We start from the raw sequence: 43,170 nt of genomic DNA on the forward strand, positions 1-43,170 counted from the left end.
CGCTACCCCGATCCGGCCGTGCGCGTGCTCGATCCGTCGTTCAACCAGTACCGGCTGATGCTGGCCTCGGTCGAGCGCCTCTACACGGGATGCCGCTGGTCGGAGGGGCCGGTCTGGTTCGGCGACGGGCGCTATCTCCTGTGGAGTGACATCCCGAACAACCGCGTGCTGCGCTGGGACGAGGAGACGGGCAGTGTCTCGATCTTCCGCAAGCCTTCGAACAACGCCAACGGCCACACGCGCGACCGCCGCGGCCGGCTGATCGCCTGCGAGCACGACGCCCGCCGCGTGGTGCGCTTCGAGTATGACGGCGCCATCACCGTGCTGGCCGACTCCTACAACGGCAAGCCGCTCAACTCGCCCAACGACGTGGTGGTGAAGTCCGACGGCTCGATCTGGTTCACCGATCCGACCTTCGGCATCCTGGGCTACTACGAAGGCCACAAGGAAGAGAGCCAGAACAAGCCCGCCGTCTATCGACTCGACGCGGCGACCGGCAAGCTCACGGTGATGGCGGACGACATTCCCGGCCCCAACGGCCTCGCCTTCTCGCCCGACGAGAAGAAGCTCTATGTAGTGGCCTCGCGCGCGGAGCCGCACCGCACGATCCTGTCCTATGACGTGTCGGCCGACGGCACGTCACTCGGCAAGGGCTCGGTGCTGATCGATGCCGGGCCGGGCGGCTCGCCCGACGGCTTCCGCGTCGATGTCGACGGCAACCTGTGGTGTGGCTGGGGCATGGGCTCGGACGATCTCGACGGCGTGCGCGTCTTCAATCCGGCCGGCACACCGATCGGGCATATCGACCTGCCCGAGCGCTGCGCCAACGTCTGCTTCGGCGGGCGGTACCGCAACCGCCTGTTCATGGCGGCCAGCCATTCTCTCTACGCCCTCTACGTCAACACGCAGGGCGCGCTGGGCGGCTGATCATGTCTGGAGTCGAGTCGAGCTATGCCTGGTGGCGCCTCGCCGCCAGCGTGACCCTGAGCACGGTCGGCGGCATCGGCATGTGGTGCCTCGTCGTGGCGCTGCCGTCGATCCAGCAGGATCTCGGCATCACGCGCGCCGACATTTCGTTCGCCTATACGATGAACACGCTGGGCTTTTTTGCCGGCGGCGTCACCTGGGGCAAGCTGGTCGACAAACGCGGCATCGTGCTCACAGCGATCCTGAGCGCCACGGGCCTCGCCATCGGCTTTGCGACCGCGCCTTTCACCCCGTCGCTGCCGCTGTTTGCCGCCGTTCAGGTACTGATCGGCTTCAGCGCTGCGGCGACCTTCGCGCCCTTGGTCGCCGACATCTCGCACTGGTTCGACAAGCGCCGCGGCATCGCCGTCGCCATCGCGGCCTCCGGCAACTATCTCGCCGGCGCGATCTGGCCATCGATCATCCAGATCATGATCGCCGACCATGGCTGGCGGGCGACCTACTGGGCGGCCGGCGCGCTGTGCTTCGTGGCCATGATCCCGCTGGCACTGACCCTGCGCCGCAAGCCGCCGCAGGAGCAGGCGGCGGGTCCCGGGGGAACGGGCCTCGCTGCGGTGCATTCGCCGCGTTCGCTGGGCCTGTCGCCCAACGGCCTCCAGGCCGTTCTCATTGTCGCCGGCATCGGCTGCTGCGTCGCCATGTCGATGCCTCAGGTCCATATCGTCGCCTACTGCGCCGACCTGGGCTATGGCGTGGCGCGCGGCGCGGAGATGCTGTCGCTGATGCTGGGCTTCGGCATCGTGAGCCGGATCGCCTCGGGCTGGATCGCCGACCGGGTCGGCGGCGTGAAGACACTGCTGCTGGGCTCGACGCTCCAGTGCGTGGCACTGGTCTTCTATCTACTCGACGATTCGGTGAACTCGCTGTACCTCGCCTCGGCGCTGTTCGGCCTGTTCCAGGGCGGCATCGTGCCGTCCTACGCCATCATCGTGCGTGAATATTTCCCGCCGAAGGAAGCCGGCTTCCGGGTCGGCCTCGCCATCTCCTCCACCCTGATCGGCATGGCGCTGGGCGGCTGGATGGGCGGGGTGCTGTTCGACATGACCGGCTCCTATCGCGCGGCCTTCATCAACGGCATCGCCTGGAACCTGCTGAACGGAGCGGTGGCCTGGTGGCTGCTGTTCCGCCAGACCCGCCGCAACGTCTACGCCTGAAGGACACGATCATGCGCATCGTCGCCATCCGCGACATCGTCTCGCCCATCCGCTCCAACATCGCCAACGCCTATATCGACTTCAGCCAGATGACCGCCTCGGTCGTGGCCGTGGTCACCGACGTGATGGTCGACGGCAAACCGGTGGTTGGGTTCGGTTTCAATTCCAACGGCCGCTATGCGCAGCATGGACTGCTCGGCGAGCGCTTCATTCCGCGCCTCAGCCAGGCCAAGCCCGACTCCCTCCTCGATGCCGAGGGGCTGATCGATCCCGCGCAATGCTGGACGGCGATGATGGCCAACGAGAAGCCCGGCGGCCACGGCGAGCGCTCCGTCGCCGTCGGCGTTCTCGACATGGCGATCTGGGATGCCGTCGCCAAGGCCAAGCGCGTGCCGCTCTGGAAGCTGCTGGCCGACCGCTACAATGGCGGCCAGGCAGACGAGAAGGCGTGGGTCTATGCCGCTGGCGGCTACTACTATCCGGGCAAGGGGCTGGATGGGCTCAAGGACGAGATGAAGCACTATCTCGGGCTCGGCTACTCCTGCGTGAAGATGAAGGTCGGCGGCGTGCCGCTGGCCGAGGACCTGAAGCGCATCGAAGCGGTGCTGGAGATCGTCGGCGCCGGCGAGCGCCTGGCCGTGGACGTCAACGGCAAGTTCGACCTCACGACGGCGATCGCGTTCGGCCGCGCCATCAAGGATTTCGGCCTGCGCTGGTACGAGGAGCCGCTCGACCCGCTCGACTATCTGGCGCACGCCGCCCTCGCCACCGAGTACGCTCCGCCGCTCGCCACGGGCGAGAACCTGTTCTCGATGCAGGACGCGCGGAACCTGATCCGCCACGGTGGGCTGCGGCCTGACCGCGACATCCTTCAGTACGACCCCGCGCTTTCCTATGGTCTGGTCGAATACCTGCGCACGATCGAGATGCTGAAGGCGCACGGCTGGTCACCCCGGCGTTGCGTGCCGCACGGCGGCCACCAGTTCGCGCTGAACATCGCCGTCGGCCTGCAATGCGGCGGCAACGAATCCTATCCGCAGGTATTCGCGCCGTTCGGCGGCTTCGCCGACGACTGCGCCGTGGTCGACGGCCGCGTGTCGATGCCCGACGCGCCGGGCATCGGCTTCGAGCGCAAGGCCGACCTGTGGGCGGTGATGAAGGAGATCGCCTGAGGGCGACCCGTTCGTCCCGTCAGCCGCGCCAGTTTTCCCAGCTGGCGTTGCCGTGCGGCTGATACCTGTCGTCCTGCGGGATGCCCGACTTTCCGCACCCCGCAAGAGCGCCAGCCACGGCGAAGACCAAGAGCAATGCGATCGTCCTGAAGAGCGTTGTCATGCCGTCGACATGACATCCGCTTACGACGGTTTCAACAAACCAGACTTCACAAGTGCGCTAACGCCGACCTCCTGGTCCTTCATGTAGGCTGCGAACTCCTCCATCGTCGAGGGACGCGGCACGGCGCCGAGCTCGGCGAGCTTCGCGGCAATCCCGGGATCCTTCAGCGCCTTGACTACCGCGCCGTTCAGCGTCTCGAGGATGGGCTTGGGCGTCTCGACGCGTGCCAGCACGCCGGCCGTCGTTCCGCCGTCGAACGGCTTGCTGCCGATGTCAGTGAGGGACGGCATGTCCGGCAACTGCGCGACGCGATCGGGACTCATCGCCAACAGGCCCTTCAGCTTGCCCGACTTGATGTGCGGCAGCGATGTCGTGAGCTGGTCCATGTAGAGGTCGATCTGCCCCGCCATCAGGTCGGTAAGACCGGGGCCCGAACCCTTGTACGGGATGATGTTGAATTTCACGCCCTCGTTCACTTCGAGGCGCAGGATGGCGATGTGGTTGGTCGTGCCGTTGCCGGCATGGCCGATGCTGACCGTGCCGGGCTTGGCCTTCGCCTCGGCGAGGGCGGCGCGAATGTCGGCGAAGCGCCCGCCGGCCTTGCCAACCAGAATCATCGGCACGGTCGACAGCAGGCTGATCGGCGCGAACATCGGCACCAGCGACGGCTTGCCCGCGAGATAGGGCGAGACGTACAGCACGCTGAAGCTGCCCATGACGACCGTGTAGCCGTCGGCCGGCGCATTCGCCGCGGCCTCGGCGCCCACGAGACCGCCGGCGCCCGGCCGGTTGTCGACGATGACCTGCTGGCCGAGATTGCGGCTCATGCCCTCGCCGACCAGCCGGGACGTCAGGTCGTAGTTGCCGCCGGCCGCGAAGGGCGCGATCCAGCGAATGGGCCTGCTGGGAAAATTCTGCGCTCGCGCGGGCGCCCCCGCAGTGGCCGCCGCTGTCAGCGCGAGGCCAGCCCCGAGCATGTTCCGTCGTGATATGTTCATTCAAAGTCCTCCCAATCCCCTCAGACAGATTGCAATTTCTCCCGACGAGCGCCACATCGGAGTGGCCCCATTGATCGCGGAGAGAAATTACGGATGCCGGAGCAGCACACCCCGCTCATCGCCACTATTGCCGCGGGTCTGATGCTCGCTTTCGTTTTCGGATTGATCGCCCAGAGACTGCGGATTCAGCCGCTCGTCGGCTACCTGCTCGCCGGCGTCATGGTCGGCCCCTACACGCCGGGCTTCACGGCCGATCCCGCCCTCGCCACGGAACTCGCGGAGATCGGCGTCATCCTGCTGATGTTCGGTGTCGGCCTGCACTTCTCGTTGAAGGACCTGCTCTCGGTGGCGAAGATCGCCATCCCCGGCGCGGTCGGCCAGATCGCCGTCGCGACTCTCATGGGTGCCGGCCTCTCCTGGGCGCTCGGCTGGCCGCCGCTCGCCGGCTTCGTCTTTGGACTTGCCCTCTCGGTGGCCAGTACCGTCGTCCTGATCCGCGCGCTGCAGGACCGTCACATCCTCGAGACACATCGTGGCCGCATCGCCGTCGGCTGGCTGGTGGTCGAAGACCTCGCGATGGTCCTGGCCCTCGTCCTCCTGCCGGCGCTGGCCCTGGCGACGGCGGACAACGGCGTACCCGCCACCCGCATCCTGTTCTCGCTGCTCGTCGTATTGGCCAAGGTCTCGATCTTCGTGGCGATCATGCTGATCATCGGGCGCCGGCTCATTCCGTGGCTGATGCACCACACCGCGCATACCGGATCGCGTGAATTGTTCCGGCTCGCCGTCTACGCCGTCGCGCTCGGCGTCGCCTACGGCGCACACTACTTTTTTGACGTCTCCTTCGCGCTCGGCGCCTTCTTCGCCGGCATGGTCCTGGGCGAGAGCGATCTCAGCCAGCGTGCGGCCGAGGAGGCCATCCCGCTGCGCGACGCCTTCGCGGTGCTGTTCTTCGTCTCGGTCGGCATGCTGCTCAACCCGGCGGTGTTCGTCGACGCGCCGCTGGCCGTGGTCGCCACCATCGCGATCATCATCGTCGGCAAATCGGCCGCCGCCTACCTGATCGTCCGCGCCTTCGGCCACAGCCGGTCGACCGCCTTCACCGTCTCGGCGAGCCTCGCGCAGATCGGCGAATTTTCCTTCATCCTGATCGGGATCGGCATCGGCCTGAACATGGTGCCGAAAGAGGCGCGCGACCTCATCCTGGCCGGGGCCATCGTGTCGATCATGCTGAACCCGTTCGTCTTCACGCTGCTCGAGCGCCCGGGCTCCGGCAAGGAGGCCGCGCCGGCCAACACGCCCGACGAGCCGGTCACCGATCTGGCGCCGACGACCCTGACGGGCCATGACATCGTGATCGGCTACGGCCGCGTGGGCGCCCTCGTCGGCGCCGGCCTGAAAGCGGACGGCGGCAAGATGATCGTCGTCGAGGCCAGCGACGCCGGCATCGCCCGGGCGCGCAGTGACGGTGCCGAGGTGTTTAACGGCAACGCCGCCGAACCGGCGATCATCGCCGCGATCAATCTCGCCGGCGCGCGGCGGCTCTACATCACAATCCCTGAAGTCTTCGAAGCCGGTCAGATCGTCCAGCAGGCCCGCGCCGCCAACCCCGCGATCGACATCCTGGCCCGCGCCCATTCGGCCGGCGCGGTCGAGCATCTGGACAAGCTCGGCGCCAATCTGGTCGTCTCGGGCGAGACGGAAATCGCGCACCGCATGCTGGAGCGCGGGCGGCGCGACACCTCGGCGGCGTCGGCCTGAGCCACGCAGTCTGCCGGCCTGAGGGACCACCATGAGGCAGGCGGCGGCCCTCCACGGCCAGGAGCGGGGTGTGATAAGAGACGGCTTCCCCTATGGCGCTCGGGCGGCACCCGCCACCCGAGCCGTTCGAGAGCGCGATGTCCCTGTTTCTGTCTCGGTGCCTTGCCTGCCTGCTATGCCTCGCCGTCGCAGCGCCCGCCTTTGCCCAGGGCCAGATGCCGACGGTGCTCGACTGCACCGGCGCCTTCGCCCGCAACGCCGACGAAGGCACCTTGGCGCGGGTGTTCGGTGCCGCGAATGTCGAACGGGCCGACATCTCTGTCGGTGAAGGCAACACCGAGCCCGGGACCGCCATCTTCGCGAAGGATCCCGAGAAGCGGATCGACATCCTCTGGCACGACAATTATGCGCGGCCCAACGTCGTCATTATCCGCAACGGCTCGACCTGGCCGGTTGCCGTCACAGGTCTCGACAAGCCGGTCGTGGCCGGTGCGACGCTGGCCGAGATCGAGACGATGAACGGCAAACCCTTCACCCTGACGGGATTCGGCTGGGACCAGGGGGGTTATTCCAACGGCTGGGACGGCGGCCGCCTCGACAAGCCGGTTGGCGGCTGCAACCTTTCGCTGCGCTTCGATCCACCCAAGGACGCACCGGGCGATGCGCTCGACAAGGTGAACGGCGACGTCGAATTCCTGTCGACCGACAGTGCCATGCGGCAGGTGAAGCCGGTCGTCATCGAGATCGAACTCGGCTGGCCGCAGTAGCGGCTAGACGTAGACTGCTTTCATCTGCGCTTCGGGATAGCGCGTGCCGGCGGGGCCGCCGGGCGGCAGCGCCGAAGACAAGTGAGCCACCTCGTCCGCCGACAGGTTCACCGCGACCGCGCCGACATTCTCGTCGACGCGCGCAGCCTGCTTGGTGCCGGGGATCGGCACGATGTCCGGTCCCTGCGCCAGCAGCCAGGCCAGCGCCACCTGGCCCGGCGTGCAATTCTTCACCCGGGCCACCGCTTCGATCTCCGACACAAGCTCGAGATTGCGCGCGAGATTGTCCGCCGCGAAGCGCGGATGGCGGCCACGATTGTCGCCGTCGGGAATGTCGGAGGGCTGGCGCACCGCGCCGGTCAGCAGGCTGCGGCCGAGCGGCGAATAGGCCACGAAGGAGATGCCGAGCGCGCGCGTCGTCTCCAGCGTCTCCTCGGCGTCACGGCGATAGAGCAGCGAGTATTCGCTCTGGACGGCGGCGATCGGGTGCACCTTGTGCGCCCGCCGGATCGTCTCGGGGCTGGCTTCGCTAAGGCCCAGCGCGCGCACCTTGCCGGCCTTCACCAGTTCGGCCATGGCGCCGACCGTATCCTCGATCGGCACCGAGGGATCGACGCGGTGCTGGTAGTAGAGGTCGATCACCTCGACGCGCAGCCGCTGCAGGCTCGCCTCGCACGCCGCCCTCACATGGGCAGGGCTGCCGTCCACGCCGTTCAGCCCGCCCGGCCGCTGGATCTGGCCGAACTTGGTGGCCAGTACGACCTTGTCGCGTATGCCGCCGGCCAGCGCCTGGCCGAGCAGCGTCTCGTTGTGTCCCCAGCCGTACATGTCGGAACTGTCGAAGAAGGTAACCCCACGCTCGATCGCGTGATGGATCAGGCGGACCGCAGCGGCATCGTCGCTCTTGCCATAGGCCCCGGACAACGACATGCAGCCGAGGCCGATCGGGAAGACGTCGATGCCGCTCCTGCCGAGCGAGCGGACGGAGACGTTGGTCTTGGTCATGCAGTCCTTCCTCCGGAGATGTCACCCGCCAGGACGCGCTGCGTGCCGGCCTCCATCTTCTGCTTGGGGCCGCGGCCGGCGAGCCGACTGGCTTTACGCCTCAGTCTAGCGTCCCCGAAGTGAATCTGCGAAGCTCGATGACCATCGCCGCGATGGTCGTGTGGGAGAGAAAGAGCGTGTCAGCGCTGCGTTGGTGGGAGCCGTTGCGGCAGATTACGGTCGCTGCCGTGACCGGCCGGAGGCCGGACTCGCCGAAGCTCCTCCTGCAGCTGGCCATCGCATTCTGCGTCGTCGTCGGCGCCTACGACGTTCTGACGATCATCCTGTTCCTCGCAGGCGGGCCCTATATCGGACCGCAACGCTGGGTCCTGTTCCCCGACTTCATCGTCTATCACGCGGCCGGCCGTGCCGTCCTCGAGGGCAAGCTCGGGGCTATCTACAATCTCGCGTCCTTCTCCGATTACCTGAACCTGAACTACGCCGAATACTTCAACCGGAAGCTCATCGACTTCCGCCCCTTCATGTATCCGCCGCCGTGGATCCTCATGACCCTGCCACTCGCATTGCCCGGTGTGGCGATGGGTTACGGCCTCTTCATGGCCAGCACCGGGGTCATGGCAACGCTCCTGATCGGCCGCGCCAACTTCTGGATCTGCATCGCGGCGCTGACGTCGCCGGCCGCTCTGTGGACGATGATCGCCGGCCAGAACGCTTTCCTGAACGTCGGGCTGTTCTACGGCGGGATGCGCCTCCTCGACCGGTCCCCGATGATCGCGGGCATCCTGCTGGGCCTGCTTTCCTACAAGCCGCAGCTCTTCGTCCTCATTCCCGTCGCGCTGCTGGCCGCGCGCCGGTGGCGGGCTCTGTGGTGGGCGATCGGCACAGCGGCCGGCATGGCCCTGGCCAGCCTGCTCGTGTTCGGTCCGGCCTTCTGGATCCAGTTCCTCGAGATGGCGCGGGAGTCGTCGACATCGCAGTTCACTGAGCAGATGTACCGCCATGTCGCGACCTTCATGACGACGATCCAGGCCGCAGGACGCCTCCTCGGCGTCCCGCCCGCACTCGCGACCGGCGCCCAACTGGCCGGTGCGCTCGCCGCGCTGGTCACGGTCTGGCGCGCCTTCAGCCGCCATCCACTCGGCGATGAAACCACCGCGGTCCTGGCGGCCGGCACGCTCCTCGTATCGCCTTACCTCATCAACTACGACCTGCTGCTGGTGATGCCGGCAGCGCTCATGGTCTTTCGCCGTCGCGTCGGGTCGGATCTCCATCCGGGCGAACTGCTCTTCTATGCCGGACTGTGGGTGATCCCCAACCTCGGCATCCGGCTCAACGCGAAGGGCATTCCCGTGACGCCGCTCTTCGTCGCGGGCCTGCTCTTCCTCGCCTGGCAGGCGCTGAAGCAGCGCGCCGCCGGCGAGCCGGGCTCGATCAATGGCCGCGTCACTGGCCCTTGAAAACCGGCGGGCGCTTCTCGGCGAAGGCCCGGCGCGCTTCCCTGGCGTCTTCGGAGCCGTTCAGGATACCCCCGGCATTCGAGGTGAGGACCATGGTGGTCTCGAGCGTGCTGTCGAGGGCCGCGCGCATGATGCGCTTGCCGACCCATTGCACGAGTGGTGGTACCTTGATGATGCGGTCACACAGGGCCCGCGTCGTCTCCTCGAGCTTGTCCGATGCGACGAGGTGGTTGAGCATGCCCCAGTCGTAGGCGCGCTGGGCGTCGAGTTCGCCGGTGTAGGCGAATTCCAGCGCGCGGCCGAGGCCGACCATCTTCGGCAAATAGTAAGAGCCTCCGTTCTCGATGATCTGTCCGGCATTGTGGTAGCCGATGAAGCGCGTCTTCTCGCAGCCGATGCGGATGTCGCAGTGAAGCGCCATGTCCATCCCCGAACCGACCGCGGGTCCGTTGATCATGGCGATGGTCGGCTTGCGGATCAGCGAGATGTCGCGGTGGAGCTTGGTGAAGCCGTGATAGAAGTGCTGGCGCGCGGCATCGGGCCCCGCATGCGAGCCGCGGTTACCGGGGAACTCCTCGCCCGTCACCTCCGGCGGCAACTTCGAACGCAGGTCGGCACCGGCGCAGAAGACGCGGCCGACGCCGGTGAGCACGATCACGCGGATCTTCGGATCATCGTCGCCGGCACGCATGTATTCGCCGACCTTGGCGACCGTGCCGTTCTCCTCCGCCGTCCCGACGAGCGCGTTGAGCCGGTCCGGGCGGTTGAACCTGATCCAGAGGATCCCGTTCTCCTCGGGTTCGTAGGAAAGGTAATCGACGAGCTTCGGCGCCATGCGTGTTTCCTCCACTGCTGATTCGGCGGAGGCGGAGTATCGGCCGGTGCAAGGCCCCCGTCATGGGGGGCGTTTCGCAGGGCCCCTAGGCAGCTTCCTCCAGCGACGAGCAGATGCCGCTCACGCGGGTCTGGCGCATGTAGCGGCGGTGGCGGTCGGCGTCGTAGCCGCTGCCGGCATGCAGCAGGCAGCGATTGTCCCAGAGGACGACTTCGCCCGGCTGCCAGGCGTGATGGTAGACATGCTCGGGCTGGATCGCCTCGTCGGTCAGCGCGTCGATCAGCGCGCGACCCGCGGCGCGGTCCATGCCCTCGATCTCGCGGACGTGGCTGCCGAGGAACAGGTTCTTCGCCCCTGTCGCCGGATTGGTCCGCACCAGCCGTTGGCGCACCGGCGGCAGCGACGCAGCGAGTTCGGGTGAAACGGCATCGGGGGCGACCTTCGAACGCGAATAGACGTAGTCGTGTATCGCGATCAGCGGCTCGAGTTCGGCCTTTCGCTCCGGCGAGAGGCGTTCGTAGGCGGCGCGCAGGGATACGAACATCGTGATACCACCCTCGGACGGCGTCTCGTAGGCACACATGATCGAGAGGAAGGCCGGCACCGGTTTGAACGAGGCATCGGAGTGCCACATGTTGTTTCCGGTCAGGAAGATGGTCTTCTTGTGCGAGTTGCCCAGTACCGTGCCGTCCTGCTGGACGTTCCCGATGGTGCCGAAATACTCGGTCTTGCCGACGCTGGTATGGCTGGGCTCCGGACTGCCGAGCTGGCGCGTGAGGGCGAGCTGACGATCGTCATCCATCGCCTGGTCGGGGAAGCAGACGAACGAGTAGCGATCGACCGCCGCGTTGATCTCCGCGACGAGGTCGGGCGCGAGCGGCTGGCTCACATCGACGCCGCGGATGCGGACGCCGAACTCGGGATGGAGTTCTTCGTAACGAAGCTGGGGCATGGTGGGCGACCCTCCGGGATACCGTCGCTCGCAGTCTTTCCGATTTGCGGCGAGCGGACCAGCCCGGACCGCACCCTCAATCCCGCAGGTCGAGCTTTCCTCTCGAGCGGCGACTCGCTCGTCCTGCGCCCGGCGAAGCCGGTGTACAGTAAGCCGTCACCCCGGAAGCGAGACGCGTGAAGATCCTCTTTGCCATCAACCAGCTCTCCGAATTCGTCGGCGGTTCCCTCGTGCCGGTCGAGGTCGCGGAATATCTCCACGGGATGGGCCATGCCTGCACCATTGCGGCAAATCATGTCGACGAGCCGCTTGCGACCCTGGTGACCCGGCAGGGCATTGTCGTAACCGACGAAATCCCGGCGTTGAATGCGTTCGATTTCGATCTCGTCTGGCTCCAGAATCACACGGCGCCGCTGTTGCGCTACGAACTCGTCGATGGATCGCGCGAGCGCACGCTCTTCGTGTTCGCGCATCTGTCGGGGCTGACGTTTCACGAGAATCCCGGCCTGGTTTTCGAGCCGTTGCTCGCCGATGTGACCATCGCCAACTCCGAAAACCTCAAACGGCACCTGACGCAACTCGACGTTCCACCCGACGGCATCGTCTTGTATCCCAACCCGGCACCCGCAGGATTCTGGCGCATCGACCCGGCCGCGGAACCGGCGCAAACGCCGACGACGGTGCAACTGATCTCGAATCACGCACCGCCGGAAATCATCGACGCTCTCGCTCTGTGCATCCAGCGCGGCATCGATACAGCTCACATCGGACAGGCGGGCACGTACGTCAGGGTCACGCCCGAGATGCTCGGCGCCGGCAGTGCCGTCGTCTCCGTCGGCAAGAGCGTCCAGTATGCCGTCGCCAGAGGCATTCCCCCTTATATCTATGATCGGTGGGGAGGGCCGGGCTATCTGACCGTCGAGAACTTCGAGCGGGCCGCCAGCGCCAATTTCTCCGGACGCTGCTGCTTTCGAAAGATCGACGCCCAACAGATTGCGGAGGAAATCGTCGAGGGATTCCCGGCAGCTTGCCGCTTCCTCGCCGGCTTGTCTCCCGGCCTCCTTCGGCGCTACCGGATGGAGCCGTATATCGACCAGCTTCTCTCGAGGATCGACTCTGCGCCGCCGAACGCCGCGCGGCTGGAGACACTGATCCAGAAAGCCTCCTGGTTGAGCCGCGAAAGGTTCATGGCCCTTGGCATCCGTGACCACTTCAGGGGGCACAAGGCGGGGAACGCAAAGATCAGGCAGATGCGCCGTGAGACCAGGAAGCTGAAGCGAAGGCTGCAACCCGGCTGAGTGCGTCCGAGCAGGCTACTCGGACAGGTCGAGCTTTCCCTCCATCCGGAGGATCCGGACGGCCTGCAGGGAAAGCACGCTCAGCGCGTCACGAATCTCCCCCGCCTCGACCATCCGGAACGCCTCGACGAGCGGAACGCGCCTTACCGCCAGCTCCTCCGTGGCTTCCGGTTCCGACTCACCCGGCGTGAGCCCCCAGGCCAGATAGGCGACCGCCCGCTCGTCCGAGACTGAGTTCGAAAGATCGGCCTCCAGTATCTTGCGCCAGTGGCGCGCTGTGAGCCCTGTCTCCTCGCGCAGCTCGCGGGCCGCCGAGTCGAGGGGATCGACGCCGTGCGCCCCGCCGCCCTCGGGGATTTCCCAACTGTAGGCATCCAACGGGAACCGGTACTGGCCGACCAGATAGGTGTGCCCCTCCGCATCGACCGGCACGACCCCGATGGCCAGGTTCTTGTAGTGCACCAGCCCATAGATGCCCGGCGTCTGTGCAGGCGTCAGAACCTCGTGATGGGTGAGCCGGATCCACGGGTTCTCGTACACGTCCTGCCGGGAGAGGATGGTCCAGGGGCCTTTCTTCGTTGCGGTCATTGCGGGGGGCTCGGCTCTCTGGTTGGCATCGTGTCCTCTGCTGCAGCAGGTCGGTCTGTTTGCGCCAGCGTTTTCGTCCTAGGTTACCGGCGGAATTCCTGATTGAGCCATGGCCGACAAATTTCTCCATGTCCATGATGGCGATCTCGGTTATGTCCCGCGCCCCGGAGTCCGCGGGAGCGTGCAGGCTGGCGGGCCGGTCACGATAGAAGCGAATGGATTCCGGTTTTCGGGCGACAAACCGGTTTCGGCTGATACGCCCATATTGGCGGTCGGCGATTCCTTCACATACGGCGAGGACGTCGGCGACCTCGACGCCTGGCCTTCGCAGCTTCAATGGATGATCGGCCGCACCATCCTGAACGGCGGCGTCAGCGGATACGGTTTGGACCAGATCGTCCTGCGCACCGAGCGGTTGGTGGCCCTGCATAAGCCGGCGCTGGTGATCGTCAGCATGATTGCAAACGACGTTCAACGTACCGAGTGGCGACGCCTGTGGTGGCACGACAAACCCTGGTTCGCCTTCGAGGAAGGGCGGCTCCTGCTGAGGGGTGTCCCGATACCGGAACGCACGATACTGCCCCTGTCGATCCGGCGTCGGATGGAGCGGCTGCTCTTCGGATTGCCTCCCGCCCTTCAACAACTCACCGGGTATTCGATCCGGGTCCATCCCGCCGGCACCGGCGCCACGATTTCCCGGGCGCTCATCGAGCGTCTTGCCAACCTTCAGCTCGCGAGCCGGGTGAAGCTCGTGCTTGTCGCGCAATATGATGCCCATGCCTGGTTGGGCCGTGGCCAGGCGCAGGAACAAAGGAACGTGCTGGGTCCCCTTCTGCAATGCGCGGCGATGCGTGGGATCGAGACACTGGACACGTTCCATCGACTCGCGGCGGAGCCAAGGCCGGGCGACTTCTACGCGACCCATCACATGAACGCGCGTGGCAATCAGATGATCGCCAGCCTGTTGGCCGCGAGAATGCGCACCTGGTCCGCTGAACTTCTTAGCGGTTAAGCTCCAACGCGTCGCTCCTGCTTCTCGATGAGTTCGTCGGCGTGCCGGTGGACCAGGCGCCAGCGTCCGCCTTCCAGGCGGAACGTCTGGGTCACGCGCAGGTCGAGGACCGGCAGGGGTTGGCCGTCCGGCGCCTTCCGCACCCATCGTTCCAGGCTGACCAGGCAGGCCACGTCCTGCCCCACGATTTCGGCTACGACCCGTTGTTTGTAGGCGCCCCCGTGGAAATGCGAGGCCGCCCAGGCGAGCCGCGGCCCGACCTCGGCCCAGCCGCGCTCGACGCCGCCGAAGCCGCCCATCACCGTCACGTCGCCGGCATGGGAAAACAGCGCCTGCAGCGGGCCGGCGTCGCCGTCCATGAAGGCCTCCTGGGCCGACTGCAGCTCGGTCATCGCGCTTTTCGAGCTCTCGTCCGGCATCTTGAGCCTCCGTCCTGCGGCAGCTGCGTCCATTATTCTCGGGTCGATTTTTCAGAAAAGCGACGATTTCTGCCTTAGTTCTGCATCATAATTCCCGCAAACTCGGGGACTGGGGCAATAACAGTGAGGCTGGCGATGAAGAGACGTGTTCTGACGCAGGCACTGTTGATGGGGCTGGTGGCGCGGGGCGCCCCTGCCTTTGCCGCCAATCCCCTGCCGGCGCTGCAGGAGACCCGCGGTCTGCTGGACAAGGTGAAGTCGGGCGCGCTGCCCCCGGTCGACAAGCGTCTTCCCAAGCAGCCGCGTGTGATCGAGAGCTTCTCGGGCGCCGACGGCATCGGCCGGCAGGGCGGCCAGCTCAACATGCTGGTCGCGGCCACGCGCGATACCCGCCTGATGACCGTCTACAGCTACACCCGGCTGATCGTCTACGACGACAAGTTCAAGCTGCACCCCGACATCCTCGAGAGCTACGAAGTCAAGGAAGGCCGCGAGTTCACCTTCAAGCTGCGGGCCGGACACAAATGGTCCGACGGCCACCCATTCACGACCGAGGACTTCCGCTTCTTCTGGGAGGACATTGCCAACAACAAGGACCTGTCGCCAAACGGTCCCTCCGTCGAACTGCTGGTCGAGGGCAAGCCACCCAGGGTCGAGATCCTCGACGAGGTCACGATCCGCTACAGCTGGGACAAACCCAACCCCGACTTCATCGAAAGCCAGGCGCGTGCCGCGCCGCTGTTCCTGTTCCGCCCGGCCCACTACCTGAAGACGCTGCACGGCAAGTACGCCGACGAGGAGGAAATCCTCAAACGCCACAAGGGAAGCCGCTGGGCCAACGTCTTCAAGCGCCAGGACGCGATGTACGGCAACAGCAACGTCGACCTGCCGACGCTCAACCCGTGGGTCCTCACCACGGTGCCGCCGGCCCAGCGCTTCGTCTTCGTGCGCAACCCCTACTTCCACCGAATCGACAGCAAGGGCCAGCAGCTGCCCTACATCAACGACGTGATCATGACGGTGGTGGCCGCCAACCTGATCCCCGCCAAGGCGGGCCTGGGCGAATCAGACCTGCAGCCGCGCTATCTCGGCCTGCGCGACTTCACCTTCCTGCGCGACGCTGCCAAGACCTCCGGCATCAAGGCGCTCCTGTGGGAGAAGGGGTCGGGCTCGGAGGTCGCCTTCTATCCGAACATGAATGCCAACGACGAGACCTGGCGCAAGCTCAACCGCGACGTCCGCTTCCGGCGCGCCCTCTCCCTGGCGATCGACCGGCACGAGTTGAGCGAAGTGGTCTACAGCGGCCTGGCCAAGCCTTCGGCCAACACGATCATGCCGCGCTCGCCCCTGTTCAAGCCGGAGTACGCCACCAAGTGGGCGACCTACGACGTCAAGGCGGCCAACAAACTGCTCGACGAGATCGGGCTCACCAAGAAGGGCAGCGACGGCATCCGCCTGCTGCCCAATGGCCAGCCCGCGATGTTCGTGATCGAACATTCCAGCGAGAAGGCCGACGAGGTCGACAACATGACCCTCGTGATCGACCAGTGGAAGAAGATCGGCATCAAGGCGCTGCTCAAGCCGCAGACCACGGACAACTTCCGTCTGCGCACCACCTCCGGCGAGGCGATCATGACCGCCTATGCCGGCGTGACAACGGCCGCGCCGACCGTCGACACCAGCCCGCGCGAGTTCACGCCGGTGATGCAGGGCGGACTGCAATGGCCGAAATGGGGCCTCTACGTCGAATCCAAGGGCAAGCAGGGCGAGCCCTGCGACATGGAGGTCGGCAAGAAGCTGCTCGAACTGTTGGCGCGCTGGGAGAAAGCGGTGGACGCCGCGGAGAAGCGCAAAGCCTGGGAGGACATCCTCTCGGTCAATGCCGACGAGGTGTTCTCGATCGGCACGGTGAACGAGGTGCGCCAGCCGGTCACGGTCGGCAAGAAGGTCCGCAACGTGCCGGACAAGGGTTACTGGGCCTGGGATCCGGGCGGATATATCGGCCTCTACGAGCCCGACACCTTCTGGATCGCCAGCTAGCGATCCAGAGGCCGGTCGGCGAGAACGATCGCGGGGCCCGTCACTGGGTCCCGGTCACTGGGGCTTGAGCGGGCCCTCGAAGAGGCAGTAGCCGTCGAGCATGATGGTCGACGCGCCGGGCTTGACCGAGCCCACCACGTCCATCTTGTTGCCGCCACCCACGATGGTGGTCGTCTTGAACTTCATGTCGGGACCCAGCTTCGCCTTGAAGCCGCGCTCGGGGCGGCCTTCCTGCTGGAACCATCCATCGACGTCGGTGCCGACGACCGTGACCTTGATCGTCATCTTGTAGGTCGGGCATTTGCCGCTGCCGGGCACGTTCAGCCCGTAGCCCGTCCACGTCCACACGGCCGGCTCGGCCGAAGCGGGAAACACAGGAAGAAGAGCGACCAGGGCGGCCACGGCGACTTTTTTCAGCATCGATTTTCCCTCACCGGAAGGTGGCAACGAACACGCAATCTCTATGTGAATTCTAGCCATATTCGATGCCGAAATCGCGCCGTTTTGAAGGCACCCGTTCGCCCTCATCGGACGCGCTTTTTACCGGCCTTGCCGGGCTTGCGCCCGCTGCCGCCCCTGACCGGGCCGGTCTTGGAGGCGAGCGCGGTCTGCAGCGCCTTCTCCGCCTCCCGGATCTTGGCTTCGCGCCTCGGGTCCTCCGCCGGGAGGTTGCGGGCGAAATTGAGCCGGGCCTCCGCCCGCTGCAGGAACATCGCCTTCTTGGCTTCGGAAATCGGCTGGCCCATGAACTCTCCTGCCGGACTCCGGCGTCATTTGCGGCCCGGCAACTTATCTCCTTTTCGGACCGCCGGGGGCACCTCCGTTTCGGAACTGCCCTCGTCGACGGGCCGGTCGACCGTGGGTTCCAGTCCATAACGGCCGCCGTTGACCTCGTCCTCGCGCTCGTAGCCCGGCCCCTCCTCGGCATCGGCGCCGTAGACGCCTTTCTCGCGCTGCTCCTCGCGACGGGCTTCCTTTGCCTGTTCGGTGCCGCTGTAACTGGCTGAAGCCTCGTTCGGGTCGGGCTTTCTGGGCGTACGGGCCATGTGATTCTCCGTCGGCATTATGGGTTCGGCCCTTGTGAACGCGCTCGCCCCACCGACGGATGCAGGGGGCGAACAAGGCCCGGCAGCCCTTGACTTGCCTCAAGTATCGCCCTGCTGTGTGCCTGTACGATGCGCGAATGGCGCGGCCCCGCTGCCCTTCGAAGGATGCCGTCGATGACCAACGTAACGAAGCTGCGCGCCAAGCCGCCCGTGCCCGAACTCGAACGTCCCGTCCACTCGGTACCGGCCGACGACCTCGTCGCTGCCGGCAAGCGCCTGCGCGACATGGTTCCGCGCGCGCGCCAGGGCGAATGGAAGCGCCCGATGGACCGACGCGATCCGCTGGAGATTCTCCAGGCCTCCGACGAGGGCCGCCAGACCGACCTGCTGCCGATCCGCTATGGCCGCATGCTGCAATCGCCGTTCACTTTCTATCGCGGGTCGGCCGCCGTGATGGCCGCCGACCTCGCGGGGATGCCCGCAACGGGCGTTCACGTACAGGCCTGCGGCGACTGCCACCTGCTGAACTTCGGCGGCTTCGCCACGCCCGAGCGCAGCATCAACTTCGACATCAACGACTTCGACGAGACCCTGCCAGCGCCCTGGGAATGGGACCTCAAGCGCCTGGTCGCCTCGTTCGTGCTGGCCGCACGGTCGAACGGCCTGTCGGAAGCGGCAGGGCGCGACGCGGCCCTTGCCACGGCTCGCAGCTACCGCGAGCGCCTGCGCGACGTCGCCGAAATGAGCCCGCTGGAGGCCTGGTACACGAAAATCGGACTGGAGGAGATGTTCAGCCTGACCGACGATCCGCAGATCCGCAAGCGCGTGCAGCGCCGGGTCGACGCGGCAAAGGACGAGCGATCCGCGGATATCGATTTTCCCAAGCTCGCGGAAATGGTCGGCGGTCAGGTCCAGATCAAGGACCAGCCTCCCCTGATCTTCCACCCCGAGTTCTCGCGCGCGGAAGGAATCCGGGAGGCGGTGGACAAGGCCTTCGCCAGCTACCGCGACACGCTGTCCGACGACCGCAAGGCGCTGCTCGACCGCTATCGTCTGGTCGACGTCGCCATGAAGGTGGTCGGCATCGGCAGCGTCGGCCGGTACTGCTCGATCGGCCTCCTGATGTCGTCCTCGAACCAGCCGCTGTTCCTGCAGTTCAAGGAGGCCGTGCCCTCGGTGCTCGAGCCCCATATCGGCAAGAGCGCCTACGGCCACGCCGGCCAGCGCGTCGTGCAGGGCCAGCGCCTGATGCAGTCGTCGTCGGACATCTTCCTGGGCTGGGCGACCGGCCTGCGCGGCAACGACCTCTACGTCCGCCAACTGCGGGATGCCAAGATCAAGCCGCTGGTCGAGACCTTCGACCGCAAGATGCTGGTGCTGTTCGGCAAGGCCTGCGGCTGGGCGCTGGCGCGGGCTCATGGAAGGGCCAGCCATCCGTGGCTGATCGCGGGCTATCTCGGCCGGAGCGAGGCGTTCGACGAGGCCATGGCGGCGTTCGCGGTGAGCTATGCGGATCAGACCGAACTCGACCACGCGTTGCTGAAATCGGCCGTCGCCGCCGGCCGGATCAAGGTCCATCTCGAAGAGGACCGATAGACGCGCGGGCGCCGGCGATGCCGTTCGACATCGACGAATATTCCCTGCTCGCGATCTTCGGGGCGAGCCTGGTGCTGATTCTCGGCGCCGGCGAAGCGGGCCACTGGCTCGGCGTGCGCGCGGCCCGCAGGGGAGCAGCCGCGGTGTCGACCCTGGAGGGCGCCATCCTCGGCCTGCTGGCGCTCATGATCGGCTTCACCTTCTCGATGGCGCTGTCGCGCTACGAAGCGCGGCGCGACGGGGCCGTGACCGAGGCAGCGGCGATCGGCACGACGGCGCTGCGCGCGCGCCTGCTGCCCGCGCCACACGACCGGGACTCCGTGAAGCTGCTGCGCGAGTACGTCCAGATCCGCCTCGATCTCACCCGCGAGTCGGTCAGCCGGGAGACGTTCGACCGGGCGATCGCGCGCTCCAACGTGCTGCAGGAGGCGCTCTGGCGACAGGCGCAGGCGGTGGCGGCGAAGGACAACGCGATGGTGCCGACGGGCCTCTTCATCCAGTCGCTGAACGAGATGATCGACGACCAGGAGAAGCGTCTGGCGGCGATGTCCAACCGCCTGCCCCTCATCGTCATCGCCGCGCTTTACGCCATTTCGATCATTGGGGTCGGCTTCGCCGGCTACGGCAGCGGCGTCGAATCGAAACGCACGCGGGTGCCCGTTCTGATCACCGGCATCCTGGTGGCGGGAATGGTGCTACTGATCCAGGACATCGATCGGCCGGGCGCCGGTTTCATCCGCACGAGCCAGCAGCCGCTGGCCAACGCGGCTGCCGCGATCGACGCCTTTCCCGGCGCCGTGCCATGACCGAGCCCATGTCCCTGACGCGCGGCCGGTTGCGCACGCCACGGGCCGCCGCCGTCGCCGGCGTCCTGTTCTCCGGACTGCTCACCCTCGCCTTCCTGCTGTTGCTGCCGGTGGTCCCGCGCGATCCGGCGGAGCACGGTACTTGGCTCACCACCGGGCTCGACCGGGTCGTGCTGGCGATCAACCTGATCCCGTTCGCCGGTGTCGCCTTCCTTTGGTTCATCGGCGTGGTGCGCGACCGCCTGGCCGGGGCGGAGGATCGCCTGTTCGCGACCGTCTTCCTGGGAAGCGGGCTTCTCTTCCTCGCCATGATGTTCGTGGCCACCGCGGTGTTCGGGGCCATCGTCCTCGTCCACGCCGCCCATCCGGAGGCGCTGCGCGACTCGCCCACGTTCGCCGTGGCGCGGGCCTTCGCCTACACGCTGGTCAACGTCTACGCGATCCGGATGGCGGGCGTCTTCATGCTGATCACCTCGACCATCGCACTGCGCACCGCCTTCATCGCGCGCTGGATGGCCGCCCCCGGCTTCGCGATGGGACTGTTCCTGCTGTTCGCCAGCCAATGGGTCGACTGGAGTTTCATCGTCTTCCCGGTGTGGGCCCTGTTGATCAGCGTGTATCTGCTGGTCACCAGCCTCCGTCAGGAAGCCGGCGGACGGCGGAAGACAACCAGCGTCCCGTAGCCCGCGACCGCGCAGCAGACCGCCAGGACGGCATAGACAAGGGCGAAGAGATCGTTCCTCACGAACCCCAGCCAGAATGCAAGGCCTGAGAAGACGACGGCGAGGACCACGGCGCTCCACCACACGGCGCGCACGCCGAGCCGCAGCTTCTGCACGCGCTCCCGCGACTTCGGCTTCGCGGCTTCCGGCTGGGGAGGCAGGCGGGGTTCGTCCATGGGCCTCAACGGGCGACGCCGGCCAAGGCTGCATCCCACGCCACGGCGTCCGTGCGCCCCCTTCCCGGCCGCCGGTCGGAACGGCTACGTTCAGAGCAGGTCACGCCACGCCCCGAAAACACGTAGCACCCCGCCCATGGTCCAAGCGCGCCTTACGATCGTGACCGCATCCCTCGCCGCCGTTCTCGCCAGTGCCGCTCCCTCCCTGGCACAACGGCCGGAGCCGGTGCGGATCGGTGGATTTGGTATCGATGCGACCGAAGTGACGATCGGCCAGTTCAGGGCCTTCGCCGGCACCACGTCCCTGCAGACGGCGGCCGAGCGCGAGGGCGGTGGTTTCGAATACACCGGCGGCTGGACACGGCGGCAAGGCTGGACCTACGAGCGTCCGCAAGGCCAGCCCGGCCAGGACTCAGAGCCCGCCGTACACGTGACCTGGGCGGAGGCCGATGCCTATTGCCGGCATGCCGGCGGCCGGTTGCCGACCGTCGCCGAGTGGCGAAGCGCCGCCTACACCGAGCAGCGCGACCGGCCGACCGACGGCTATGTCCGGGGACAGACCTACCCGTATCCGGTAGGCGACGATCCCGGCGGCATGAACAACAACCGCCGGGCGCATGTCGCGGTCGCGACCACCCGGCGCGGCGTCAACGGGCTCTACGACATGGGCGCGAACGTCTGGGAGTGGGTCGCGGACCGACGCGGAGACGAGGCTCTCACCGCCGGCGGTTCCTGGTGGTACGGCCCGGCCCAGGCCCGCGCCGACGGCGCCCAGTGGAAGGCCGCCGGCTTCTACGCCCTCTATATAGGGTTTCGCTGCGCCTACGACGCTAGGGGTTGATGCCGCCCACCTGCGACATTGGTTTCGACTGTTTCGTTTATTTTGATTATTTCGTTTACGGGCGCCTCGCGACGCCGGTGCCCGCCTCTCGTCGTGCCGTCCAGACACCAGCAGGGCGAGAACGGCCTGGTCGATGCGATCGAGATCCGGTTCGTAGTCGTGTCCGGGCCGGCGGCTTCAGCCCGGCGACCGATTTGTAGGAAGGATAGCAAAATCGACGTTAATCGTCACCGGCAAGGTCCCAGCTGTGGACCATGAATGGCTGAACACCGGAAGGGATTGGACCGCAGCACGGTCCAAATCGGAGGACGCCATGCGAATGGCCGTGACCGATGCCAATGGGCAGCCGACGGAGCGGGCAAGGCCCTGACTGGCGATTGCCTTTGGCGTAAGCGGGTTTCACTGTGCCCGCCGGTGGCCGGACACACCACGCCTTGGGGCACGATCGGCGGCAGAAAAGGATAGACGATGGTCATTCACCTGCATGTTGGAGCGAATCGCGCCGGCTCCTCCGCCATCCAGCATTTCTGCCGCGTCAACACGGACCTGCTGTCCACTGCCGGCTTTGTATATCCTCAGCTCCCGGCGCTTTCACAAAAGAGATTCGCAGCGGCTGCCTGCAATGGTGCAGATCTATCGTATTACTATGCGAATGAGCTGCCTCAGGATGCAGATCCTCTATCCAGCGCCCGCAGGCTGACAAAGTCCATCGAGAGTATCGAGGCCGACCACATCATCATTTCAAGCGAATTTCTATTCGACTTGAGACGCGAGCGGCTTGCTCTTCTTCGAGATGCCTTAAAGGCTTCCGGCCATCGACTTCGAGTCTATGCCTATATTCGCGAGCCGTACGAATGGCTGGTTTCGACGTATGCCCAACGCGTCAAATCGCGCGCCCTTACAGTCGACATCAATGAATACCTGTCCTCTCTGTTGCCCGAAGTGCGCTTCGGAAGCGCGATTGACGATCTTCATTCCGCATTCGGAGATGAGATCAAGTTCCTGTTGTATCGAAGGGACCGGCTGGTCGGTGGCGATGTCCGCCTGGATTTCTTCAAACAGCTTGGCCTCGAGCTCCCCATTTCCGAGATGCCCCCCGAAGCCAATCGCTCGGCGAACGCCACCGAGATCGAAACGATGCGCCATCTCAATGGCCTGATCGCGATGGGAGCATGGTCGCGTCGAAGCAGCCGTGAGTTTCTGCGACTGGCCGAAAGGAGCGAACTGAAAGGGCCGCACATCCGGGATTTCGTGTCCGCATCGGTGGAGAAAGCAATTCGCGACAGGTTTGATCCGGAGGTGGCGGAACTCAAGGCCAGGCACTTTCCGCAGGAAGCGGGCCCGCTTTTCGAGCCGCCGAAGCCCAGCGCGAAGCAATCGCTGGTGGACTTCGCACCGTCCAAAGTCGCAAGCGCGATCACGAGCTGCCTAACGCGGGAGCTGGGAGGAAAGTAGCTGTGGATCCAACACGGAAATACGACCTGATTCGTGACGCCGTTGAAGACAACCTCAGGCTCACCACGGGTGCCGAGGAGGATCGCTCGCGTGCGAAGTCGAATCGATCATTCAACCGCGCGGGTAATGGAGCCGGTCCAGAACGCGCCTCGTTTCGGTCAGTTCGGATATCTCGTTCCAAAGCGACGGCGTGAAAATGGACCGTGCTTCCCCGGGATCCCCTTTCCTCGTCTTGAGTGCATCGAGATTTCCGTCCCAGTTCTTTACGCCGAACCTGATTTGAGAACCTTCCTCGCCCGACTTCATCGATTGCTTGATTTCGCTTTCCTGCATGCGATCGAAGCTCGAAAGCTCCAACGCCTGTGAAGCGAATTTTGACGTGTCTTCCCGGGGGAACACGAACCTGGTGAACCGGCCAAACTCGCGAGCCGGATGAGTGACGAGGTCCTCGTAGCGCAACAGCAGCTTGTCGCCTTTCTTGGCGTCGTAGAGGTCGAGTATCAGGTTGACGAACGCCGACTGCCGCTCGATGCCGAACATTGGTGATTTCACGAAGTCCGTCAGTCCGCCGACCTGCAGGCGATCGCGAAGCCTCTTGTGGAAGTAGTAGGATACGCAGACCGATCGGGGATCCCGAACGAGCACGACGAGGCGCTTCTTCGACAACAACCTCGGATGAATCAGCCGGGGTGCCTCTGCGGTATCCTGAAAAATCTCCAGATATTCGTGGTCGAACACGATGCCACGACCATCGAGGCTGCCGGGGCCAAACTCCGAATCTGCCGGCTTGCCGGCGCTCCTCAGATAATTCGCGAGATAGGTTCGAAGCCACGTCCGTCCCGATTTCGGATGAGAGAGGACCGCGATCTCACAATTCTTGATCGCTCCCCGCTTTTTCTCCCGACGACGATCTGCATAGTGGCGGCCGCGTTTGAACACTTCGGTGGCGCTGCGGGTCGTCCTCGGCAACGCGTAACCCATCCTCCACGCAACGAATGGCAGGCTGATCTGGTCGCGACGGCTGTGCCTCAGAATTTCCTTCCACCAGAGTTCCATCAGACGGATGATTTCGGGATCCCGGTGTCGACGGAACATTATGGTGCATGTCACGAGGTCGTCGATACCAGCCGGCAGGCCTTCGTCTCTGTAGGCGTCGGACTGCCGTCGAAGCGTCGCGGGATCGTCCTTCTCCAATCTGATGCACACCTCGGCTTCGTCGTAGACATTCGTCCGTTCGGGGTGCGTGAAGAACGCTGCGGACCGCGATGCCAGCTCCTGCCGCGCCATGGCGGCCAGGTCCGTGTGCACGGTGACGTTGGCGTCGACCCAGACGCTGATGGGATACTCCAGCAGGAAGCGGTGCGGCAAAATCTTGGGCAGGCGCGACCGCCGGGCGGCATCCAGATCGTCCCCCGGCAGGTACCGTACTTCCCAGCGATCGGATCGCAGGTAAGGATTGTCCGTGAAGCAGATGAAGTCGCAGTGGGGCCACTGCGGCAGATCCGGGAGTCGATCGTAGGCGTTGGTGATGCAGGTATAGACGGCGACGCGCTCGGGGACTGTCCCCGGTTCTTTTCGGTCTTCCAGCGCCATCGTCACCTCTTGCGTCCGCCCGCAGTCCCACCGGTAACGCTGCGTGTGGGACGGTTACAACCGTCACCATGAACACTACCACGCCACACGGCCGACCGCCCATCGCGGCCCCTCGCCTCCGTTGAAATGCGCAAAGAAGACGGGACGACGCGCGCTGCCGGATCACGGCTTTTTCTTGCAGGACGTGAGCACCGTCTCCGCCGAGCGGGGTAGTCTGCCAACAAGCAGGAAAAGCGCCGCCCTGTTGGGGGGGGCTCGCCGGCAGCAGGCGGGACGGACGCGTGCGAAGACTTAAGGGCGGCCTTGCGCCGGTGATTCCACGTTCCCTGAACGGCGGCGGAACATTGCGGACGGGAGACTGGCGGAGAGGGTGGGATTGCCAGTAAACCACAGCTAACCCGCTGATTTTACTCAATTCTTGGCTGCCGTATCCTCTACCCAATGTACCACGGCAGCGGACCTTGGCGAGCCCCCTTTATCGACGGGCCGGAAGCGGCATTCCGAACTCGCTCGACCATCCGGCCTCTGCGGCACTGGCGGCGGCGGCACGGGCAGCGCTCTCGCCTTCCCGATGAGCGGCCTCTTCGGCAAGCCGGGCCGGTAGAGCCTTCAAGCGCTCCGCCTCAGCCGCTCGCCATTCCCGCGTCGGATACTCCCAAAGGATTTGCAGTTGCCCTAGCCAGCAACCGCCAGAGCCCTTGGCGCCGCCGTCACGGGGACGTTCGGTCTTCCACGCGAACCACGGATCGCCCGGCAATCGGTTCTCCATTCGGGCGCTTGATGGCCCGGCCCACCACACGGCGTAGTCGCCAACACTCAGCCATCCCCACTCGATCTCAATATCCATCGCTCTCTCATCCTGTTGTTGTTGAGGCTGAGACGGAGCCACCACGGCACCGCCCCAACGGCGGGACTGTGAGTCAGGCTGGCATGAGATAGCAAGAACTATTAGCTTAATTGGCGCTAAGCAATACAACCAAGACAAGCAGTAGGGGCTGACTAATGGACGACGGACTCAAGGCACTCAGCACAGTAGCGATAGTGTGCGTGGGCATTCTGGTGGGCAAATGGACCAAAGACAGGCCGACTTGGGTGCGCGTTGCTTTGGGAGTTGTAGCAGCGATGTTCGCGGGCGGAGCAATAGGTCTTGCCCGGCCCGGCCTCCAACAATTGATGTTCAATTACAGCGACGATTATGCGTGGTCGCGAGCGCGTAGTGCCATCTTCTCGAAGTTCCCCGTACTGGCTGACGTATTCGCATTAGACCCGTCAATGGAAGCAGACTTCAAAACAGCCCTCCTCCCGCTCATGCGGCAAGCCGACAAAACGAACACGACAGAGGCGGTTACCGCAGCAACCGCGTCAATCTACAAAAAGAGAGTGTTTCCGATTGCCGCAAGAGGCACCGACGACGCCATCAATGCGTGGGGAGCCAACACTGTCCCATTGCTGAAGGCCATCGCTGCGATATCGCCGGATGCTTGCGGCGACTACGCCATGACGGGCGTGAACCGATATTCGCCCAACCCCAAGGTGGATACGATACTAACCGATGTAAACCGGACCCTCGTTGTCGCTTATAAGACAAGTAATCCCCGCACCAATTTGCCGACCGCCGCCGAAATGGAACCGATATATGCTGAGCTGCGGAAGCGGGCGCAGCCGCCGTTTAGCAATGCCGATCTAGTGGCGCTCGACCAGCTCGAAAAGCAACCGAAGTCTAAGCAGTGCGAATTGACCACGAGAATATTTGCAGCGGTGGACAGGTTGCCCTCTACCATGCGCGCGGCATTCTATCGGAGCATTATGGTGGAGTAGCATGAATAGCCCCACTCCATTCCCCGAGAACTTCAATTCACTGCACGGCCACGAAGAGACAAACCGCGAGAAGTCGGTCGAGGCGGTGAGCAATGATGAGGTGCTTTCACTGCATTTCGATACCCTTGAGCGGTCGATGAACCTGCTCGAATACTTCGCTCGGGGCTGGGAAACGGAAGACCCTGACGATATCGCACTACAGCTTCTGGGCGTCCGCCTATTCAATGGTGCTGGAGCGGCAATCAAGCTCCTTCTCGCGGGATACCATCAAGCCGCCGCGTCACAAGTTCGAGAGGTACTTGAAACCTCATTTCTTGTCGACCTTCTCGCAAGTGACAAACCGTTGATCGCGGCTTGGCGTGGGGCGTCTGACCAAGAGCTAAAGAAGCGTTTCAGCCCGCTCAAGGTCCGGCTCGCTTTGGACAAGCGATACGGCCACACAACCATGCAGCGCGCCGCGCACTACAGCCTCCTCAGTTCTCTCGCCTCCCACCCGACGCCAAAAGGCTTCCGGCTGCTTCGCCCCGGACCAAACCAGCCTGCGTTCATCGGACCATTCTTCAATGGCGAGTCCTTGAAAGCTATCGGCAGTGAGCTAGCGAAGGTGGTAGTCCCTGCGGCCAGCAGCTTCAGGCGGCACTTTCAAGAGCGCGCAAGAGGGTTGGCCGATTATGAAGTGGTGCTTCATCATCTGGAGGGCGTGGGCCGCTGGATGGAGAAGTTCCTTCACCGCCCTTATGATCCGGCACCAGTGCGCGAGCTTGCCTTGCTCATCGCGGAACTAAAGAAGCAAGCCCCTGCTGAGACAGTAAATCGTGATTGACTACGCTGGGAGGCCGAATGTTCTCGCAGTTGCTAGGCTGGATAGGCGGGGTCCCGCCGAGCGTTGGTAGTTTTATCGGCACAGTTACGGGTTCAACCCTGGGTCTCGTTGCTCTACTTCTTGGCGCGCTTTTCAATGCCCATCTAAATCGAAAGCGAGATGATCGCCTGAGGGCCGATGAAGCTCAGGCCGCGCGCCGCGCAATCGCTGCGGAGCTGTCAGGAATAGTCGATACGTTGGCCCGCAATGCAGACGATCTTGCCACTCCCAAAGGATCGTTCACGGTGCCGGATATCGCGCATCAAGTGCGAGTGTTCCCTGCGCTACTTCCAAAAGTAGGGCTCCTTGGCGTGGATGAAGCCCGTGCGGCAATCGACGCTTACGCGATGGTGGACCAATACTGCGAGGCACTATTGCTGAAGGGCGGCAAGCTTCACGACGGCCGCCCGGACCGGCGTCTGGTATTGATGCCCAAGGAAACGGCGGCCTCTGTAGCGCGCCACAATCGAGCGGTGGTTGAGGCTATCGCGCCCACCATCGCCTTGATGAAGGCCCCGTCCACAACAGGCGTTGCCGAAGAAAAGCACTGATCCACACTCGCATCGATCACGAAGCCGGACGCTGCGGATGGACCTACTTCGCTTCAACGCGGTTTAATATGTTCCGTACATTGGACGGCCCCCACGATCCCCCGCGAGGCGTCGGCACGTTCGCCCGGTTGAGCCCCTCGGCAATCTCCCGGAGCGTCCCCGCGCCGTCCTTCCGTAGCTGCCCGATGAAGTCCGCGAGGTCGCTCGCACGTGCGTCTGCCTGTTCCTTCAAGCTGGCAACGGCGGCTTCCTGGCCCGCTCCCGGAACAAGATGATGCTTTGCCTTCCGGTCCCACTGTCCAGCCCGCGCTACCCTCGCGGCCAATGCCGCCTTGGTTCGCTCGCCAATGAACTCGCCTTCCAGTTCGGCCACTGAAGCCATCTGGCGAAGCATGAAGCGCCCGGTAGCTCCCTTGATCTCAGGAAGATCGCAGAAGCGCACGCGGGCACCGCTGGTAAGGATGCTCTCAAGGAACGCCTGCGAGCGCGCCAGCCTGTCCACCTTAGCGACCACGAGAGTTGCCCGATGGGCACGGCAAGCAGCCAACGCCTTCGCCAGTTGAGGCCGGTCCTTGCGCCGACCACTCTCCGTCTCAGTGTATGACGCGAGGGGCGGCAGGCCCCCGCCTTCGGCCTCAAGAAAACGCTGGACCGTCTCTTGTTGAGCTTCGATCCCGAGCCCGCTCCGCCCTTGGGCACGGGTGGAAACCCGGTAGTAGGCAATGAACCGCCGTGAGGCTTCCGGCGAGGGAGCGGAGGGCCGTGAGTGCTTGCGTGCCTTGGGTTTCGAGGTGGTTCGCATGGCTGTTCACTTTCTTCGTTTCGTTCGTTGCGATGATTATGAACAAACAATTGAAAGGCGGCAAGCGGGAGGAAGAGACGGGATGTTAGGTCCCGCCTCCCCTCACGTCGCTGCTAGTAGGTGTTGGGCGGTGGCGCTTCTGGCGGCACCTCTCGAACCTCCAAGTTCTCCTCCCTGAGGTCCCGGCGGCTGCCGTTGATGTGGTGGACCACGCCTCGGGCGGTAGCGGCATCGCCCAGGATGAGCCGGGCCAGCATGACCTTGCCGTACTGTGGGTGGTAGCCGCGCCCGTACTGGATGCCGCTGCCGTTATCGTTCATGTGGACCCACGGGGAGAGCCCATCTGCCATCCAAGCATCCCATCGGGCCGCATTGAAGATCAGGGGGACGATGCTGTTGCGCGGGTACACTTCAACGATGGGGCGGCGGGATTCTTCGTGAACGCTTCGCTCAATGCGAGGAAGGATGCGGCGGGTGCGGCGGCGGGGATTGGAAGAGGTATCGCGCCGTTTGAAGTGACGGCGGACGGGATGAGAAGTCATAGGTACTTTGGCCAAAGTATCTTGGGATGAGAGCGGCGGCGCTAGCGGCAGGAAGTGAGCGGCTTAGTTCGCGGCTGTATGTAAGCGGGCGGCCGGGTGCCTATTAGCGCAAGCCCCTAGAGGGGGGGTCGCTGGCGCGGCGCGCTGGCGCTTACCAGCGTAAGAATATCCTAGGCTGAAAACCCGGTCAAAGGGCGGCGTGCAGGATGCGGGCCGGAAGATGAATACACCTGAGGAGCCCGTAAGGGCGACGAAGGGAGCGGCCTGCTAGTTTACTGTTGCCATCGGCTTACGGACGAAGCCCAAGCGCTCGGCCATCTCCGGGTAGCTCACGACAGCTTCCGCGAACACTGCCACGATGAGCGCGTTGCGGGTCTCCTCGGTGCTGCCCAAGTTAACTACACCGACTTCATAGCCGCCCTCATCAATCACATAGGCATAGTAGGTCTTGGCGGCAATGAGCTTCTTCCCGGCGATCATCGGCGCAAGTGCCGAGGTGATGCCGAGGTCTAACTGGGCCGTCTCTTGGGCAAGGGCGATGGGCTCACCCATGTTACCCAAACCTCCGCCCAAATAGCCCGGAGCCGTCCGAGGTGCGGGTGGTGTTCTTGATGTAGCTGTCCCCGATGTTGAGCGCCGCGCCAATGAAGCGGCCCACCACCTTCGACGTGGGATCGTCGGGGAGCTGGTTCCGGATCGAAGTCTTGCGGTTGTCGGCGTCCATCTTGATCCCGCGCTTGTCCATCTCAACCTGCGTGAGTTCGTTGCCCGCCTGCTGATTGACGACCATGAGGTCCTTGCCGGTGGCCGCTGCGAACCCATTGAGGAGCGCGGTGACGGAGTTGCCTTCGACGCCTCCCGTAGCGGCGGCGGCTTCAGCGGTGCCCGTAGCTTCCCCGAGCTTGGCCTTCAGGTTGCCCGCCTCGGCCGAGCGCTTGTCCTGAATCTGCTGGGCCTGGAGATTGGAGAGCTGATACTTGAAGACCGTGCTCTTGTTGATCGCCTCGGCCTCGGCGTTGATCGCTCGGACCTTCTTGCCGTACTCGGCGTAGTCGCTCTCGCCACCCAGCATGGCGCCGCCTAGGGAGGCTACCGTGGTGGCCGCGAAGAGCATCGTGGGATCACACATGCGCGTGAAGCCTATCGAAGCGGGCCGTGATGCTGGACGGGTGGCGGTGGTGGTTACTCATGCAAGGGTTCCTTTCCCTTGAGTGATTGGAAGATGCAGGGTGGTGCTGCTGACAATGAACAAACCCGGCGAGGCCCTTGAGGTGATCCCGAGAGGCGCGGGGGCACATCGAACCTTAGGGGCTGGCCGTGGCACAGGGATGTTGCTGGGCTATGTGAAGGGCTCAGGGGAAGGCTCGGGAAGGGCGCCCCCGGTAATGGTTTGTAGGAACACCCAAGCCATTGTTATCCTTCAGGTATTGGCTGCTTTTTGGCTATGGGCGCATAGCGGATCGGAGGGGAGCGCTGGGTAGAGGGTAGATAAATCCGTTAAGTCCTTGATGTTGCTGTTAGAAAGGCCGCGAGCCAGCTCTCGATGTTGCTTGGGTATGCACAGGGAGGCTCGGGAGGAGGCCCACCGGATATATAGCCGTGAACTCCCTAAGGCATTGTTCTTGTTATCTAATCCATGAAATCCCAGCCTCCGGGGATACCCAAGGGAAAGCGCCCGGGACTCCTCCCCAACTCGCTTCCCCTTGATGGTCGATGTTGCTGGGCATTTAGAGGGAGGCTCGGGAGGCCCCCCGATATATAGCCGTGAACTCCCCAAGCCATTGATCTTGTTGTCTAATCCATGAAATTTCGACCCCAGCCATCGCCCCGAAGAAAGCGCCCGAACGCTTCCCGAGCGATCCCGCAGGACTACCTAGACGAACCCCGAGCACGCCTCCCGCAGGCCCGTAATTGGCTGTCAGAGGGCCACCCCCGGCACGGCCGCCACCACCCTACCGGCGCACCCCAAAAACGACTCAGCGAGTCCCTGAGGCGGGGAAACGAGCATCCCTATTTCACCGCGCAAGACGTGCTGACGAATGCCGCCACCTTTCCGCTCGTCCACATTTGGGCAGCCCCGGCCTTGACCTGCTGGGCCGCTTGCTCGCACGTCTGGACGCTCTTGAAGCCGGGCACGCTGAAGCCGCCTCCGCCGTTGTTCGGAGTGCCATACGCCACCAGCACGATCAGAACGTATTCCATTGGGTCACCCCCTTAGTAGCGCTCGCGGGTGGCTACGGCCGCGTCTGTGGCTTCCGGGCCGCCGTGTGGATGGTGGGCACCCTCGCCAGCCATTCCGCCTTGGTCGCGAGCGAGTGGCCCCGGCCGTAGCGCCCGCCCATACTCTTGCTGGCGTGGCCCGTGAGCGCGTCGCGGATATCCTCTGGGGCTCCCGCGTCTCGCAATTGGTCTTCGATCCGGTGGCGCCACGAATGGGCAGTTAGTCGAGAGTCGGTTATGCCGACGATGTTGCGGGCCCACTTCCTATAGATACGGCTGCCACCGTCGCCCTTGTTGCCGTACTTGCCCGCCGTCACCTCCGGGAAGAGATACTTGCCCGCGCCAACCGTCGCCACGAAATCGAGGAAGCCTGCTTCGATGATGGCGGGATGAAGCGGCACCTCGCGGCGGGACGACGGGTTCTTGATCGTCTGGCCTTCTTCCTCGCCCGTTAACCGAAGGAAGAAGATGCCTTTCCGGCGGTTGGCCTCGGCGACGGTGCCCCCTGCACGACCTGCCTTTCGAGCTTCCTCGGGAGTGGCAAACCGAACATCCTCGCGGCGAAGTTGGGCAATCTCACCGATACGCGCGCCAGTGTAGGCCAGCATGAGGGGAAGCCAGCGCAAGGTCCCTTGCTGTTCACGGGCGGAGGCGAGCAAGCGCACGGCTTCACCGTCGCCATAGGGCAGCCGGCTTGGACCCTTGGCCGCATCGGCCTTGATCTTGAACTTCACGCCTGCAAGCGGATCAACGCGGAGCGCGCCCGCCTCCGCCGCTGCGGCAAAGCAAGCCTTTACCCCAGCTCGATAGCCTTCGTTGATCGTCTTAGCCGTGAGCTTCCGAGGTCCTGCCTTCCCTTCCTTCAACGCGATCAACCACCGCTGCAAATCGCCGGGCTGCACGCGGGTAGCATCATCGTGCCCAATGAAGGCCGCGAACGATGCAAGCGCTTGTGTGTAACGGTCGCTGGTTTTCGGGTGGGGCTTTTCCTTCGCCTGCCGCCAAGGTTCAATGAGCCCGGTGATTGATGGGCGCGGCTCGCCGCTCGCCCCGCCAACGGGGAACCTCTCGGCAAAGCTCCCATCGCTCCAACCGTCGCCCCGGTGGCGGCGCTGGAGCACTGCATAGGCACCGTCGAGGGCTTCCCTCACGAGGTAGCAAAGAGCTTCCCACTGAGGCCCCTCAGCCGAAAGCCCGTGCGCGGTGAGGGCCGCTTGCGCGGCGCGGGTCACCTCACCTTGGGCGGAGGCTGGCACTTCCCTCCGCTTGGGCGCGAGGAGCATGAAGCGGTGACCGGCCCACGGGTCCGCACGGGTGCCCCAGGGGGCAGGCTCGCCATGAGGTCCGGTGGGGGGAATGGCCTCGTTCCGCGAGGTCGCCTCGGGATAGGGCGCGGGATTGGCGGAGTGCTTGGCGAGGATCGCCCGGCCCGCCTCCCCTGCTAGGGCTTGCAAGGTTTCCTCGGGAAGCTCCGAGGGGGCTGCCAATGGGGACGGCCCGGCCTCGCCTCGGGCGGCAACCTCGGCGGCGGCCCGATGCTTGGCGGCTAGGCTCGCCTCCAGTGCCTTCCATTGGGCGATGAAGGGCAGTGCCCGGCCTTCAGCTTCCCGCTTGTCGGCCGTGCCGGTGGAGCGCTTGAACTCGCGCTTGTCGTAGTAGGGTCGGAGGTGCGCCGGGGGAACCCTGCGGTATTCCCATATGCCCGTGCGCCTGTTCTTGCGAAGTCCGACCAATCGAAACACCGCCACCGCTGTACCTCGCTAATGTACCACGGCGAGCCGAGAAACACCGATAATATCGATGTTTTCTGAGATATCAGCGGGTTGGTGAAGCTCTGGCGGTGGAAGCGGACCCGAGTTCGAACTGTCGCCGCCTACCCAATTGGGCTGTCGCCGCGTCGAACTTCGGCGACATGGCCAGAGCGGGCCTTTGGAGCTCATGCGGGCATGGGTGCCGGTCGGCTTCCGCAGGGTGATAACTGCTGCTATCACCGCTACCGCAAGAATCGACAGGCCGTTTCGAAGCCGGCTCGGAGCAAGGGTGGAGACAGAGATGTCTGGTTTGATGGACACGTTCCCGGCGCCCGAGGCTCAGCAGGTGACGCTGGCGAACTGGCGAACGTCTCCATACAGCCGCTGGGCCTTCCATCATGTCAGCGAACTCATTCCAACGGCTGAGATCGCTCACGATCCCACCAGCGTGCGCGCGTTGGCCAGCGCCCCACTGAGCCTCGCTCCGGTCCAGGTTACGGATGCGTCCGGGCGCACGATGACGCATGCCGAATTTCTGCTGGCATCGGATTCCGATGGTCTCGTCATCCTGCATCGTGGCCGGATCGTTGCGGAGCACTACGCCAATGGCATGACGGGCCACTCGCCGCACATTCTGATGTCCGTTTCGAAATCGATGCTCGGCCTGCTGGCTGGCGTGCGGGAGGTCCAGAAGGAGTTGCGCCCGGAGCGACCGGTGACCGACCTGGTTCCGGAAGTGGGTAACGGCTCCTACGCAGGCATTTCCATCCGCCATCTCCTGGATATGCGCGCGGGCATCGTCTACGACGAGAACTACGCGGAGACGGGCGGTCCGATCGTTGAATACCGCAAGGCGATGGGCTGGAATCCAGTGGAGCCGGGCGATCGGCCGGCCGATGTGCGCTCGTTCCTCGCCTCGCTCAACGAGCCCTCTGGACCGCACGGCGGGCCGACCAATTACGTGTCGCCTGGAACCGACCTGCTCGGCTGGGCGATAGAGCGCGCGATGGGTCGGCGCTACGTGGATGTGTTCTCGGAACTCTTGTGGCAACCGCTCGGGGCCGAGCGCAGTGCCGGCATCACCGTCGACCGACTGGGTGCACCGCGCGCGGCGGGCGGCATGTGCATGGCAACGCGAGACCTCGCGCGCGTCGGGCAGCTGTTGGTGGAGGGCGGCGCACGAAGCACGCGGCAGATCGTGCCGGAGTCCTGGATCGCAGATCTCGAGCAGGGCGGCGACCGCGATGCGTGGGACAAGGGCACCCTCGCTCCCTATTTTCCGGGTGCACCGATGACGTATCGCGCAAAGTGGTATGCGGACCACGGCCCCCGTGGGCCGCTCCTGTTCTGTCTCGGCATTCACGGGCAGAATCTATTTGTCGATCGGCGGCGCGAACTGGTGATCGCCAAGTTCTCATCACAGTCCACCGGGCTCGACGCCGCGAAGATGGCGCTTACCACGCGGTGGGTCCAGGCAGTGCGGGATTTCGTGACGGGGTAACTCGCCGAGGCGCCGGCGCCGCCCAATCGCTGCGACGTCCCGGGCGCAGGCCGACCAAAACGGGGCGGGGGGCCATCGACCGACTTGTGGCTGAGGACAAGAGTCCAACCCGTGCCCCTGAAACGGGCCCTCCATAGCCGACCTCGATAGAGGCTCCTCGCGAATGCCCAAGGGGCGCACAGAGCCCTTGGCGGCCCGATCAAAAGCCGTAAGCGTTCGTTATGTTCCAAGGGCTTATGGCGGAGCGGGTCGTCGCCTTCTACAACAAGCGCAGGATGTGCGAGCAATGGATCAAGGAAGGCAAGAACGCGATCAAGTGGACACGGCTGTCATGCTGCTCGTTCGCCGCCAATGCGGTGCGTCTTCAGTTGCACGCCCTGGCCTACAATCTCGCCAATTTCATGCGGACGCTGGCGCTGCCCGAGGCGGTCGCACAGTGGTCGCTGACCAGCCTGCGGGAGAAGCTGGTGAAGATCGGGGCCAAGGTCGTGCGCCACGCCCGCTACGCCGTCTTCCAGATGGCCGAGGTCGCGGTGCCGAAGGAACTGTTCGAGCAAATCCTGCGGCTGATCGACGGGCTGCGACGACGACCGGCCCCGGCGTAAGACCGAACGGGCCGGATGCGTTGTCGCCATGGGAGGAGTGCGCCTGAATGACGAGGGAAAGGGGCAAGTCGATGGATAAAAGCTCGTTCTAGGTGGTGGACGCGGCCGGGGGCGCCGGGAAAGCCGCACAGGCCGCTCATGGCTTCTCCCGAACCGGGCAGAATGCTAGCTTTCTCCCCATTCTTGGGGTTCATCTGGAGAATGTCGCCCCCCCGAAAGCCTGCTTTCACTAGATACGATGATCGTCATAGTCGCCTTCACGATTGTAACGCTGTTCTACTGTCTGGCGTCCCGCTGGATCTCGTTGAGTATCCTGACCGGCCCACTCGTTTTCACGGCGGCTGGTGTAGCCGCAGCGATGCTGCTTCCCAACATCGGGGCGTCTCAAAGCACTACCAATTCCCTCCACTTTTCGGAGATTGGCCTGGTGCTCTTGCTCTTCACTGATGCCGCCGGAATGAATCCTGCCGGACTGCGTTCCGCAGCTTCGTTGCCAGCTCGTCTTCTCCTCATCGGCCTTCCGCTCAGCCTCTTCATCGGGACCATATTGGGGTGGTGGATCCTGCCTGGGCTAACGCTGCTGGAAGCGGCAATCCTGGCCGCGATTCTGGTGCCGACAGATGCAGGGCTGGGCGAAGCGATCCTCACGAACGAGCGGATTCCGCAGTCGATTCGCGAAGGACTGAACGTCGAGGCGGGGCTCAATGATGGGCTCGCCGTGCCGTTCCTGCTCTTTTTCATCGCTGCTGCGGCAGCTCCGACCAGTGGCGCAGGCAACAGCCTGCATGTCTACGTCGTAGAGCAGCTGGGCTACGGCATTTGCCTCGGCATGGGCATCGGCCTCGCAGGTGGCTACGCCCTTGGGCTCGCAGCACGACGCGGGTGGATGTCGGACTCGTTTGGCCAGGTGGGCATCATGGCACTTCCCGCGCTGTGCCTCCTCCTTTCCGAGATGATCTCGGCCAGCATGTTCATCGCTGCATTCGTTGCGGGCCTTTGTGTCCAGAGAGGCTTTCCGGAAGCAGCACGACACAGCCTGGCGTTCAGCAGGCTTTGGGGCCAGGTTCTCAGCCTGGCTGTGTTCTTCCTGTTCGGGTTGGCCGCAGTACACTTCAGGAATGATTTCACCTTCGCGGCGCTTGCATACTCGATTGCAAGCCTGACGGTGGTAAGGATCCTGCCCGTGGTGATCGCGCTGATTGGCACCGGGACCACGGCACGCGCCAAGTTGTTCATCGGCTGGTTTGGTCCGCGTGGGCTCGCGTCTATCGTGTTGGGCCTCGTCTTTCTCGAGCGCGAGGTTCCTCTCCCCGGCGAGATCACCATTCGAACCACCGTCATCTTGACCGTGCTTCTCAGCATCGCCCTGCATGGGCTCAGTGCCAGGCCGGGAGCCGCGCTCCTGGCCAGAGACGAAGATATCGCTGCGCGGTAACATGCCGCCGTCGGGTTGAGGAGCCTTCTGGAAGTGAGACCTGAGTTGCCTAGCCCTCGGGAGGCACGCCCGAAGATTCGATCGGCCCGCCTTGGGCTATCGCGGCGAACTCTTTTGACCGCCTCCATCGCCGCCCCTTTTGTCGGCGGTTGCTCTCTTCCCGGTCGCCTCGCCATGCTTCCGACCCGTCTGAAGACGCATGAGGCGTTTCCGGGCATCCCCAACGGCGCCCGCGTTGTCCTTGACGGCCAGGACGATGCTCTCCTCGGGCGGATCATCGAGGCTTCCCTGTTCAGGGAGATTGCCAATCTCGAAAGCCAGGGCATCACTCGGCTTGGTCCTGCGGACTATCTTGCCCTGTCAGGCGGCGGCGAAGATGGCGCATTCGGTGCAGGCGTTCTCACCGGCTGGACGAAGACAGGAACCCGCCCCGAATTCAGGATCGTTACTGGCGTCAGCACCGGCGCTCTGATGGCCCCGTTTGCGTACCTCGGGTCGGCCTACGACGATGCGCTGACAAGGTTCTACACGGGAATTACCCAGGAAAGCGTCATGCGCAGCAGGGGATATCTCGACGCCCTTTTCGGCGATTCCCTGTATGATTCCCGGCCTCTGCAGGAGATGATTCGCAGCGCCCTAACACCGAACGTCTTGGACAGCATTGCACGCGAGTATCTCGACAAGGGCCGACTGCTGATGGTGGCGACCACCAACCTCGACACGCCCGTGGGCGTCCTCTGGAACATCGGCGCGCTTGCCGCTTCAGGACAGCCTGCTTCCGTCGACCTTATCGTTCAGGTACTGCTGGCGTCCGCGTCGATCCCGGGGGCTTTCCCGCCTGTCATGATTCGCTTCGAGCACGACGGTCGGTCCTACGAGGAAATGCACGTCGACGGAGGTGCGCTCACGCAGGTCATGCTTTATCCCGGCACGCTGAGCCTAGGCGATATCGCCCCATCCCTGCTCAAGCGTGTCGTAGCACGCGAACGTCGCCTATGGATCATTCGAAACTCGCGCATGGGCCGTCGTTCACAACCGGTCGAGCGATCAGCCATTCGGATCACCAGCCGTGCCCTCAATACGCTGATTGCGACCCAGGGCGTGGGAGACCTGTACCAGCTCTACGTGCTCGCCCAGCGCGACCACCTCCGGTACCGGGTAACCTACATTCCGGGCGACTTCGCAATGAAGCCCAACGATCTCTTCGATCCTGTCTACATGCGGGCCCTTTTCGAGTTCGGTCAAACGTACATCCAGTCAGGTCAGCCCTGGCACGATTTCCCCCCGGGCTACTCCCCCAATTCTCTCTACTCGCCCGTCCGTTAGCTCTTGCGATATCCGAGGCGAACTTCCGGCAAGGGGCAGGCGCTAAGATTGATCCGTCACCGCCTGCATGGTCCACTGTGCCCATAGCGAGGGAGCCAGAATGTTCGACGTCGAGAAGTTTCGCCTTGATGGCGATGTCGCCATAGTAACGGGCGCTGGCGCCGGCATCGGGAGAGCCATCGCGTGCATGTTTGCCGCGGCCGGGGCGGCCGTCGTCGTGAGCGACCGCACGGCGGCCACCGCCGAGGGGGTCGCCGCCGAGATCGCTTCGGCCGGGGGCAAGGCGATCGCGATAGCCTGCGACGTGACGGACGAGGCGGCACTGGCGAGGCTCGTGGATGCCGCGGTCGCGCGCTTCGATCGCCTCACCATTCTGGTCAACAATGCCGGCGGCGGCGGGCCCAAGCCGTTCGACATGCCGATGTCGGATTTTCGGTGGGCTTACGAACTCAACGTCTTCTCCCTGTTTCGGCTGTCTCAGCTCGCCCTGCCGCACATGAGGAAGGCCGGGCATGGCGCGGTACTCAACATCTCGTCGATGGCGGGCGAGAACCGGAACCGGAACATGGCTTCCTACTCTTCGTCGAAGGCGGCCGTGAACCATCTCACCAGAAACATCGCCTTCGACCTCGGTGACGGCGGCATTCGGGTGAACGCCATCGCTCCGGGCGCGATCCGCACCGACGCCCTGGCGCGCGTACTCAGGCCCGAGGTCGAGAAGGTCATGCTGAAGCATACGCCACTGGCCCGCCTGGGCGAGCCCGACGACATCGCCTATGCTGCCCTGTTCCTCTGCTCGCCGGCCGCCTCGTGGATCAGCGGCCAGGTGCTGACCGTTTCCGGCGGCGGCGTGCAGGAACTCGACTAGCCCCGACACGATTAAGGACGTTCAGCCCATGCCCGCCTTCGACGCCTTCCACGATTTCCGCATGGACGGCCACAGCGCCATCGTCACAGGGGGGGCCCAGAACATCGGCGCCGGCATTTCCCGCACCCTGTGCGGCGCCGGCGCCAGGGTCATGATCGCCGACCTCGATGGCGCGCGCGCCTCGGCTACGGCCGCCGAGATCGCCCTTGAAACAGGCGGCGACTGCCGCGGCATGGCGTGCGACGTCACCAAGGCAACCGACATCGACGCGGTGGTTGCAGCGGCCGTTGCGGCGTTCGGCGGCCTGTCGACGCTGGTCAACAACGTCGGGTGGGGCGATCGCCAGCCCGACCCGACGGCGATCGCCGAGGACACGTTCATCCAGTCGTACAAGCTCAACACGGTGAGCGCCTATCGAATGAGCATGGCCTGCCTGCCGCACCTGCTGAAGGCGGACAATGCGAGCATCACCAACTCGGGCTCGTTCTCGTCGGCGGTACCGGCCTACGACATCCTGCCCTACGCGACGGCCAAGGCGGCCCTCAACCAGATGATGGTGTCGCTCGCCCACCTGCTGAACAAGAAGGTACGGGTGAACTCGGTGCTGATCGGCACGGTCATGACGGCCGGCTATGCCGATGCCGGCATTTTACCCGAAATGCAGCAGCGCATGCTGCACCCGGATTCGCTCACCGGCCGCCCCGGCGAGCCGCAGGACGTGGCCAATGCGATGCTGTGGCTGTGCTCGCGCGCCGGCTCGTGGATCAGCGGCCAGACGATCAACGTCCATGGCGGCGGCGGCGTGGTCCGCCTGTTCGGCCAATGATCGGCCGCATCCTGGGGGCCGCGCTGGCGGCCCTGGGCGGTATCGTGGCGCCGGTGGCGGCACAGGACACGCCGGCCAACAACAACCAGATCGCCGTACTGATGATAGTCGATTACGGCCGCTCCTATGGCTACCAGACGATGATCGCGCGCATCCAACTCGAGACCGATCGCGCCGAGTTGGAGCGAGACAGGGTTGTGCTCGCCCAGAAAGAAGAGCTGTTCCGCAACCAGCGCATACCGCAAGTCGAGGTCGATATCGCGCGACTCAAGGACGAATGGAACCGCCGCCAGCTCGTCGTCTCCGAGAAGAGCTTGGCCTATGTGAGCGCCGAGTACGAGGCGATGATCCAGCTGGCCCGCCACTTTGGCGGCGGCCAGCCGGCTACCGCCGAGATGCTGTACGCGACCTTCCGTCGGGGATGGGACGCCGGCTGCGACAAGGGTCCGGACGAGGTCGCCGCAATGAAGGCCCGCATGGACTTCCTTGCCAAGTCACTGGAGCGGGCCCGGCAACTCCACGCACAGCAGAACGAGTCCTACGCCTCGGTACTGGAGAAGGAAACGCAATTGAAGATTGCCACTGCCGACTATGGAAATCGTGCCGCTGGCATTGAGAAATGCCGCATCGTTCTCTTCCCATCTTTGTCTGATATCTTGGCCATCAAGCCTTAAAATAGTTACTCAGAGGGCCACTCGACCCTGAAAACACAATGCCCGAATTTGTTGCCCAAATCATCGGACAGCACGATGTGTGGCGAACCGCGAGTCCGTCGAATGCAACTTCTTCCAGAGGGAAGGAAACGCAGGGGAGAGAATAGAAAATGAAGCTCCCTCAGGTACCGCTCATACGAGATGCCCTTTCCGGAGCGGTCATTCCCGGGGTTCTGAATGGCGTTATTGGCTGGGTGGCCTTCAAGGGCGAGGTCAGCGTTCCATTGTCCATGGACAGCATTGGCTCCCCAGGGATCACTGCCCTCGGCAATGCCACCACAGTGGTGTTTTCACTGACCTTGATCAATACTTGCATCAGTTCCTGACCTTCCGCGGCGCTGCGCGAAAACTCGGTACTGCACCACCGGATTTCCTCTCGATGCCATTCATTCCGGTCGGCCTTGGCATGGCCGCCCAGAATACGGCCCTTCAGTTCGGTGTGTTCGTGGCAATAGCCGTTCTTTGGCAGCGCATCATCTGCACAATCACCGTCGCGCCCCTGTCAGCGTCTCTAGTGTTGGCCTTGATCACCTTAGTCGCTGCTACGCTTGCCGACTTGCGCACTAAACGTGAGATGGTAGAAAGGATTCTACGGGCCCACGCCGCCCCCAACTAGCTTTGTTTGCAACCGTTTCGTGTTTGGTCTCCCATAAGTGTAAGACACTCGAGCGCCCTGTCCCTGTCTACTGCTGGTGCAGTGCCACGTGCGAAGGATCAACGCTTGCCAACTCGAAGGATGACTATTGCGGACTCTGCCGCGGAACAAATTTCCGCCGCAACCAATAGCGAGAATTTTTTACAGAACTTCGCGACACGACGGCCGTCTCCCGCCGAGCGTCAGCAAACCGGAAGAGACCTTAGGCGCAAGGTTCCCCGCCGGGAACACGCAGCCTTCGTCCCTGCTCCCAATCGGGCCAGCCCAATTGAAATTCTGGAGGCACAAAATGCCAGCCGTGCGCAAAAGTTGGTGCCGGTGCGCTTTGCTCGGATGCTCGCCTCTCCCTTCGCCTTTTTGCGCGGCTCTGCTGCGGTTATGGCAGCCGATCTAGCGACAAGCCCTACGACGGAAATGTATGTCAATGCCTGTGGGGATATGCACGTTTCCAATTTTGGCTTGTTCGGTTCCGCCGAGCGGCAACTAGTATTTGCCATCAACGATTTCGACGAGGTTTACCCCGGTCCATGGGAGTGGGATCTAAAGCGCCTGGCCGCCAGCGCAGCGGTAGCGGTACGATTTATGGGGGGAGACAAGCCGCAAGCCTTCGAAGCTGCAGTGAAATGCGTGCGCGCTTACCGCAAGCACATCGCACGGTATGCCGACCTGGGGACACAGCAAATTTGGTACGAGCGCATTGACGAACAAGCAGTGCTGAATGCCCTGAAGTCACAAGCTGGCGACGCCGCAAAGAGCATGATTGCCAAGGCAAAGGCAAAAGGACACAAGCGTGTACTCGAGAAGATGACTGAAGAAGTGGGGGGCGAGTATCGCATCTCAGAGAATGGCCCACTCGTCGTGCGCGAGACGCATTATGACGATGGTCAATCCATCGAGGCCGCACTCGACACCATGTTGCACTCCTACGTTCTCTCGCTCGACTTCGATCGACGGCGCATGCTGTCGCGCTATCGAATTGTCGATATAGCCCGCAAGGTGGTCGGTGTTGGCAGTGTTGGGACAAGCTGCTGGGTGATGTTGCTTAGTGGACCCGGGAAGGATGATCCCCTCTTTCTTCAGGTCAAGCAGGCTCAGGCATCGGTGCTCGAGCCATACTCAGCATACAAGCTGCCCTACTCGCACCATGGCCAGCGCGTGGTTATTGGGCAGCGCCTGGTACAAGGGTCTCCCGACATTTTTCTGGGCTGGGGGGAAATCGGCTCCCATGATTTCTATGTCCGCCAGCTAGCAGACATGACGGGTAGCATGGAAATAGAAGGAGATAATCGGAGGCAGATTGATAGTTTTTTTGAATACTGTGCCTTGTGCGGCTGGGCACTCGCGCTTGCGCATGCCAAATCCGGAGACGCGGCCATGATTTCTGGGTACTGTGGGAAAAGTGCCGTTCTCGATGAAGCGATTGCGAATTTCTCAGTCGCTTACGCCCGCCAAACGGAGCAGGATTATGATCTTCTCGACAAGGCTCGGCGTTCTGGTCGGATTCAAGTTTTCGACGAGCCGCACATCTAGCCCCCGCTGGGGCGTCCCCCAAGATCGCAACTTATGTTCCAATATTCGAATGCTCCGCATGATCAGCCACTTGCATAAAGGCCAAGGCGGGAACCGAAGCCTGTCGCAGATTTTCAGGATCGCTTTCATTGCTTTAGCCGCGACGGCACCACCCGCTACGCAAGCGCTTGCCGATGAAGCAAAGCTACTCAATGATCGGCAGGTATTCACTCTCATGCTTATAGATCAGGGACGGACGCTCGCTCGCCAGGAACTTCTTGCTCAAATTGCTGTGAGCCCAGTCTCTCATCCAGCTGATGCCAGAGTCCTTGGGTGATTTTGA

43 protein-coding genes and 1 pseudogene are annotated in these 43,170 nt (G+C 64.0%); 26 read left to right on the forward strand and 18 right to left on the reverse strand.

The window, feature by feature from the left end; genetic code table 11:
- The 3 genes from Q0Q48_RS26220 to Q0Q48_RS26230 all read left to right on the forward strand — a co-directional run.
- Positions 1-927: SMP-30/gluconolactonase/LRE family protein (locus Q0Q48_RS26220; RefSeq protein WP_295144905.1), on the forward strand; the 927-nt coding region annotated here is incomplete at its 5' end.
- Positions 928-929: 2 nt separating this feature from the next.
- Positions 930-2,141, forward strand: a complete 1,212-nt coding sequence (locus Q0Q48_RS26225) for an MFS transporter (protein WP_295144908.1) — start codon at positions 930-932, stop codon at positions 2,139-2,141.
- 11 nt (positions 2,142-2,152) lie between these two features.
- Positions 2,153-3,313 carry a mandelate racemase/muconate lactonizing enzyme family protein gene (locus Q0Q48_RS26230; protein ID WP_295144910.1) on the forward strand — a complete coding sequence of 387 codons (1,161 nt, stop codon included), beginning with the start codon at positions 2,153-2,155 and terminating at the stop codon, positions 3,311-3,313.
- Between the two features lie 183 nt (positions 3,314-3,496).
- On the opposite strand, the gene Q0Q48_RS26235 is transcribed toward Q0Q48_RS26230, so the two are convergent.
- Positions 3,497-4,474, reverse strand: a complete 978-nt coding sequence (locus tag Q0Q48_RS26235; protein ID WP_295144913.1) for a tripartite tricarboxylate transporter substrate binding protein — start codon at positions 4,472-4,474, stop codon at positions 3,497-3,499.
- Between the two features lie 93 nt (positions 4,475-4,567).
- On the opposite strand from Q0Q48_RS26235, the gene ybaL reads away from it, so the two are divergent.
- Positions 4,568-6,235, forward strand: a complete 1,668-nt coding sequence (gene ybaL, locus Q0Q48_RS26240; RefSeq protein WP_295144914.1) for a YbaL family putative K(+) efflux transporter — start codon at positions 4,568-4,570, stop codon at positions 6,233-6,235.
- Positions 6,236-6,372: 137 nt separating this feature from the next.
- Complete coding sequence (locus Q0Q48_RS26245; protein WP_295144916.1) at positions 6,373-7,002, forward strand: hypothetical protein; 630 nt, start codon at positions 6,373-6,375, stop codon at positions 7,000-7,002.
- A 3-nt stretch (positions 7,003-7,005) separates the two neighbouring features.
- On the opposite strand, the gene Q0Q48_RS26250 is transcribed toward Q0Q48_RS26245, so the two are convergent.
- Positions 7,006-8,007 (reverse strand): aldo/keto reductase, encoded by a 1,002-nt coding sequence (locus tag Q0Q48_RS26250; protein ID WP_295144919.1) that lies wholly within the window; start codon positions 8,005-8,007, stop codon positions 7,006-7,008.
- 176 nt (positions 8,008-8,183) lie between these two features.
- On the opposite strand from Q0Q48_RS26250, the gene Q0Q48_RS26255 reads away from it, so the two are divergent.
- On the forward strand, positions 8,184-9,464 hold the full coding sequence (locus tag Q0Q48_RS26255) for a glycosyltransferase family 87 protein (RefSeq protein WP_295144922.1): 1,281 nt from the start codon (positions 8,184-8,186) through the stop codon (positions 9,462-9,464).
- Here the strand turns inward: Q0Q48_RS26255 and Q0Q48_RS26260 are convergent.
- Both Q0Q48_RS26260 and Q0Q48_RS26265 read right to left on the reverse strand, forming a co-directional pair.
- A complete protein-coding gene (locus tag Q0Q48_RS26260) occupies positions 9,451-10,299 on the reverse strand; it encodes an enoyl-CoA hydratase-related protein (RefSeq protein WP_295144924.1) in 849 nt (282 codons plus the stop codon). The two genes, Q0Q48_RS26255 and Q0Q48_RS26260, sit on opposite strands and share 14 nt — an antisense overlap.
- A gap of 85 nt (positions 10,300-10,384) precedes the next feature.
- Positions 10,385-11,251, reverse strand: a complete 867-nt coding sequence (locus Q0Q48_RS26265; protein WP_295144926.1) for a TauD/TfdA family dioxygenase — start codon at positions 11,249-11,251, stop codon at positions 10,385-10,387.
- A gap of 176 nt (positions 11,252-11,427) precedes the next feature.
- Here Q0Q48_RS26265 and Q0Q48_RS26270 point away from each other — a divergent pair, with 176 nt between their 5' ends.
- Entirely contained in the window at positions 11,428-12,549 is a 1,122-nt protein-coding gene (locus tag Q0Q48_RS26270; protein ID WP_295144929.1) for a hypothetical protein, read from the forward strand.
- A gap of 15 nt (positions 12,550-12,564) precedes the next feature.
- Here Q0Q48_RS26270 and Q0Q48_RS26275 read toward each other — a convergent pair whose 3' ends face one another.
- Positions 12,565-13,137: an NUDIX hydrolase gene (locus Q0Q48_RS26275; RefSeq protein WP_295144932.1), complete on the reverse strand. Its 573-nt coding sequence runs from the start codon at positions 13,135-13,137 to the stop codon at positions 12,565-12,567.
- A 109-nt stretch (positions 13,138-13,246) separates the two neighbouring features.
- Here Q0Q48_RS26275 and Q0Q48_RS26280 point away from each other — a divergent pair, with 109 nt between their 5' ends.
- Positions 13,247-14,149, forward strand: coding sequence for a GDSL-type esterase/lipase family protein (locus Q0Q48_RS26280; protein ID WP_295144935.1), 903 nt, complete (start codon positions 13,247-13,249; stop codon positions 14,147-14,149).
- Here Q0Q48_RS26280 and Q0Q48_RS26285 read toward each other — a convergent pair.
- Positions 14,146-14,568, reverse strand: a complete 423-nt coding sequence (locus Q0Q48_RS26285; RefSeq protein WP_295144938.1) for a DUF4440 domain-containing protein — start codon at positions 14,566-14,568, stop codon at positions 14,146-14,148. The two genes, Q0Q48_RS26280 and Q0Q48_RS26285, sit on opposite strands and share 4 nt — an antisense overlap.
- A gap of 135 nt (positions 14,569-14,703) precedes the next feature.
- On the opposite strand from Q0Q48_RS26285, the gene Q0Q48_RS26290 reads away from it, so the two are divergent.
- Positions 14,704-16,608, forward strand: a complete 1,905-nt coding sequence (locus Q0Q48_RS26290) for an ABC transporter substrate-binding protein (protein WP_295144941.1) — start codon at positions 14,704-14,706, stop codon at positions 16,606-16,608.
- A gap of 54 nt (positions 16,609-16,662) precedes the next feature.
- Here the strand turns inward: Q0Q48_RS26290 and Q0Q48_RS26295 are convergent, their stop codons facing one another.
- The 3 genes from Q0Q48_RS26295 to Q0Q48_RS26305 form a co-directional block, all read right to left on the reverse strand.
- Positions 16,663-17,028 carry a hypothetical protein gene (locus Q0Q48_RS26295; RefSeq protein ID WP_295144944.1) on the reverse strand — a complete coding sequence of 122 codons (366 nt, stop codon included), beginning with the start codon at positions 17,026-17,028 and terminating at the stop codon, positions 16,663-16,665.
- Positions 17,029-17,132: 104 nt separating this feature from the next.
- Positions 17,133-17,354 carry a hypothetical protein gene (locus Q0Q48_RS26300; RefSeq protein WP_295144947.1) on the reverse strand — a complete coding sequence of 74 codons (222 nt, stop codon included), beginning with the start codon at positions 17,352-17,354 and terminating at the stop codon, positions 17,133-17,135.
- A 24-nt stretch (positions 17,355-17,378) separates the two neighbouring features.
- Positions 17,379-17,654, reverse strand: coding sequence for a hypothetical protein (locus tag Q0Q48_RS26305; RefSeq protein ID WP_295144949.1), 276 nt, complete (start codon positions 17,652-17,654; stop codon positions 17,379-17,381).
- A 174-nt stretch (positions 17,655-17,828) separates the two neighbouring features.
- On the opposite strand from Q0Q48_RS26305, the gene Q0Q48_RS26310 reads away from it, so the two are divergent.
- The 3 genes from Q0Q48_RS26310 to Q0Q48_RS26320 are packed head-to-tail and all read left to right on the forward strand — an operon-like array spanning position 17,829 to position 20,739.
- On the forward strand, positions 17,829-19,250 hold the full coding sequence (locus Q0Q48_RS26310) for a DUF2252 domain-containing protein (RefSeq protein WP_295144952.1): 1,422 nt from the start codon (positions 17,829-17,831) through the stop codon (positions 19,248-19,250).
- 17 nt (positions 19,251-19,267) lie between these two features.
- Positions 19,268-20,056: a hypothetical protein gene (locus Q0Q48_RS26315; protein ID WP_295144955.1), complete on the forward strand. Its 789-nt coding sequence runs from the start codon at positions 19,268-19,270 to the stop codon at positions 20,054-20,056.
- Entirely contained in the window at positions 20,053-20,739 is a 687-nt protein-coding gene (locus Q0Q48_RS26320; protein ID WP_295144957.1) for a hypothetical protein, read from the forward strand. Before Q0Q48_RS26315 ends, Q0Q48_RS26320 begins: the two co-directional genes overlap by 4 nt.
- Here Q0Q48_RS26320 and Q0Q48_RS26325 read toward each other — a convergent pair.
- Positions 20,697-20,954, reverse strand: coding sequence for a hypothetical protein (locus Q0Q48_RS26325; RefSeq protein ID WP_295144960.1), 258 nt, complete (start codon positions 20,952-20,954; stop codon positions 20,697-20,699). The genes Q0Q48_RS26320 and Q0Q48_RS26325 overlap by 43 nt on opposite strands.
- Positions 20,955-21,090: 136 nt before the next feature.
- Between Q0Q48_RS26325 and Q0Q48_RS26330 the strand changes: the two genes are divergently transcribed.
- Positions 21,091-21,795 (forward strand): formylglycine-generating enzyme family protein, encoded by a 705-nt coding sequence (locus tag Q0Q48_RS26330; RefSeq protein WP_295144963.1) that lies wholly within the window; start codon positions 21,091-21,093, stop codon positions 21,793-21,795.
- A gap of 468 nt (positions 21,796-22,263) precedes the next feature.
- Positions 22,264-23,250, forward strand: a complete 987-nt coding sequence (locus Q0Q48_RS26335) for a hypothetical protein (protein WP_295144966.1) — start codon at positions 22,264-22,266, stop codon at positions 23,248-23,250.
- A gap of 111 nt (positions 23,251-23,361) precedes the next feature.
- Here Q0Q48_RS26335 and Q0Q48_RS26340 read toward each other — a convergent pair whose 3' ends face one another.
- Entirely contained in the window at positions 23,362-24,843 is a 1,482-nt protein-coding gene (locus Q0Q48_RS26340; protein WP_295144968.1) for a glycosyltransferase domain-containing protein, read from the reverse strand.
- A 475-nt stretch (positions 24,844-25,318) separates the two neighbouring features.
- Positions 25,319-25,690: a hypothetical protein gene (locus Q0Q48_RS26345; protein WP_295144971.1), complete on the reverse strand. Its 372-nt coding sequence runs from the start codon at positions 25,688-25,690 to the stop codon at positions 25,319-25,321.
- 155 nt (positions 25,691-25,845) lie between these two features.
- On the opposite strand from Q0Q48_RS26345, the gene Q0Q48_RS26350 reads away from it, so the two are divergent.
- Genes Q0Q48_RS26350 through Q0Q48_RS26360 form a run of 3 tightly spaced genes read left to right on the forward strand, consistent with a single transcriptional unit; the run spans position 25,846 to position 28,074 of the window.
- Positions 25,846-26,661, forward strand: a complete 816-nt coding sequence (locus Q0Q48_RS26350; protein WP_295144974.1) for a hypothetical protein — start codon at positions 25,846-25,848, stop codon at positions 26,659-26,661.
- A 1-nt stretch (position 26,662) separates the two neighbouring features.
- A complete protein-coding gene (locus tag Q0Q48_RS26355; RefSeq protein WP_295144976.1) occupies positions 26,663-27,484 on the forward strand; it encodes a hypothetical protein in 822 nt (273 codons plus the stop codon).
- A gap of 17 nt (positions 27,485-27,501) precedes the next feature.
- Positions 27,502-28,074 carry a hypothetical protein gene (locus Q0Q48_RS26360; RefSeq protein ID WP_295144979.1) on the forward strand — a complete coding sequence of 191 codons (573 nt, stop codon included), beginning with the start codon at positions 27,502-27,504 and terminating at the stop codon, positions 28,072-28,074.
- 43 nt (positions 28,075-28,117) lie between these two features.
- On the opposite strand, the gene Q0Q48_RS26365 is transcribed toward Q0Q48_RS26360, so the two are convergent.
- The 6 genes from Q0Q48_RS26365 to Q0Q48_RS26390 form a co-directional block, all read right to left on the reverse strand.
- Positions 28,118-28,876 (reverse strand): recombinase family protein, encoded by a 759-nt coding sequence (locus tag Q0Q48_RS26365; RefSeq protein WP_295144982.1) that lies wholly within the window; start codon positions 28,874-28,876, stop codon positions 28,118-28,120.
- Between the two features lie 113 nt (positions 28,877-28,989).
- Positions 28,990-29,418, reverse strand: a complete 429-nt coding sequence (locus Q0Q48_RS26370) for a hypothetical protein (RefSeq protein WP_295144984.1) — start codon at positions 29,416-29,418, stop codon at positions 28,990-28,992.
- Between the two features lie 267 nt (positions 29,419-29,685).
- Entirely contained in the window at positions 29,686-29,970 is a 285-nt protein-coding gene (locus Q0Q48_RS26375; protein WP_295144986.1) for a hypothetical protein, read from the reverse strand.
- A 1-nt stretch (position 29,971) separates the two neighbouring features.
- Positions 29,972-30,532 carry a hypothetical protein gene (locus Q0Q48_RS26380; protein ID WP_295144989.1) on the reverse strand — a complete coding sequence of 187 codons (561 nt, stop codon included), beginning with the start codon at positions 30,530-30,532 and terminating at the stop codon, positions 29,972-29,974.
- 896 nt (positions 30,533-31,428) lie between these two features.
- Positions 31,429-31,620, reverse strand: coding sequence for a hypothetical protein (locus Q0Q48_RS26385; RefSeq protein WP_295144991.1), 192 nt, complete (start codon positions 31,618-31,620; stop codon positions 31,429-31,431).
- 32 nt (positions 31,621-31,652) lie between these two features.
- Complete coding sequence (locus tag Q0Q48_RS26390) at positions 31,653-33,386, reverse strand: DUF6538 domain-containing protein (RefSeq protein WP_295144994.1); 1,734 nt, start codon at positions 33,384-33,386, stop codon at positions 31,653-31,655.
- A gap of 304 nt (positions 33,387-33,690) precedes the next feature.
- Here Q0Q48_RS26390 and Q0Q48_RS26395 point away from each other — a divergent pair, with 304 nt between their 5' ends.
- The 9 genes and pseudogenes from Q0Q48_RS26395 (at position 33,691) to Q0Q48_RS26435 (ending at position 42,848) form a co-directional block, all read left to right on the forward strand.
- On the forward strand, positions 33,691-34,890 hold the full coding sequence (locus tag Q0Q48_RS26395) for a serine hydrolase (RefSeq protein WP_295144997.1): 1,200 nt from the start codon (positions 33,691-33,693) through the stop codon (positions 34,888-34,890).
- 242 nt (positions 34,891-35,132) lie between these two features.
- Positions 35,133-35,495: pseudogene (locus Q0Q48_RS26400) on the forward strand (transposase); the annotation flags it as partial.
- A 238-nt stretch (positions 35,496-35,733) separates the two neighbouring features.
- Positions 35,734-36,930: a cation:proton antiporter gene (locus Q0Q48_RS26405; protein ID WP_295144999.1), complete on the forward strand. Its 1,197-nt coding sequence runs from the start codon at positions 35,734-35,736 to the stop codon at positions 36,928-36,930.
- Between the two features lie 114 nt (positions 36,931-37,044).
- Positions 37,045-38,256 (forward strand): patatin-like phospholipase family protein, encoded by a 1,212-nt coding sequence (locus Q0Q48_RS26410; RefSeq protein ID WP_295145001.1) that lies wholly within the window; start codon positions 37,045-37,047, stop codon positions 38,254-38,256.
- A 100-nt stretch (positions 38,257-38,356) separates the two neighbouring features.
- Positions 38,357-39,124 carry a 7-alpha-hydroxysteroid dehydrogenase gene (gene hdhA, locus Q0Q48_RS26415; protein WP_295145003.1) on the forward strand — a complete coding sequence of 256 codons (768 nt, stop codon included), beginning with the start codon at positions 38,357-38,359 and terminating at the stop codon, positions 39,122-39,124.
- 28 nt (positions 39,125-39,152) lie between these two features.
- Positions 39,153-39,950, forward strand: coding sequence for an SDR family oxidoreductase (locus Q0Q48_RS26420; protein ID WP_295145006.1), 798 nt, complete (start codon positions 39,153-39,155; stop codon positions 39,948-39,950).
- Positions 39,947-40,624 (forward strand): hypothetical protein, encoded by a 678-nt coding sequence (locus tag Q0Q48_RS26425; protein ID WP_295145007.1) that lies wholly within the window; start codon positions 39,947-39,949, stop codon positions 40,622-40,624. The genes Q0Q48_RS26420 and Q0Q48_RS26425 overlap by 4 nt, the downstream gene beginning before the upstream one ends.
- 149 nt (positions 40,625-40,773) lie before the next feature.
- Entirely contained in the window at positions 40,774-40,989 is a 216-nt protein-coding gene (locus Q0Q48_RS26430; protein WP_295145010.1) for a hypothetical protein, read from the forward strand.
- A 410-nt stretch (positions 40,990-41,399) separates the two neighbouring features.
- Positions 41,400-42,848, forward strand: a complete 1,449-nt coding sequence (locus Q0Q48_RS26435) for a DUF2252 domain-containing protein (RefSeq protein WP_295145012.1) — start codon at positions 41,400-41,402, stop codon at positions 42,846-42,848.
- Positions 42,849-43,170: the final 322 nt, after the last annotated feature.

It is taken from the genome of uncultured Reyranella sp. (assembly GCF_945957355.1).
Classification (GTDB): Bacteria; Pseudomonadota; Alphaproteobacteria; order Reyranellales; family Reyranellaceae; genus Reyranella.

Bases quoted from the DNA above. Each gene is read 5' to 3' on its own strand.
- Q0Q48_RS26300 (WP_295144947.1), bottom strand. From the start codon at position 17,354: ATGGGCCAGCCGATTTCCGAAGCCAAGAAGGCGATGTTCCTGCAGCGG.
- Q0Q48_RS26275 (WP_295144932.1), bottom strand. From the start codon at position 13,137: ATGACCGCAACGAAGAAAGGCCCCTGGACCATCCTCTCCCGGCAGGAC.
- Q0Q48_RS26230 (WP_295144910.1), top strand. From the start codon at position 2,153: ATGCGCATCGTCGCCATCCGCGACATCGTCTCGCCCATCCGCTCCAAC.
- Q0Q48_RS26430 (WP_295145010.1), top strand. From the start codon at position 40,774: ATGAAGCTCCCTCAGGTACCGCTCATACGAGATGCCCTTTCCGGAGCG.
- ybaL (WP_295144914.1), top strand. From the start codon at position 4,568: ATGCCGGAGCAGCACACCCCGCTCATCGCCACTATTGCCGCGGGTCTG.
- Q0Q48_RS26315 (WP_295144955.1), top strand. From the start codon at position 19,268: ATGCCGTTCGACATCGACGAATATTCCCTGCTCGCGATCTTCGGGGCG.
- Q0Q48_RS26345 (WP_295144971.1), bottom strand. From the start codon at position 25,690: ATGGATATTGAGATCGAGTGGGGATGGCTGAGTGTTGGCGACTACGCC.
- Q0Q48_RS26405 (WP_295144999.1), top strand. From the start codon at position 35,734: ATGATCGTCATAGTCGCCTTCACGATTGTAACGCTGTTCTACTGTCTG.
- Q0Q48_RS26375 (WP_295144986.1), bottom strand. From the start codon at position 29,970: ATGGGTGAGCCCATCGCCCTTGCCCAAGAGACGGCCCAGTTAGACCTC.
- Q0Q48_RS26265 (WP_295144926.1), bottom strand. From the start codon at position 11,251: ATGCCCCAGCTTCGTTACGAAGAACTCCATCCCGAGTTCGGCGTCCGC.
- Q0Q48_RS26290 (WP_295144941.1), top strand. From the start codon at position 14,704: ATGAAGAGACGTGTTCTGACGCAGGCACTGTTGATGGGGCTGGTGGCG.
- Q0Q48_RS26395 (WP_295144997.1), top strand. From the start codon at position 33,691: ATGTCTGGTTTGATGGACACGTTCCCGGCGCCCGAGGCTCAGCAGGTG.
- Q0Q48_RS26285 (WP_295144938.1), bottom strand. From the start codon at position 14,568: ATGCCGGACGAGAGCTCGAAAAGCGCGATGACCGAGCTGCAGTCGGCC.
- Q0Q48_RS26330 (WP_295144963.1), top strand. From the start codon at position 21,091: ATGGTCCAAGCGCGCCTTACGATCGTGACCGCATCCCTCGCCGCCGTT.
- Q0Q48_RS26295 (WP_295144944.1), bottom strand. From the start codon at position 17,028: ATGCTGAAAAAAGTCGCCGTGGCCGCCCTGGTCGCTCTTCTTCCTGTG.
- Q0Q48_RS26250 (WP_295144919.1), bottom strand. From the start codon at position 8,007: ATGACCAAGACCAACGTCTCCGTCCGCTCGCTCGGCAGGAGCGGCATC.
- Q0Q48_RS26365 (WP_295144982.1), bottom strand. From the start codon at position 28,876: ATGCGAACCACCTCGAAACCCAAGGCACGCAAGCACTCACGGCCCTCC.
- Q0Q48_RS26425 (WP_295145007.1), top strand. From the start codon at position 39,947: ATGATCGGCCGCATCCTGGGGGCCGCGCTGGCGGCCCTGGGCGGTATC.
- Q0Q48_RS26235 (WP_295144913.1), bottom strand. From the start codon at position 4,474: ATGAACATATCACGACGGAACATGCTCGGGGCTGGCCTCGCGCTGACA.
- Q0Q48_RS26305 (WP_295144949.1), bottom strand. From the start codon at position 17,654: ATGGCCCGTACGCCCAGAAAGCCCGACCCGAACGAGGCTTCAGCCAGT.
- Q0Q48_RS26385 (WP_295144991.1), bottom strand. From the start codon at position 31,620: ATGGAATACGTTCTGATCGTGCTGGTGGCGTATGGCACTCCGAACAAC.
- Q0Q48_RS26325 (WP_295144960.1), bottom strand. From the start codon at position 20,954: ATGGACGAACCCCGCCTGCCTCCCCAGCCGGAAGCCGCGAAGCCGAAG.
- Q0Q48_RS26335 (WP_295144966.1), top strand. From the start codon at position 22,264: ATGGTCATTCACCTGCATGTTGGAGCGAATCGCGCCGGCTCCTCCGCC.
- Q0Q48_RS26350 (WP_295144974.1), top strand. From the start codon at position 25,846: ATGGACGACGGACTCAAGGCACTCAGCACAGTAGCGATAGTGTGCGTG.
- hdhA (WP_295145003.1), top strand. From the start codon at position 38,357: ATGTTCGACGTCGAGAAGTTTCGCCTTGATGGCGATGTCGCCATAGTA.
- Q0Q48_RS26280 (WP_295144935.1), top strand. From the start codon at position 13,247: ATGGCCGACAAATTTCTCCATGTCCATGATGGCGATCTCGGTTATGTC.
- Q0Q48_RS26370 (WP_295144984.1), bottom strand. From the start codon at position 29,418: ATGACTTCTCATCCCGTCCGCCGTCACTTCAAACGGCGCGATACCTCT.
- Q0Q48_RS26310 (WP_295144952.1), top strand. From the start codon at position 17,829: ATGACCAACGTAACGAAGCTGCGCGCCAAGCCGCCCGTGCCCGAACTC.
- Q0Q48_RS26260 (WP_295144924.1), bottom strand. From the start codon at position 10,299: ATGGCGCCGAAGCTCGTCGATTACCTTTCCTACGAACCCGAGGAGAAC.
- Q0Q48_RS26245 (WP_295144916.1), top strand. From the start codon at position 6,373: ATGTCCCTGTTTCTGTCTCGGTGCCTTGCCTGCCTGCTATGCCTCGCC.
- Q0Q48_RS26360 (WP_295144979.1), top strand. From the start codon at position 27,502: ATGTTCTCGCAGTTGCTAGGCTGGATAGGCGGGGTCCCGCCGAGCGTT.
- Q0Q48_RS26435 (WP_295145012.1), top strand. From the start codon at position 41,400: ATGACTATTGCGGACTCTGCCGCGGAACAAATTTCCGCCGCAACCAAT.
- Q0Q48_RS26380 (WP_295144989.1), bottom strand. From the start codon at position 30,532: ATGCTCTTCGCGGCCACCACGGTAGCCTCCCTAGGCGGCGCCATGCTG.
- Q0Q48_RS26420 (WP_295145006.1), top strand. From the start codon at position 39,153: ATGCCCGCCTTCGACGCCTTCCACGATTTCCGCATGGACGGCCACAGC.
- Q0Q48_RS26320 (WP_295144957.1), top strand. From the start codon at position 20,053: ATGACCGAGCCCATGTCCCTGACGCGCGGCCGGTTGCGCACGCCACGG.
- Q0Q48_RS26355 (WP_295144976.1), top strand. From the start codon at position 26,663: ATGAATAGCCCCACTCCATTCCCCGAGAACTTCAATTCACTGCACGGC.
- Q0Q48_RS26340 (WP_295144968.1), bottom strand. From the start codon at position 24,843: ATGGCGCTGGAAGACCGAAAAGAACCGGGGACAGTCCCCGAGCGCGTC.
- Q0Q48_RS26225 (WP_295144908.1), top strand. From the start codon at position 930: ATGTCTGGAGTCGAGTCGAGCTATGCCTGGTGGCGCCTCGCCGCCAGC.